The organism is Micromonospora sp. NBC_01699, assembly GCF_036250065.1.
Lineage (GTDB): Bacteria > Actinomycetota > Actinomycetes > Mycobacteriales > Micromonosporaceae > Micromonospora_G.
In genome coordinates this window covers 7,201,104-7,258,393 of the sequence record NZ_CP109199.1, presented here as the reverse complement: position 1 = coordinate 7,258,393, position 57,290 = coordinate 7,201,104, and the positions used below count along the sequence as shown (strand labels likewise).

At 72.1% G+C, this 57,290-nt stretch carries 54 protein-coding genes (2 of these 54 cut by a window edge); 25 read left to right on the top strand and 29 right to left on the bottom strand.

Features of this window, described 5'->3' with window-relative positions:
* Positions 1-22, bottom strand: partial view of a DNA primase gene (locus OG792_RS29850; protein WP_329104505.1) — the 5' portion only. It extends 974 nt beyond the left edge of the window; 22 of the gene's 996 nt are visible here — the first part of the coding sequence; the start codon lies at positions 20-22; its stop codon lies beyond the left edge, outside the window.
* Between the two features lie 155 nt (positions 23-177).
* Between OG792_RS29850 and OG792_RS29845 the strand changes: the two genes are divergently transcribed.
* A complete protein-coding gene (locus OG792_RS29845) occupies positions 178-519 on the top strand; it encodes a PadR family transcriptional regulator (protein ID WP_329104503.1) in 342 nt (113 codons plus the stop codon).
* 40 nt (positions 520-559) lie between these two features.
* Here the strand turns inward: OG792_RS29845 and OG792_RS29840 are convergent, their stop codons facing one another.
* The 6 genes from OG792_RS29840 to OG792_RS29815 form a co-directional block, all read right to left on the bottom strand.
* Positions 560-1,222: a permease prefix domain 1-containing protein gene (locus tag OG792_RS29840; protein WP_329104502.1), complete on the bottom strand. Its 663-nt coding sequence runs from the start codon at positions 1,220-1,222 to the stop codon at positions 560-562.
* Entirely contained in the window at positions 1,219-1,899 is a 681-nt protein-coding gene (locus OG792_RS29835; RefSeq protein WP_329104500.1) for a permease prefix domain 1-containing protein, read from the bottom strand. Before OG792_RS29835 ends, OG792_RS29840 begins: the two co-directional genes overlap by 4 nt.
* A 166-nt stretch (positions 1,900-2,065) precedes the next feature.
* Positions 2,066-3,925: a thiol reductant ABC exporter subunit CydC gene (gene cydC, locus OG792_RS29830; RefSeq protein WP_329104498.1), complete on the bottom strand. Its 1,860-nt coding sequence runs from the start codon at positions 3,923-3,925 to the stop codon at positions 2,066-2,068.
* Positions 3,922-5,616, bottom strand: coding sequence for a thiol reductant ABC exporter subunit CydD (gene cydD / locus OG792_RS29825; RefSeq protein ID WP_329104496.1), 1,695 nt, complete (start codon positions 5,614-5,616; stop codon positions 3,922-3,924). Before cydD ends, cydC begins: the two co-directional genes overlap by 4 nt.
* Positions 5,613-6,620, bottom strand: coding sequence for a cytochrome d ubiquinol oxidase subunit II (locus OG792_RS29820; RefSeq protein ID WP_329104494.1), 1,008 nt, complete (start codon positions 6,618-6,620; stop codon positions 5,613-5,615). Before OG792_RS29820 ends, cydD begins: the two co-directional genes overlap by 4 nt.
* Before the next feature lie 9 nt (positions 6,621-6,629).
* On the bottom strand, positions 6,630-7,889 hold the full coding sequence (locus OG792_RS29815; protein ID WP_329104492.1) for a cytochrome ubiquinol oxidase subunit I: 1,260 nt from the start codon (positions 7,887-7,889) through the stop codon (positions 6,630-6,632).
* A 247-nt stretch (positions 7,890-8,136) separates the two neighbouring features.
* Between OG792_RS29815 and OG792_RS29810 the strand changes: the two genes are divergently transcribed.
* Positions 8,137-8,997 (top strand): alpha/beta fold hydrolase, encoded by an 861-nt coding sequence (locus OG792_RS29810; RefSeq protein WP_329104490.1) that lies wholly within the window; start codon positions 8,137-8,139, stop codon positions 8,995-8,997.
* Between the two features lie 106 nt (positions 8,998-9,103).
* Here OG792_RS29810 and OG792_RS29805 read toward each other — a convergent pair whose 3' ends face one another.
* The 5 genes from OG792_RS29805 to deoC form a co-directional block, all read right to left on the bottom strand.
* A complete protein-coding gene (locus OG792_RS29805) occupies positions 9,104-10,009 on the bottom strand; it encodes a M56 family metallopeptidase (RefSeq protein ID WP_329104488.1) in 906 nt (301 codons plus the stop codon).
* Positions 10,010-10,013: 4 nt separating this feature from the next.
* Complete coding sequence (locus OG792_RS29800) at positions 10,014-10,397, bottom strand: BlaI/MecI/CopY family transcriptional regulator (RefSeq protein WP_442932325.1); 384 nt, start codon at positions 10,395-10,397, stop codon at positions 10,014-10,016.
* A 126-nt stretch (positions 10,398-10,523) separates the two neighbouring features.
* Positions 10,524-11,363 (bottom strand): aldehyde dehydrogenase family protein, encoded by an 840-nt coding sequence (locus OG792_RS29795; RefSeq protein ID WP_329104486.1) that lies wholly within the window; start codon positions 11,361-11,363, stop codon positions 10,524-10,526.
* On the bottom strand, positions 11,356-12,792 hold the full coding sequence (locus OG792_RS29790) for an aldehyde dehydrogenase family protein (protein WP_329104484.1): 1,437 nt from the start codon (positions 12,790-12,792) through the stop codon (positions 11,356-11,358). Before OG792_RS29790 ends, OG792_RS29795 begins: the two co-directional genes overlap by 8 nt.
* 2 nt (positions 12,793-12,794) lie before the next feature.
* Positions 12,795-13,754: a deoxyribose-phosphate aldolase gene (deoC, locus tag OG792_RS29785; RefSeq protein WP_329104482.1), complete on the bottom strand. Its 960-nt coding sequence runs from the start codon at positions 13,752-13,754 to the stop codon at positions 12,795-12,797.
* Positions 13,755-13,881: 127 nt separating this feature from the next.
* On the opposite strand from deoC, the gene OG792_RS29780 reads away from it, so the two are divergent.
* Positions 13,882-15,282: a glycosyltransferase gene (locus OG792_RS29780; RefSeq protein WP_329104480.1), complete on the top strand. Its 1,401-nt coding sequence runs from the start codon at positions 13,882-13,884 to the stop codon at positions 15,280-15,282.
* Positions 15,263-15,895: a uracil phosphoribosyltransferase gene (gene upp / locus OG792_RS29775; protein ID WP_329104478.1), complete on the top strand. Its 633-nt coding sequence runs from the start codon at positions 15,263-15,265 to the stop codon at positions 15,893-15,895. Before OG792_RS29780 ends, upp begins: the two co-directional genes overlap by 20 nt.
* A gap of 226 nt (positions 15,896-16,121) precedes the next feature.
* Here the strand turns inward: upp and OG792_RS29770 are convergent, their stop codons facing one another.
* Positions 16,122-16,661: an NUDIX hydrolase gene (locus OG792_RS29770; protein WP_329104477.1), complete on the bottom strand. Its 540-nt coding sequence runs from the start codon at positions 16,659-16,661 to the stop codon at positions 16,122-16,124.
* Between the two features lie 82 nt (positions 16,662-16,743).
* Between OG792_RS29770 and OG792_RS29765 the strand changes: the two genes are divergently transcribed.
* The gene (locus OG792_RS29765; protein ID WP_329104475.1) at positions 16,744-17,421 is read left to right on the top strand and encodes a GOLPH3/VPS74 family protein; all 678 of its coding nucleotides are present in this window, start codon (positions 16,744-16,746) and stop codon (positions 17,419-17,421) included.
* On the opposite strand, the gene OG792_RS29760 is transcribed toward OG792_RS29765, so the two are convergent.
* From OG792_RS29760 to OG792_RS29750, 3 genes are all read right to left on the bottom strand, one after another.
* Positions 17,393-19,138, bottom strand: a complete 1,746-nt coding sequence (locus OG792_RS29760) for a stealth conserved region 3 domain-containing protein (protein ID WP_329104473.1) — start codon at positions 19,136-19,138, stop codon at positions 17,393-17,395. The genes OG792_RS29765 and OG792_RS29760 overlap by 29 nt on opposite strands.
* A 179-nt stretch (positions 19,139-19,317) precedes the next feature.
* On the bottom strand, positions 19,318-21,012 hold the full coding sequence (locus OG792_RS29755; RefSeq protein WP_329104471.1) for a phospho-sugar mutase: 1,695 nt from the start codon (positions 21,010-21,012) through the stop codon (positions 19,318-19,320).
* Between the two features lie 56 nt (positions 21,013-21,068).
* Positions 21,069-22,982: a serine/threonine-protein kinase gene (locus tag OG792_RS29750; protein ID WP_329104469.1), complete on the bottom strand. Its 1,914-nt coding sequence runs from the start codon at positions 22,980-22,982 to the stop codon at positions 21,069-21,071.
* A gap of 381 nt (positions 22,983-23,363) precedes the next feature.
* On the opposite strand from OG792_RS29750, the gene OG792_RS29745 reads away from it, so the two are divergent.
* Both OG792_RS29745 and OG792_RS29740 read left to right on the top strand, forming a co-directional pair.
* A complete protein-coding gene (locus OG792_RS29745) occupies positions 23,364-24,815 on the top strand; it encodes an amidohydrolase (RefSeq protein ID WP_329104467.1) in 1,452 nt (483 codons plus the stop codon).
* Between the two features lie 157 nt (positions 24,816-24,972).
* On the top strand, positions 24,973-26,019 hold the full coding sequence (locus tag OG792_RS29740) for a hypothetical protein (protein WP_329104465.1): 1,047 nt from the start codon (positions 24,973-24,975) through the stop codon (positions 26,017-26,019).
* A gap of 55 nt (positions 26,020-26,074) precedes the next feature.
* Here OG792_RS29740 and OG792_RS29735 read toward each other — a convergent pair whose 3' ends face one another.
* Positions 26,075-27,067 carry a DUF4349 domain-containing protein gene (locus tag OG792_RS29735; RefSeq protein ID WP_329104463.1) on the bottom strand — a complete coding sequence of 331 codons (993 nt, stop codon included), beginning with the start codon at positions 27,065-27,067 and terminating at the stop codon, positions 26,075-26,077.
* A gap of 119 nt (positions 27,068-27,186) precedes the next feature.
* Between OG792_RS29735 and OG792_RS29730 the strand changes: the two genes are divergently transcribed.
* Both OG792_RS29730 and OG792_RS29725 read left to right on the top strand, forming a co-directional pair.
* A complete protein-coding gene (locus OG792_RS29730; protein WP_329104462.1) occupies positions 27,187-28,131 on the top strand; it encodes a hypothetical protein in 945 nt (314 codons plus the stop codon).
* 106 nt (positions 28,132-28,237) lie between these two features.
* Positions 28,238-29,242 carry a GNAT family N-acetyltransferase gene (locus OG792_RS29725; protein ID WP_442932324.1) on the top strand — a complete coding sequence of 335 codons (1,005 nt, stop codon included), beginning with the start codon at positions 28,238-28,240 and terminating at the stop codon, positions 29,240-29,242.
* Between the two features lie 34 nt (positions 29,243-29,276).
* On the opposite strand, the gene OG792_RS29720 is transcribed toward OG792_RS29725, so the two are convergent.
* Positions 29,277-29,732, bottom strand: coding sequence for a gamma-glutamylcyclotransferase (locus OG792_RS29720; protein WP_329104458.1), 456 nt, complete (start codon positions 29,730-29,732; stop codon positions 29,277-29,279).
* Between the two features lie 106 nt (positions 29,733-29,838).
* On the opposite strand from OG792_RS29720, the gene OG792_RS29715 reads away from it, so the two are divergent.
* Positions 29,839-31,242 carry an NAD(P)H-quinone dehydrogenase gene (locus OG792_RS29715; protein WP_329104456.1) on the top strand — a complete coding sequence of 468 codons (1,404 nt, stop codon included), beginning with the start codon at positions 29,839-29,841 and terminating at the stop codon, positions 31,240-31,242.
* Here the strand turns inward: OG792_RS29715 and OG792_RS29710 are convergent.
* Positions 31,199-31,975 (bottom strand): DedA family protein, encoded by a 777-nt coding sequence (locus OG792_RS29710; protein ID WP_329104455.1) that lies wholly within the window; start codon positions 31,973-31,975, stop codon positions 31,199-31,201. The genes OG792_RS29715 and OG792_RS29710 overlap by 44 nt on opposite strands.
* A 318-nt stretch (positions 31,976-32,293) precedes the next feature.
* Positions 32,294-32,557 (bottom strand): hypothetical protein, encoded by a 264-nt coding sequence (locus tag OG792_RS29705; protein WP_329104453.1) that lies wholly within the window; start codon positions 32,555-32,557, stop codon positions 32,294-32,296.
* 213 nt (positions 32,558-32,770) lie between these two features.
* On the opposite strand from OG792_RS29705, the gene OG792_RS29700 reads away from it, so the two are divergent.
* The 5 genes from OG792_RS29700 (at position 32,771) to OG792_RS29680 (ending at position 38,454) form a co-directional block, all read left to right on the top strand.
* On the top strand, positions 32,771-34,417 hold the full coding sequence (locus tag OG792_RS29700; protein WP_329104451.1) for a circularly permuted type 2 ATP-grasp protein: 1,647 nt from the start codon (positions 32,771-32,773) through the stop codon (positions 34,415-34,417).
* Positions 34,411-35,367 (top strand): alpha-E domain-containing protein, encoded by a 957-nt coding sequence (locus tag OG792_RS29695; RefSeq protein WP_329104450.1) that lies wholly within the window; start codon positions 34,411-34,413, stop codon positions 35,365-35,367. Before OG792_RS29700 ends, OG792_RS29695 begins: the two co-directional genes overlap by 7 nt.
* A 22-nt stretch (positions 35,368-35,389) precedes the next feature.
* The gene (locus OG792_RS29690; protein ID WP_329104448.1) at positions 35,390-36,253 is read left to right on the top strand and encodes a transglutaminase family protein; all 864 of its coding nucleotides are present in this window, start codon (positions 35,390-35,392) and stop codon (positions 36,251-36,253) included.
* Between the two features lie 254 nt (positions 36,254-36,507).
* Positions 36,508-37,788 carry a threonine--tRNA ligase gene (gene thrS, locus OG792_RS29685; protein ID WP_329104446.1) on the top strand — a complete coding sequence of 427 codons (1,281 nt, stop codon included), beginning with the start codon at positions 36,508-36,510 and terminating at the stop codon, positions 37,786-37,788.
* Positions 37,789-37,863: 75 nt separating this feature from the next.
* Positions 37,864-38,454, top strand: coding sequence for a TetR/AcrR family transcriptional regulator (locus tag OG792_RS29680; protein WP_329104444.1), 591 nt, complete (start codon positions 37,864-37,866; stop codon positions 38,452-38,454).
* Positions 38,455-38,496: 42 nt separating this feature from the next.
* Here the strand turns inward: OG792_RS29680 and OG792_RS29675 are convergent, their stop codons facing one another.
* Both OG792_RS29675 and OG792_RS29670 read right to left on the bottom strand, forming a co-directional pair.
* Positions 38,497-39,936: a GuaB1 family IMP dehydrogenase-related protein gene (locus tag OG792_RS29675; protein WP_329104442.1), complete on the bottom strand. Its 1,440-nt coding sequence runs from the start codon at positions 39,934-39,936 to the stop codon at positions 38,497-38,499.
* Positions 39,937-40,027: 91 nt separating this feature from the next.
* Positions 40,028-41,794: an ATP-binding protein gene (locus OG792_RS29670; protein ID WP_329104440.1), complete on the bottom strand. Its 1,767-nt coding sequence runs from the start codon at positions 41,792-41,794 to the stop codon at positions 40,028-40,030.
* A 224-nt stretch (positions 41,795-42,018) separates the two neighbouring features.
* Here OG792_RS29670 and OG792_RS29665 point away from each other — a divergent pair, with 224 nt between their 5' ends.
* The 4 genes from OG792_RS29665 to OG792_RS29650 all read left to right on the top strand — a co-directional run bounded on the left by OG792_RS29665 (position 42,019) and on the right by OG792_RS29650 (position 45,885).
* Positions 42,019-42,696 (top strand): PadR family transcriptional regulator, encoded by a 678-nt coding sequence (locus OG792_RS29665; RefSeq protein WP_329104438.1) that lies wholly within the window; start codon positions 42,019-42,021, stop codon positions 42,694-42,696.
* A 152-nt stretch (positions 42,697-42,848) separates the two neighbouring features.
* Positions 42,849-43,808, top strand: a complete 960-nt coding sequence (locus OG792_RS29660; RefSeq protein WP_329104437.1) for an ATP-binding cassette domain-containing protein — start codon at positions 42,849-42,851, stop codon at positions 43,806-43,808.
* A 26-nt stretch (positions 43,809-43,834) separates the two neighbouring features.
* Complete coding sequence (locus OG792_RS29655; RefSeq protein WP_329104435.1) at positions 43,835-44,590, top strand: ABC transporter permease; 756 nt, start codon at positions 43,835-43,837, stop codon at positions 44,588-44,590.
* Between the two features lie 65 nt (positions 44,591-44,655).
* Positions 44,656-45,885: an MFS transporter gene (locus OG792_RS29650; RefSeq protein WP_329104433.1), complete on the top strand. Its 1,230-nt coding sequence runs from the start codon at positions 44,656-44,658 to the stop codon at positions 45,883-45,885.
* A 58-nt stretch (positions 45,886-45,943) separates the two neighbouring features.
* Here OG792_RS29650 and OG792_RS29645 read toward each other — a convergent pair whose 3' ends face one another.
* From OG792_RS29645 to OG792_RS29620, 6 genes are all read right to left on the bottom strand, one after another.
* A complete protein-coding gene (locus tag OG792_RS29645) occupies positions 45,944-46,597 on the bottom strand; it encodes an O-methyltransferase (RefSeq protein ID WP_329104431.1) in 654 nt (217 codons plus the stop codon).
* Between the two features lie 59 nt (positions 46,598-46,656).
* Entirely contained in the window at positions 46,657-47,277 is a 621-nt protein-coding gene (locus OG792_RS29640; protein WP_329104429.1) for a Maf family protein, read from the bottom strand.
* A gap of 37 nt (positions 47,278-47,314) precedes the next feature.
* The gene (mycP, locus tag OG792_RS29635) at positions 47,315-48,475 is read right to left on the bottom strand and encodes a type VII secretion-associated serine protease mycosin (RefSeq protein WP_329104427.1); all 1,161 of its coding nucleotides are present in this window, start codon (positions 48,473-48,475) and stop codon (positions 47,315-47,317) included.
* A complete protein-coding gene (locus tag OG792_RS29630) occupies positions 48,472-49,869 on the bottom strand; it encodes a hypothetical protein (RefSeq protein ID WP_329104425.1) in 1,398 nt (465 codons plus the stop codon). Before OG792_RS29630 ends, mycP begins: the two co-directional genes overlap by 4 nt.
* Positions 49,869-50,318: a hypothetical protein gene (locus OG792_RS29625; RefSeq protein WP_329104423.1), complete on the bottom strand. Its 450-nt coding sequence runs from the start codon at positions 50,316-50,318 to the stop codon at positions 49,869-49,871. The genes OG792_RS29630 and OG792_RS29625 overlap by 1 nt, the downstream gene beginning before the upstream one ends.
* 83 nt (positions 50,319-50,401) lie before the next feature.
* Entirely contained in the window at positions 50,402-50,647 is a 246-nt protein-coding gene (locus tag OG792_RS29620; protein WP_442932323.1) for an acyl-CoA carboxylase epsilon subunit, read from the bottom strand.
* Positions 50,648-50,807: 160 nt separating this feature from the next.
* On the opposite strand from OG792_RS29620, the gene OG792_RS29615 reads away from it, so the two are divergent.
* Positions 50,808-52,940, top strand: a complete 2,133-nt coding sequence (locus OG792_RS29615; protein WP_329104421.1) for a serine/threonine-protein kinase — start codon at positions 50,808-50,810, stop codon at positions 52,938-52,940.
* 59 nt (positions 52,941-52,999) lie between these two features.
* Positions 53,000-53,227 (top strand): hypothetical protein, encoded by a 228-nt coding sequence (locus OG792_RS29610; protein WP_329104420.1) that lies wholly within the window; start codon positions 53,000-53,002, stop codon positions 53,225-53,227.
* 161 nt (positions 53,228-53,388) lie between these two features.
* Here the strand turns inward: OG792_RS29610 and OG792_RS29605 are convergent, their stop codons facing one another.
* Positions 53,389-54,033 (bottom strand): hypothetical protein, encoded by a 645-nt coding sequence (locus tag OG792_RS29605; RefSeq protein ID WP_329104418.1) that lies wholly within the window; start codon positions 54,031-54,033, stop codon positions 53,389-53,391.
* A gap of 189 nt (positions 54,034-54,222) precedes the next feature.
* Here OG792_RS29605 and OG792_RS29600 point away from each other — a divergent pair, with 189 nt between their 5' ends.
* The 4 genes from OG792_RS29600 to OG792_RS29585 all read left to right on the top strand — a co-directional run.
* Positions 54,223-54,963, top strand: coding sequence for a M50 family metallopeptidase (locus OG792_RS29600; RefSeq protein ID WP_329104417.1), 741 nt, complete (start codon positions 54,223-54,225; stop codon positions 54,961-54,963).
* A 143-nt stretch (positions 54,964-55,106) separates the two neighbouring features.
* The gene (locus tag OG792_RS29595) at positions 55,107-56,081 is read left to right on the top strand and encodes a ketopantoate reductase family protein (protein ID WP_329104415.1); all 975 of its coding nucleotides are present in this window, start codon (positions 55,107-55,109) and stop codon (positions 56,079-56,081) included.
* Between the two features lie 88 nt (positions 56,082-56,169).
* Positions 56,170-56,676 carry a sigma factor-like helix-turn-helix DNA-binding protein gene (locus tag OG792_RS29590; RefSeq protein WP_329104413.1) on the top strand — a complete coding sequence of 169 codons (507 nt, stop codon included), beginning with the start codon at positions 56,170-56,172 and terminating at the stop codon, positions 56,674-56,676.
* Positions 56,669-57,290 carry the start of a hypothetical protein gene (locus tag OG792_RS29585; RefSeq protein ID WP_329104411.1) on the top strand. The gene runs 668 nt beyond the window's last position, so only the first 622 of its 1,290 coding nucleotides appear in the window; it begins with the start codon at positions 56,669-56,671; its stop codon lies beyond the right edge, outside the window. The genes OG792_RS29590 and OG792_RS29585 overlap by 8 nt, the downstream gene beginning before the upstream one ends.

The window sequence follows — 57,290 nt, the reverse complement described above, 5'->3', positions numbered from 1 at the left end:
GGTGGGGCGACTGGCGGGCCACGCTGACCTCCGTGTGCACTCAAGGTTTGCGGCACCCGATCCGGGGTGGAACTGTCGGGTGGGTGACTCTGCGCACATACCCTAGTGGGCGGCTCGACGGGGCGGGTGCCGGCACCCCGTTGGCGAAGCCACCATCTATTAGTAGTCTTGCTACCTATGAAGGCCCAGGCGTTGCACGGCCATCTCGACGCGCTGCTGCTCTCGGTGCTTGAGGAGGGCTCGCTGCACGGCTACGCCATCATCGAGGCGCTCCGCGAACGCAGCGGCGGCATGCTGAACCTGCCCACCGGGACGATCTACCCGGCCCTGCGCCGGCTTGAGCGGGCCGGCTACGTCGACAGCACTTGGAGCACGGTGAACGGCCGGGAGCGGCGGACGTACCGGCTCACCGGGGCGGGGCACCGGGCCCTGGCCGGTGAGCGGACGAGCTGGCAGGAGCTCAGTTCGACGGTGGGCCGCTTCCTCGGCGTGGACGGCCCGTCGCAGGCGCCCGCCTGACCCACCCGGCCACGCCGCCGTTGCGCAGGGCCGCCACCCCTCACCGGCCTCCGGTCGGCCGACCCGTCGCCAGGCAGGCGTACGCCGCCCGACCCAGCCAAGCGTGCACGGCGACCAGCGCGATCCCGCCGACCAGCATCGGCGGCCAGGCCAGCGCCGAGTCCCAGAGGGTCACGGACCAGGCGTACACCGCCACCGTGACGATCCAGCCGAGACCGAGCGAGACCGACAGGCCGATCCCGGCCGCCCGCGCCAGCCGTACCGGACCGGTCCGGCCACTCCGGGCGTACCGGGCCAGGCACAGGTAGGAGCCGAGCGCGAGCAGGAGGATGCCCCGCCAGAGCCAGTCCAGCGAGCCGGAGAGCAGCAGGTAACCGGCGGGTGGCCGGGGGCCGGTCCAGGGCGCCTCGTGCCACATCAGGTCGGCGGTGGCCATCAGCACCACACCCACGAGGACAACCCGGAGGGCCAGGGCGCGCAGCGCGCCGGCGAGCAGCTCCGACTGGTACTCGTGGGCGAGCCGGCCTACCGGGCCGAACTCGGTGATGGCCCGCCGCTCGGCCTCGGCCGGGTGCAGGCCACCGTCGCGGTAGCCCTCGGCGCTGTCGGTCAGGCTGTGCCGGGCCTCGGTCAGCAGGTCCGATTTGAGCCGGGCCGGCCCGTGCAGCGCCCGGCCCAGCTCGTGCACGTACTCGTCGATCATGCCGGGATCGGCCGGTGTCCGGTTGCCGCGATCGCCCGGACGGTCAGCCAGGTGAGCAGGCCGAAGGTGGCGTTCAGCATGATCCAGGCGGTGATCATCGGTGGCCAGGTCAGCGCCGCCGGTGACTCCCGGACCGCGTTCACCCCGGCGAAGACGCCGAGCGCCCAGATCAGGCCGCCGACGACCAGGGCGACCACGGCCAGCGGGCGGACCACCCCACGCGGGGCGATCGGCCACCGGCGGCCGGCCGGGCCGAGCAGGAGGAGCGCGAGCAGGGCCAGGGCGCCGGCGGCGTACGAGGCCCAGTCCAGGGCCTGGACCAGGAGCAGGAAGCCCGACGGCGCCGACGGGGTCGTGGCCGGCGGCTGCCACCACATCAGGTCGGCGGTCAGCATCGCGACCGGGACGAGCGCCACCAGCAGCGCCAGCCGCCGCCCCTGCCCGGCGGTCAGCTCGGCCTGGTAGGCCGGCGCGAGCCGGTCGGGCGCGCCGAACTCGGCCACCGCCCGCCGCTGCGCCGCGATCGGATCCAGACCACATTCCCGGTACGCCTCCGTCGCGTCCCGGAGGCTGTCGCGCACCTCGGTCAGCAGGTCGCGTCTGAGCCGGGCCGGTCCGCGCAGCCGGCCGCCGAGCAGTCGAAGATAGTGGTCGATCGGGGCCTCGCGGGTCGACATCCGTTCAGCCTGCCATGTCGGCCCGCCGCCTCAGGTCCGGCGTTCCCCCGGTTCCGTCCCCGAGACCGACTCGGGGTTCGCCGGGCGGCTCGCCTGGCGCCGGACCGGGGCTCGCCGGTCGGTGGACCGGAGTTCGCCGGGGATCGGACCGCCGGGCGGTGGGTCCTCAGTGGGCGGTGAGGGCCAGGTAGTCGCCCTCCGCCGCCTCCTGGGCCAGCCACTGTTCCCGGTACCAGCCGGGCTGGTCGAGCAGGTCGGCGTGCCGGCCACGTTGCCGTACCCGGCCGGCGTCCAGGACCAGGATCTCGTCGTACCGGTCCAGGCCGCGCAACCGGTGGGTGACCAGCAGTACGGCGTGCCCGGTCGGGATCGTGTCGGTGATCGAGGCGAGCACCCGGTCGGCGGCGGTCGGGTCGAGCCCCTCGGTCGGCTCGTCCAGCACCAGCACCGGTGGCCGGGCGAGCAGTGCCCTGGCCAGGGCCAGCCGCTGCCGCTGGCCGCCGGAGAGCTGGCCGCCGTCCTCGCCGACCATGGTCTCCCAACCGGCGGGCTGCTGTCGTACCCAGTCGAGCAGGCCGGCGGTCCCGGTCGCGGCGGCCAACTCGTCGTCGTTCGCGTCGGCCCGGCCGAGCAGCAGGTTCTCCCGGACCGACGCGTGGAACACGTACGCCTCGGCGAGCAGCCCGCCGACCAGCCGGGGCAACTGCTCGACCGGGTACGCGGACAGCTCCCGACCACCCACGGTGACCCGGCCGCCGTCCGGCACCACCGCGCCGGTCAGTACGCCGATCAGCGTGCTCTTGCCGGCCCCGCTCGGCCCCACCACGGCCACCCGCCGGCCGGCCGGCAGATCCAGGCTCACCCGGTCGAGCGCGGCCGGCGCCCCGTCCCGGTACCGGACGGTCACCTCGTCGACCACACAGTCGTGCCGCTCGACCACCGACCCGCTCGCCCCGAGCCCGCCCGTCGATCCGGCGGTCGCCCCGCCGGTCGTTTCGTCGGTCGTTTCGTCGGTCGTTTGGCCGGTCGATGCAGCGGTCGATTCGACGGTTGCTTCTTCGCTCGACGTGGCGGTGAGCAGGGGTGCCACCCGGCGCAGGGCGGCGCGGAGCTGGGTCCACTGGCGGGCGGCACCGACCAGGGCCAGGCTCACCTCCACCGCGGCCAGGGTGCCCACCGCCAGTACGCCGACCAGCACCCCGTCCAGCCCGGCGTACAGCGCGGTGGCGACGACGGCGGCGGTGGTCGCACCGGACACCAGCACCCCGAGCCCGTCGATCGCCCAGCCGGCAGCGGCCAGCCGCCGTTCCAGCCCGGCCAGTTCCCGGGCCCGGCCGTCGGCCCGGTCGAGCGCGGCCCGGGTGGCGCCGAAGGCGGCCAGGTCGGCGGCGCCGTGGGTCAGGTCGACCGCGTCGACCGCGAGCGCGCCGCGCAGCGGGGCGACCCGGTCGGCGGTGCGCCGGGTCAGCGCGGTGGCGGCGGCCGGCAGGACGATTCCGGCCAGCAGCAGCCCGAGGGCGAGCGGTGCCGCTGCCGCGGGGGCGAGGGCGGCGGTGCCGGCGACGGCCAGCAGGCTCACCACCGCTGCCGCCGCGCCCGGCACCAGCACCCGCAGCAGCAGGTCCTGGACCGCCTCCACGTCGGAGACGAGCCGGCTGAGCGAGTCGCCGGTGTGTTCTGCGGCGCCGGTGCGGCGTCCGGCCAGGGTGGCGAAGACCCGGGCCCGTACGTCGGTGACGAAGCGCAGGGTGGCGTCGTGCCCGGCGAGGCGTTCGGTGTAGCGCAGCACGCCCCGGCCGATGGCCAGCGCCCGGACCGCGACGATGGCCACGGTGAGTACGTCCAGCGGCGGCTGCCCGGCGGCGGTGATCAGCAGCCAGGTGGCGGTGGCCATCAGGGCCAGTCCGGCGAGTTCGGTGCCGGCGGCGAGCAGTCCGGCGCCGACCAGCCGGCCCAGGTACGGACGGCCCAGCCGGAGCACTGTCCGCTCGGCCCCGAGGCCGTCGAGCGCGCCGTTTCCGTTCATCGGGCCGCCCCCGCCCCGCTGCGGTCCGGTAGCCGGTCGGGGGTGAGTTCGGTCACCCGCCCGTTCTCGATCCGGAGCACCCGGTCGGCCTCGGCCAGCAACGCGGGCCGGTGGGCGACCAGCACGGCGGTCCGGCCGGCGACCAGTTTGCGGGTGGCGGCCAGTACGGCGGCCTCGGAGGCGCCGTCGAGCCGGGCGGTGGGTTCGTCGAGCAGCACGACCGGCGCGTCCCGCAGGAAGGCGCGGGCCAGCGCTACCCGCTGCCGTTGCCCGCTGGACAGCCCGTGGCCGCGTTCGCCGAGCAGGGTGTCCAGTCCCTCGGGCAGGTCCCGCAGCACGTCGTCGAGGGCGGCGAAGCTGGCCGCGGTCCGTACCGACTCGATCGGGGCGTCGGGCTGGCCGAGGCGGATGTTGTCGGTCAGCGACGCGGCGAACAGGTGGGCCCGCTGCGGCACCCAGGCCAGGTGCCGGCGCCACTGTTCCAGGTCGGCGGTGGCCAGGTCGACGCCGTCGACGGTGATCCGGCCGGCGGTCGGTACGACGTTGCCGAGCAGCAGGCCGAGCAGGGTGCTCTTGCCGGCCCCGCTGGGGCCGATCACCGCTATCCGGTCGCCCGGCCGGATGGTCAGCGTCACGTCGCGCAGCGCGGTGGTGCGCTCGTACTCGACGGTCACGGCCTCGAACCGGATCTCGCCGGGGGCCGGCACGGGCCCGCCGTGGCCGGTTCGGTCGGCGGGGGAGCCGGTGCCGAGTACGGTCAGCGCGTCGTCGAGTGCGGTCAGCCCCTCCATGCTGGCGTGGAACCTGCTGCCGGCGGTCCGCAGCGGCAGGTACGCCTCCGGCGCGAGCAGCAGCACCAGCAGAGCGGTGTGCAGGGCCAGTCCGCCGTCGAGCAGGCGCAGCCCGATCGGGACGGCGACCAGGGCCACCGAGAGGGTGGCGACGAGTTCGAGCACCAGCCCGGACAGGAAGGCGATCCGCAGCGTCTTCATGGTGGCGGCCCGGTGGCCGTCGGCCATCCGCCGGACCACGTCGACCTGGGCGCGGGCCCGGCCGAACGCGCGCAGTGTCGGCAGCCCGGCGACCATGTCGAGGAAGTGCCCGCCGAGCAGGCTGAGTCGGCGCCACTGCCGTTGCGTCGCGGCCTGGGCCTGCCAGCCGAGCAGCGCGCCGAAGATCGGGATGAGCGGCAGCGTGGCGGCGATGATCAGCGCGGAACTCCAGTCCGCGAACGTCAGCCGGGCCAGTACGGCCACCGGCACGGTGACGCTGAGCACGAGCTGCGGCAGATAGCCGGTGAAGTACGCGTCCAGCGCGTCCAGCCCGCGCCCGGCCAGGGTGGCGATCCTGCCCGCCTGCTGGCCGGCGAGCCAACCGGGCCCGCGCTGCCCGACCGCGTCGAGCAGGTCGGTGCGCAGGGCGGCCTTGACCGTTGCCGCCATCCGGGCCGCCACCGCGCCCTGGGCCCAGAGCACGGTCGCCCGTCCGGCCACGGCGGCGACGAAGCCGAGCAGCGCGGCCCGGTCGAGGCGCCCACCGGCGGCGGTGGCGAGCAGGTCGGCGAGGGTGGTGGCCTGGGCGAGGACCAGGGCGGCGGCGAGCAGCCCGAGCCCGCCGAGCACGACAACCTGGCGCCGGGTCGAAGGGACCCGGCGCAGCAGCCGCGGATCGAACGGGCGGCGTCGGCTCACCAGTACACCGGCGCCCGGTCGTCGATCCGTCCGCGGAACACCCACCAGCTCATCGCCTGAAAGCCTAGTAGGGCCGGGATCAGCGGAATCAGCAGCCAGCTCAGCAGCCGCAACGTGGGTGTGCTGGCGGCGGCCTCGGACACGGTCAGCCCGGCGGCCGGATCGACGCTGGAGACCAGGGCGTAGGGCCAGGTGGTCGCGGCGACCAGCAGCACCGGCAGGGCGAGCGCGGCGGAACTGGCGACGAAGGCCACACCGGGACGCCGTCGGGCGAGCGCCCGGCCGGCGGCGAGCAGGGCCACGGTCAGCAGCACCGGCAGCAGCAGCGCGGCGACGGGTTGCTGCGCGGTTTCGCGTACCCGGTCGGTGAGCAGGCCCACGACGGTGGCCGCGGCCACCGCGATCAGCGCGACCGGGACCAGGCGCCGGCCCAGTCGGGCGTGACGCTCGCCGGCCGCGCCGGGCAGTCGCAGGGCGAGGAAAACCGCCCCGTGTACGGCGACCAGCCCGACCAGGGTCAGCCCGCCGGCGGCGACGAACGGGGTGAAGAGGTGGCCGACCCCGGCGACGTGCCCGTCGGCGTGCAGCGGCACCCCCTGGAGCAGCCCGGCGAGGACGGCGCCCCAGCCGAGCGCGGTGAGCGCGCTGCCGGTGATCAGCACGCCGTCCCAGCGGGCGCGTCCGGCGACGCCAGTGGGCCGGCTGCGCAGTTGGACGGCGGCGGTGACCAGGATCACCCCGGCCAGGGCGGCGGCGACCGCCGGGTAGAGACCGGAGAGCAGTTCGCCCTCCAGCATCGGGAAGGCACCGAAGAGGATGCCGACCGCGGCGACCAGCCAGACCTCGTTGCCGAGGAAGAACGGCCCGAGCGCGGTGAGCGCCCGTCGGCGGGGTTGCTCGCCGGGGGTGCCGGCGAGCAGCAGTCCGACGCCGTAGTCGTACCCGGCGAGCACGAGGTAGCCGGCGAGGAAGAGGCCGAGCAGGGCGTACCAGACGATCTCCATGGCGTTCTCCTATCCGGCCAGTACGTGCGTGGGCTGGTGCTCGCCACCGTCGCCGGTGGGCTGTGGCGGCCGGCCGAGGGCGAGGTCGTGCGCGCCCCGGTGGGCCTGCCGGGCGAGCAGGGTCCAATTGGTCACGGCGAGCGCGCCGAGCAGCGCGGTGAAGCCGATCAGCGAGGTGAGCAGGACGCCGGCGGAGATCGGGGTGACCGCGTCGGAGACCGGGAGGAGCCCGTACACGGCCCAGGGTTGGCGTCCGCCCTCGCGGGCCAGCCAGCCCAGGATGGCCGCGACGAACGGCAGCGGTACGGCGATCGGTAGCAGGTAGAGCGGGAACCGCAGCCGGATGATCCAGTCCCGGAACAGCAGCGGCAGCAGCAGCCAGCTCCAGGCCAGCGCGAAGCCGATCAGGATCATGAAGCCGAGCGCGGCGTTGCTCCAGACCGGTGGGGTGTAGTCGCCCGGACCGAATCGGGCGGTCCACTCGGCGACGATCGTGGATCGTTCGGCGTCGCCGCCGAACTTGGTCGGCTGGACCGCTCCGATCGCCCCGAACTGGGCGAACCCGAATCCCATCACCATCGTGCTGGCCAGGGCCGAGGTGACCAGCCCGATCCGCAGCGACCGGCGGAACATCGCGTAGTCGGGCGTACGCCGGATGAGCTGGTACGCGCCGACCCCGGCCAGCAGCAGCCCGCCGGTGAGCACGGCGGCGCTCACCACGTGACCGAAGGCCATGCCGAGGGTGGGGTTGCGCAGCAGCGCGGTGAAGTCGGTGAGGTGGGCGACGCCGTCCTCCGTCCGGTAGCCGACCGGGTTCTGTAGCCAGGAGTTCGCCACCAGCACCCAGAACGCCGACGCGTACGCGGTGATCGCGACGCCCCAGATCAGCGCCAGGTGTACGCCCCGGCGCAGCCGGTGCCAGCCGAAGATCCACATGCCGAGGAAGGTTGATTCGAGGAAGAAGGCGACCAGGGTCTCGACGGCCAGCGGTGCGCCGAAGACGTTGCCGACGTACCGCGACAGGCCGCTCCAGTTCAGCCCGAACTGGAACTCCAGCACGATCCCGGTGGCGATGCCGAGCGCGTAGTTGATCAGGTAGAGCGTGCCCCAGAACCGGGTCAGTCGCTCGTACTCCGGTTTTCCGGTGATCGCCCAGGCTGTTTGCAGGTAGACCAGCATCGTGACCAGCCCGAGGGTGACCAGCACGAACAGGAAGTGGATGGAGGTCGTGGCGGCGAACTGAAGACGGGCGATCAGCAGTGCGTCCATGGCCATCCCCAAACCAGTCGGCTCGCATGTCATAGCGAGCCTACACGTAGCTTCGCTACCTATCTCTACTACGTCCCGTCGTAATTCCCAGTCTACGACGACTAGTAGTAGATAGCGACCCGCCGGACCGATGCGGCACCGGCAGGGTGAATCACCGGGAACCAGCAGGAAACGGGGCAACCCCGCTGATGTCATGGGAGGCGAACGCCTGCGATCCACGGTCGGGCCCCACGACGGGACTGTCCCCATGCGCGTACAAGACCTCGGCGACCTCGCCGACCTGCGGCTGGACGACCAGCGCACCATGCACTATCTCCGGGCCGGCTCCGGCCCGCCGCTGGTGCTGCTGCACACCATCCGGACCCAGCTCGAATACTTCGGCGACGTCATCCCGATGCTCGCCCGGCACTACACGATCTACGCCCTGGACCTGCCCGGCCACGGGCGCTCCTCGAAGGCCACCACCGTCCAGTACGACGAGCCCTACCTGCGGCGCGGGGTGATCGACACGATGGCGCGGCTCGACCTGCGCGACGTCACCATGGTCGGTGACTCGATCGGCGCCGTCCTGGCGCTCACCGTCGCCAGCCAGGTACCGAAGTCGGTCGTCCGGGTCGTCGCGTCGAACCCGTACGACTACGACACCCGGTTCGCCGACGGCATCCGGCGCGGCAACCGGTTCGCCGACCTCGTCCTCGGCGGGGTGGCCCTGCCGGGCGTGGGCGCGGCCCTCGGCAGAGCCGAGAACAAGCTCGTCACCAGCCGGATCTTCCAGGGTGGCCTGGCGGACGGGAAGACGATTCCCGGACCGCTGCTCGACGAGTTCGACGCCACCCTCAGGCGCCCCGGTTTCCACTACGTCGAGCGGAACGTCTACCAGAACTGGCGCTCCTGGAGTGCCGCCCGCGACCTGTACGCCGGGATCACGGCGCCGGTGACCCTGATCTACGGCGAACAGGACTGGTCCCGGCCGGTCGAACGGGCGCGTACGGCGCGGGCGCTCGGGGTGGAGCCGATCGTGCTACCGGAAACCGGTCACTTCGCCTTCCTGGAACACCCGCAGCGGCTCGCCGAGATCGTCGTCGGCCACCCGGACCCGTCGATCTGACCCACGGGTCGCGCCGGACGGGCGCAGCGGTCTGCGGTGCCCGGTCAGGCGGGCAGGCCCGTGCTGCCTGCCCGGTCAGGCGAAGAAGCCGGCGCTGCCTACCCGGTCAGGCGAAGAAGAGGGTGATCGGCAGGGCCACCAGGGTCGTCGCGACGGCGAGACTGGTCAGGCCGCGCACCCACGGGCGGGGGCCGGCGACCAGCAGGCGCTGCACCCGCGCGTCCAGGTGTGCGTCGGCGAGGCCGAGCGCGCCGGCCGGGGCGACCCGCGAGCCGGCGGTGGCGAACCGGAGCAGCGCGTTGGCCAGCGGCCCGTCCGCGTGCAACCGCCGGGCCTTGTCGTCGGCCCGCATCTCCACCAGCAGGGCCACCGTCTCCGACGCCCGCCGCAGCCAACCCACCAGGGGCAGCGCCCGGCAGAGCGCGGTGAACGGCAGCAGCACCAGATCGTGCCGCTCGTCGGCGTGCGCCCGTTCGTGGCTGAGCACCGCCGCCAGCTCGGTACGGTCCAGCAGGTCCAGGGTGCCGGCGCTGACCACGACCGTCGGCCGCATCCCCGGCAGGCAGTACGCCGCCGCGCTCGGGTGGTCGAGCACCAGCGCGCCCGGTGCGGCCGGATCGTCCCGGCCGACGAGGTCCAGCAACTGCCGGTGCCGGGTCTGTACGCGTACGGCGCTGACCAGGCCCCGGACGGTCGAGCCGAGCAGGGCGGTGGCCACCCCGAGACCGACCCCGACCAGCGCTAGCTGGGTCACGCCCAGCCCCGCGGGCAGGGTTCCCCGGAACAGGTCGCGGGTCAGGTGCAGCAGCGCGCCCCCGATCCCCTCGTCGTAGGCGGCCAGCCCGATCGACATCGGCAGCCCGATCGCGCAGAGGCCGAGCGCCAGCCCGAGCGCCTGCCAACAGACGATCGCCACCCGGGGGCTGCGCCAGGTCCAGGTCGAGCGGAGCAGCACCGTGGCGGTGAGGTAGCACGCCACGGCCGTACCGGCGAGATGAGCGGCGTACGTCATGGCCCTAGCCCTGCCGGTCCGCTGCCTCGTCGGTCAGCGCCGCCCGCAGCACCTCGGCCTCGGTGCCGGTGACCGACCGGGCGAACCGCACCAGGGCGGCGTCCCGGCTGCCGGCGAGGTCGAGCGCGTCCAGCATCAGCCGGGCGATGTGCGCCTCGCGGCTGGCCGCCGGCCGGTAACTCCAGGCCCGCCCCTCCCGTTCCCGCTCCACCATCCCCTTGCCGGCGAGCCGGTCCAGCACGGTCATCACGGTCGTGTACGCCAACTCGCGCTCACTCAGGGCATCGGCAACCTCCCGTACGGTGATCCCCGCGCCGCTGGTCGAACCGGTGGTCCGGTCCCAGAGCACGTCCATCACCGCACGTTCGAGGTCACCCAGTCGTGTCACCCCCCAACCCTACTACTCCCCGTCGTAGCCCCCCACCCACCAGTGGGGCGCCTCATGCAGAGAAAGAGTGCCTATCCGCAGCGGAACAAGCACTCTTTCTCTGCATCTGTCGCCAGCGCTCGGGGGTTAGATGCCCTTGGGGTGCCAGACGGTCTTGGTCTCTAGGAGGGCGGTCATCCGGCGTAGGCCCGGGTCGGCGGTCCAGTTGGTGGGCTGGGCCGGGGGGCGGAGAACCCGCTTCAGGTTGCCGGCTGCGGCCTCTTCCAGGGTGCGGGCCAATTCCGGGTCGTCGACGCCGGTCAGGTCGATCGCGTTGACGTCGGCGTGTGAGGCGAGCCAGGGCGCGGTCTCGGCGGGCCGGCCGGTGAGCAGGTTCACCACGCCGCCGGGCAGGTCCGAGGTGGCCAGCACCTCGGCCAGGGTGATCGCCGCCAGCGGTGCCTGCTCGGCCGCCAGCACCACCACCGTGTTACCGGTGACGATCGCCGGAGCGACGACGCTGACCAGCCCGAGCAGCGCCGAGTCGGTCGGCGCGACCACACCCACCACGCCGGTCTGCTCCGGGCTGGACAGGTTGAAGTACGGGCCGGCGACCGGGTTGGCGCTGCCGTACACCTGGGTGATTTTGTCGGCCCAGCCGGCGTACCAGACCCAGCGGTCGATCGCCTCGTCCACCTCGGCGGGGTCGAGGCCGAGGCCGACGAACTGGTCCCGCCGGCCCTCCAGCATCTCGGCCACCCGGTAGAGGATCTGACCCCTGTTGTAGGCGGTCGCCCCCGCCCAGCCCTTCACCGCCGCGCGGGCCGCCACCACCGCGTCGCGTACGTCCTTGCGGGAGGCGAGCGCCACGTTCGAGTCCTGCACGAGATACGACCGCCCCGACTCACTGCGCGGGAACTTCCCGCCCACGAACAGCTTGTACGTCTTCCGTACCGCCAGCCGGGGCCGGTCCACAGTCTCAGACATCGAGGTACGCCTCCAGCCCGTGCCGGCCGCCCTCGCGACCGTAGCCCGACTCCTTGAACCCGCCGAACGGCGAGGTCGGGTCGAACTTGTTGAACGTGTTCGCCCAGACCACACCGGCGCGCAGCCGGTCGGCCATCCACAGGATCCGGGAACCCTTGTCGGTCCAGATTCCGGCCGACAACCCGTACGGCGTGTTGTTGGCCTTCTCGACGGCCTCGGCCGGCGTGCGGAAGGTGAGGACCGACAGCACCGGCCCGAAGATCTCCTCGCGGGCGATCCGGTGCGCCTGGGTGACCCCGGTGAAGATGGTCGGGGCGAACCAGAAACCGCGGTCCGGCAGCTCGCACGGCGGCGACCAGCGCTGCGCGCCCTCGGCGCTGCCGACCTCGGAGAGTTCCCGGATCCGGTCGAGCTGCGCGGCCGAGTTGATCGCGCCGATGTCGGTGTTCTTGTCCAGCGGGTCGCCGACCCGCAGTTGCGCCATCCGCCGCTTCAGCGAGGCCAGCACCGGCTCGTAGACCGATTCCTGGACCAGCAGACGCGACCCGGCGCAGCAGACGTGCCCCTGGTTGAAGAAGATGCCGTTGACGATCCCCTCGACCGCCTGGTCGATCGGGGCGTCGTCGAAGACGATGTTGGCGGCCTTGCCGCCGAGTTCCAGGGTCAGCTTCTTGCGGCTGCCGGCGACCGAGCGCGCGATCGCGCGCCCGACCTCGGTCGAGCCGGTGAAGGCGACCTTGTCCACGCCCGGATGCTCGACCAGCGCCCGACCGGTCTCGCCGGCGCCGGTGACGATGTTGACCACGCCCGGCGGCAGGTCGGCCTGCTGGCAGATCTCGGCGAACAGCAGCGCGGTCAGCGGGGTGGTCTCGGCCGGCTTGAGCACCACCGTGTTGCCGGCGGCCAGTGCCGGGGCGATCTTCCAGGCCAGCATCAGCAGCGGGAAGTTCCACGGAATGACCTGGCCGGCGACGCCGACCGGGCGCGGGTCCGGGCCGAAGCCGGCGTGGGTCAGCTTGTCGGCCCAGCCGGCGTAGTAGAAGAAGTGCGCGGCGACCAGCGGAATGTCGGTGTCCCGCGACTCGCGGATCGGCTTGCCGTTGTCCAGCGACTCCAGCACCGCCAGCTCCCGGCCCCGCTCCTGGATGATCCGGGCGATCCGGTACAGGTACTTGGCCCGCTCCCGCCCCGACATCGGACCCCAGACCTTCTTGTACGCCCTGCGTGCCGCGCGTACCGCCCGGTCCACGTCACCGGGGCCGGCCTCGGCGACCTCCGCCAGCACCTCCTCGGTGGCCGGGTTGACCGACTTGAAGGCGCCGCCGTCGGTCGGGTCGACGAACTTCCCGTCGATGAAGAGGCCGTACGACGGGCGCAGGTCCACCACGGACCGCGACTCCGGCGCCGGCGCGTACTCGAAGACAGCCATGATCAGTCCAGGGTGAAGTAGTCGGGACCGGAGTAGGTGCCGGTCGTCAGTTTGGTCCGCTGCATCAGCAGATCGTTGAGCAGCGTCGAGGCGCCGAACCGGAACCAGTCCGGGGACAGCCAGTCCTCGCCGGCCGTCTCGTTGACCGTGACCAGGTACTTGATCGCGTCCTTGGTGGTCCGGATCCCGCCGGCCGGTTTGACCCCGACCTGGCGCCCGGTGGCGTCGCGGAAGTCGCGTACCGCCTCCAGCATCACCAGCGTGACGGGCAGGGTGGCGGCGACCGGGACCTTGCCGGTGGAGGTCTTGATGAAGTCCCCGCCGGCCAGCATGGCCAGCCACGAGGCCCGCCGCACGTTGTCGTACGTGGCCAGCTCACCGGTCTCCAGGATGACCTTCAGGTGGGCGTCGCCGCAGGCCGCCTTCACGGCCACGATCTCGTCGTAGACCTCGCGGTAGCGGCCGGAGAGGAAGGCACCCCGGCTGATCACCATGTCGATCTCGTCGGCGCCGGCCGCGACCGCCGCCGCGGTGTCGGCGAGCTTGACCTCAAGCGGCGCCTGCCCGGACGGGAAGGCCGTCGCCACGCTGGCCAGGTGCACACCCGAGCCGGCCAGGACCTCGGCCGCCACCGGAACCATCGCCGGGTAGACACAGACGGCGGCGACGGCCGGGCAGGACGGATCGGCCGGGTCCGGCCGCAGCGCCTTGGCACTCAACGCGCGCACCTTGCCGGGAGTGTCGGCGCCCTCCAGCGTGGTCAGGTCGACCATGCGGATCGCCAGGTCGATCGCCCAGGCCTTGGCCGTGGTCTTGATCGAACGGGTGCCGAGCATGGCCGCCCGCTGCTCCGCGCCGACCTGGTCCACCCCGGGCAGGCCATGCAGGAAGGTACGCAGCGTGGCCTCGGACCGCCCCAGTTCGGAGAGGTCGGACCGCGCCGACGTCGTTGTCGCCGTCATGGCGGCAAGTCTACGCACCCGCGCATCGATGTGATCTTGCTCACCTGTTGGACCGGACCGCCAGACTTCACCGCGCGGTCGAACCAGCGACATCCGCTGTTGGCACCCAACCCCCACCGTCCTCGGCGTGCGAGCAGTGCACTTCACCGATACCTACCTACCCCGTCGCGACGGGGTGGTCAGCTCCATCCGCACCCTGGTGCGGGCGCTGGCCGACCGGGGGCACCCCGGCCTGACCGTCGTGCCCCGACACCCCGGCCAGGCCGGCGAACCCGACCTGATGCGGCTGCGGGCACTGCCCTGCGGCGTCGCCGACCTGCGGCTCTCGCCCTGGCTGCTGCACGGCGCCACCGCCACCGGCACCATCGCCGAGATCGCCGCCACCGCACCGGAGATCGTGCACGTACACACCCCCGGCCCGGTCGGACTGCTCGGCGTACTCACCGCCCGGCGACTCGGGCTGCCGCTGGTCCAGACGTACCACACCGACCTGCACGCGTACGTCGACGCGTACCGGGTGCCGACCAGGGCGCTGCGCGGCGCGGTCCGCCTGTACGCCCACCGGCTCGGCGTACCCCGGCCGGCCGTCGGCGCCGGCCCCGAACGGGCAAGCGCCGCCCCGATGCTGCGGGACCCGGCCGCCCTGCGCCGCCGGGCCGCCCTCGACGCCACCAACCTGCTCCTGCTCGGCGACGCCGACGCGGTGGTGGTACCGACCAGGGCCGTACTCGACCGGATCAGCCTGCCGGTCCCCGCCGACCGGGTCTTCCTCGTCCCGACCGGGGTCGCCGCCCGCCACACCACGCCGGGCGAGGTCGCCGCGTTCCGGGCCGCGCACGGCGTCGACCCCGCCGACAAGGTCGTCCTGTTCGTCGGCCGGGTCAACCGGGAAAAGGGCGTCGACCTGCTCATCAACGCCTTCGCCACGCTGCTCGCCGACTGCCACCGGGCCCGGCTGGTGCTGATCGGGGCGATCTACGAGCCCCGCTGGCTGGCCGAACTGCTCCGTACCGTCGGACCCGCCGTCGCCGGTCGGATCACCGTCATCGGGCAGCAACCACCCGGCACCGTCGCCGCCGCGTACGGGGCCGCCGACGTGCTCGCCTTCCCCTCCGGCACCGACACCCAGGCACTCGTCCTCCAGGAAGCAGCTCTCGCCGGCGTCCCCGCCGTACTCGTCGACCCGGTCCTGCACCGGCACGGGCCGCTCGCCGGAGCCGCCGACTGCGCCGACCCGACCGCCACCGGCTTCGCCGCCGCCCTGCTCCGGCTCCTCACCGACCCGGTCGCCGCCCGCCGACTCGGCGAACTCGCCGCCGACCGGGCCGCCGAACACACCCCCGAGCGGTACGCCGCCGCCATCTGCGACGTGTACCTCCACGCCGCCCGCAGACAGGCCGCACACGGCGCGCACCGGCAGGCCGCACCCGCCGCCGGCAGACAGGCAGAATGGGCCGGTCGACCCGGTCCCGCCCAACCGGTCGGCGCATTCGGTAGGTTGAGCGATCGTGGACGTACTCGTCGTTGATCATCCTGTCGCCCAGACGCGGCTCACCGCGATGCGCGATGCCCGTACCGACGCGGCGTCATTCCGCGCCGCCCTACACGAACTCACCACCACCCTGGTGTACGAGGCCGCGCGCTCGTTCCCGATCGTGCGGTACCCGATCCAGACCCCGGTCGCACAGACCGACGGCATCCGGCTGGCCAACCCGCCGCTGCTCGTACCCGTACTCCGGGCCGGCCTCGGGATGGCCGACGCGGCCCTCGCGCTGCTGCCCGAATCGTCCATGGGCTTCGTCGGCCTCGCCCGCGACGAGCACACCTTCGAACCGCGCGCCTACATGGAGTCGCTGCCCCGCGACCTGACCGGCCGCCCGGTGCTGGTGCTCGACCCGATGCTCGCCACCGGCGGCTCGCTGGAGCACTGCTGCCGGCTGCTCGCCGACCGGGGCTGCACCGACATCACCGTCATCTGCGTGCTCGCCGCCCCCGACGGCATCAACCGCCTCGACCGCACCGGCCTGCCCCTGCGCCTGGTCACCGCCGCCATCGACGAACAGCTCGACGAGCGCAAGTTCATCGTCCCCGGCCTCGGCGACGCCGGCGACCGCCAATTCGGCGGGATGCCCAGGTTCTAGGCGTACGGCTTCGCCGTCGCCTAGAACCTGCTGGCTGGCGACGGCTCCGCCGTCGCTGGCTCGCTCCGCTTCGCGCCGCCCAGTGCGGTGACTTCGTCCTGCGGGCGGCGAAGGCTTCGCCTCGCCGTCCTCGGACGAAGACACCGCGGCGGCGCTCGGTCGACTCGCGTCGTTGGTTGCGGTCAGAGCCGGCGGGGTGGTGGGCACAGTTGTAGAGGAAGAGTGGTTATTCCTGCGGGGATAGGCACTCTTTCTCTGTATCCGGGGTCGGGGGTGCCTCGGTGAGGGAGTGGGTCCAGGGGGCGGGGGCGCCCTGGTGGAAGGGTTGGGAGGCGTGGAAGACCTGGGGGTGGGGGGCGAAGACCAGGGGGAGGAAGTTCTGGTCGGTGGGCCACATGGGGACTCGGGCGGCGAGGATGTCGGACAGGTCGGTCCAGATCAGGGTGCCTTCGGGGCAGGTTTCGTACGGGGTGCCGGACCAGCGGGTGATCCGGAACAGGAAGCCGAACCAGTTTTCGCCGTTGCGGCCGAAGCCGGGCCAGGAGATCGTGCCGGCGAGTTCCAGCGCCTCGCATTCGAGACCGGCCTCCTCGCGGATCTCCCGTCGCATGCAGGCGACCACGTCCTCGCCGGGTTCGAGCTTGCCGCCGAGCCCGTTGTAGTAGCCGAAGTGCAGGTCGTCGGGGCGGGTGTCGCGCCGGATCATCAGCACCCGGCTGCCGTCGGGGGAGAGGACGTAGCCGAGCGTGGCGAGAATGGCCTGCACCGGAAACACCCTACGGCGTGCCGGTACGACGCCGGCCGGGCGACCTGCGCGTCGGTGCGTGGACCGACTACCGTCTCGGGCCATGACTGGTGTGACGCTGGCCGAAGAACTGCTCCTGCTCGCGTACGACGACGAGTCGGGCAAAGCGACCGGATCGCGAATCGGGCTCGACCTCGCGATGGCCGCCGGGGTCCTGGTGGACCTGGCACTGGCCGGCCGGGTCGCGTACGCCGATGGATCGATAGTGGTGAGCGACCCGCTGCCGACCGGGAACCCGATCAACGACGAGGTGTTGGGGCGGATGGCGGCGGACACGCCGCACACCCCGGCCTCGTGGGTGCAGCGGCTGCGGCACGGACTGCGGGACCGGATCCTGGCCGGCCTGGTCGCCCGGGGAGTGTTCCGGGACGTCGACGAGACCGCGCTCGGACACATCCACGTGCACCGTTACCCGGTGGCGGACCCGACGCTGGAGACGGAGATCCGGGGCCGGCTGGCGGTCGCGCTCACCGGGGAACAGGCGCCGGACGAGCGTACGGCCGCGCTGGCCGCCCTGGTCGCGGCGAGCCGGATGACGCCGAGCCTGGGACTGTCCGGCCCGGCCCTGGCGGACGCGCACGGGCGGTTGGCGGAGATCGCCGGCGGGGCCGGGTTCAGCGGTGAGGTGAGCCTGGAGGAGTCGACCGTGCGCCCGTCGGTGGCGCTGGTGATCGCCGCCCTGGCGAAGGCGATCACGGCCGCGCTGGGGGCGCCCCGCTGAGACCGACCGGGGAGGGCGGCCCCGCCTGAGCATCCTTCAGTGGGGTTGGAGCAGGGTTGGCCCGGCCGGGGCGGGCGAGTGGCACCGTACCGGTGGCGCCCGTGCCCGGCTGGAGCAGGTGGGCGAGTTCGGTGGCGGTCTGGTGGGCGCGTTCCGCCTCCACCTCGACGGTCACCTCCCACGGGGACCGGACCGGCAGGTAGCCGGTCAGGAAGGTGCGTACGGTCGCGTCCGCCCGGTCCCGGCCGGCCCCGGCGGGTGAGGTGTCGTCCAGGCAGACGGCGTCGTGGTCCCGCCGGGTCAGTAGGTGGTTGAGCCACAGCGGGGCCTGCGGGTCGGCCGGGTCGACGCGCAGGTGACGCAGTGGGCCGGGCACCGCCGTGCCGCGCAGGTACGACCAGTGGTGGTGCAACGCCGAGGCGAGGCTGAGGTCGCCGGGGTGCCGGAACTGGTGGCGCCTGGTGGCGGCGAGTTCCTCGCTGACGGCGGCGCAGATCTCGGCCAGCACCGAGCGGCGCAGCGGATGCGGGGCCTGCTTCATGTGCTGGCTGATCACCCGGCCGAACCGGCGGTTGATGATCCGGCGGTTGTTCTTCGCGGCGGCGGTGGCCGGCGCGTCGGTGTACGCCGGTTCGCCAAGGTCGATCTGGTCGGTGCGGGACGGGAAGAACCTGGTCAGGCCGTTCGGGTGGAAGAACGTGCCGGGTAGCACCGGACGGCCGAGCAGGACGTTGCCGTCGAGGTGGAGGAAGTGCTCGGCCAGGCCGGGGATCAGGTGCAGGACCGACTCGACCGCGTACGGGTTGAAGGTGGGCAGGACGGTGTCGCCGGTGAACAGGTCCCGGTGACTCACCACTGTCAGGCCCGGGTGGCGTACGTCCAACCAGCGTGGCACCTGACCGTCGGTGACCAGGTAGATGTGTCGCAGCCAGGGCGCGTACATGTGCAGGGAGCGCAGTGAGTAACGCAGTTCGTCCCGGTCGGGCCGGTGGGGTTCGTCGGCGGTCTGCGTACCGGTCGGGCCGTTGCGGTGCTGTGCCGCCCGGTAACGGGACCGCCAGTGCGGGTCGGTGCCGTCGTACCAGGTGTAGACGGCGTCGATCGGGAAGGTGATCGCGTCGGCGCCGACCCCGGCGAAGTCTGCCCGGACCGGGTAGCCGGCGTGGTAGCCGGCCGGTACGAACGGGTTCAGCGAGGCGCCCGGCACCCGGACGTTCGGCCGGTAGCTGGGCAGGCTGCGGGACAGCGCGTTCGGTCGGGGTGCGGTCAGCCGGCCGTCGCCACCGGTCCAGAACTCCAGCTCACAGGCGTACGCGGCGCCGTAGGCGAGGTGGTCGCCGGTCCAGAGCGGACGGTAGACCAGCACCACGTCGGCCCGCCGCAGGCGCCGTGGGCCGCGCCGGCCGGGGCGTGGACGTACCGCCGTGCGGCCGGGACGTCCGACCAGGACGCCGGGCAGCGCGGCGACCGCCCGGAGCGCCTCGGCACGCTGGTTGGCCGGCACGCCGACCCGGCTGCGCAGCCCCCGGTGGTGCGGGATGGCGAAGTGTTCGACCGAGGCGTCGGTGAGCGCCGCCAGCACCCGGTCGAGGTTGCCCTGGTGGACGCCGAGCGGGGTGGCGTCGGGGTCGACGGCGGCGGCGACCCGACGCCCGTCGAGGTGGACCCAGCGTCGGCCGGTGTCGCGTTCGGACCGGTCGTCGTACCACTGGCGCACGGTTACCGCGAGCGTCCCGCCGGGTCGGCCCAGCCAGCGGGCGAACCGAACCTGGCGGTCGAAGGGCAGGCGCCGGTGGAGGCGCCGCCGGAGGACGGCCGGGACGAGTGCGTAACAGCGGCGTGCGAGCACACCTGCTGTAACGACTGGTCGGGAGCTTAGGTGGTGGGCCCGGCCGGTCAGTGGATGCCGAGCGCCCCGGCGATCTCGGTCCGCAGCGCGGCGAGCGCGGCGGTGGCGGACCGCCGGGCCCCGGCCACCGCGGCGGCGACGTCCGCGTCCCGGTCCGGGCCGTCGATCGGTGCCACCACCTCCAGGTACGCCTTCAGCTTCGGCTCGGTGCCCGACGGCCGGATCACCACCCGCGCGCTGTCGGTGCGCAGGATGACCACGTCGGCCTCGGGCAGCAGGTCCTGCACCGAGGTCACCGGGGCCCCGAGCAGGGTGGTCGGGGTGCTGTTCCGGATCCGGGCCATCGCGTCGGTGATCTCCCGCAGGTCCTCGACCCGCAGTGAGAGCTGGTCGGTCAGGTGCACTCCGAACTCGGCGGCGAGTTCGTCGAGCCGGTCGAGCAGGGTACGGCCCTCGGTCTTGAGGTCGGCGGCGAGTTCGGCGACGGTCAGCGCGGCGGTGATGCCGTCCTTGTCGCGTACGAGGTCGGGGGCGACGCAGTAGCCGAGCGCCTCCTCGTAGCCGTAGACCAGTGGGGTGTCGCCGGACTCGGCCCGGACGATCCACTTGAACCCGGTCAGCGTCTCGTCGTATGGCAGTCCACGGGCGGCGCAGATGGCCCGCAGCAGCGACGAGGAGACGATGGTGGTGGCGTAGAGGCCGGTGACGCCGCGTCGGATCAGCCGGTCGGCGAGCAGCACCCCGAGTTCGTCGCCGCGCAGCATGCGCCACTGCCCGTCGGGTGCCCGGACCGCGACCGCGCACCGGTCGGCGTCCGGGTCGTTGGCGATGGCCAGGTCGGCGTCGATCCTGCCGGCGAGCGCGAGCAGCAGGTCGGTGGCGCCCGGCTCCTCCGGGTTCGGGAAGGCGACGGTGGGGAAGTCGGGGTCGGGTTCGGCCTGTTCGGCGACGATGCCGGGGATGCCGAAGCCGGCGCGGGCGAAGGCGGCGGTGAACACGGCGGCACCGACGCCGTGCAGCGGCGTGTACGCCACCTTCAGCTTCCGGGGCCCGTCCGGGTCGAGTACCGCCGCCGAGGCGGCCACGTACGCGGCGACCAGGTCGTCGCCGAGCACCTCGCCGGCCGGGCCGAGCGGCACCTCGTGCAGCGCCCCGACGGCCCGGATCGCGGCTTCGATCTCGGTGTCGGCCGGCGGCACTATCTGCGCCCCGGCACCCCGGACACCGCCGAGTTGTGCACCGAGGTAGACCTTGTAGCCGTTGTCCTGCGGCGGGTTGTGGCTGGCGGTGACCATCACCCCGGCGGCCGCGCCCAGTGCCCGCACGGCGTACGCGAGGACCGGGGTGGGCAGTGGCCGGGGGAGCAGCAGCGCCGGCCGTCCGGCACCGGTGGCGATCTGGGCGGTCCGTTCGGCGAACGTACGGGAGCCGTGGCGGGCGTCGTACCCGATCACCAGCGGCCCGGTGGCGGCGCGGGCGGTGAGCCAGCCGACCAGCCCGGCGGCGGCCTGGCTGACGACGGCGAGGTTCATCCCGTTCGGGCCGGCGCGCAGCGGGCCGCGCAGCCCGGCGGTGCCGAAGGTGAGCGGGCCGGCGAACCGGTCGGCCAGCTCGGCGGAGGTCTCCGGCAACCGGTCGAGCAGGTCCCGCAGCTGGTCCCGGGTGGCCGGGTCGGGGTCGTCGGCCAGCCAGGCTTCGGCTCGGGTACGCAGGTCGCCGGGGTCGTTCGGGTTCGCCGTCACCCGGACTTGATAGCACGGCGGGGGACCCGGCCGGCGAGGGTCCCCCGGTCGGTACGTCAGCCGGCGCCGGTGATGGCGAAGGTACGGACCATCTCCTCGAAGATCGGCTTGCTCTCCTCGAACCGGGCTTCCGGGGTGGTGAGGTAGAACTCGTACGCCTTGCCGTCCTGGATGACCGCCCGCCAGATGCCGTGCCGTTTGGCGTCACCCTCGCCGCAGGTGTATTCCAGTTCGCCGGCCGGTTTGCCGTCGACCTCGACGTCGTTGAGCCCGACCTGGGCGTAGGGCTTGGCGCAGGACTTCGATCCGGGCTTCGCCAGTTGGCCGCCGGCGGCCTCCAGGAACTTGGTCGGCGTCGGGTTGCTGGTGGCCTTCTCGATCAGCACCCGGACCCGGCGGCCGGCGTCGGCGGGATCGGTGAAGTCGATGTAGAGGGCACCGTTGGGGGCGCTCTTCTTCCAGCCCTCCGGCACGCTGACCGAGACGCCGCGTTCGGTGTGCGTCTGGACCGGGAAGGTGGGCCCGGCCGGCGCGGTCGGGCTCGGTGCGGCCTGCGGCGGGGGGACGACCGGGTCCGGGTCGCCGCCGGAGAGGGCGAAGATGCCGATCACCAGGATCAGCACCACGCCGCCGGCCGCGGCGACCTGCATCCTGCGGGGCCAGCCCTTGACCGTGGTCAGGGCGGTGTCGCCGAGTCGGCGGGCCCCGGCCACCGCGTTGCCGACGCCGCCGCCACCGGAGCGGGAGCCGCCGTAGGTGTTCGTGCTGCCGCCGGGTGTGCCGTAGATCGCCGGCCCGCTCTCGTCCCAGCGTCCCGCGGCCGGCATCGTGCCGGTGGGGGTGCTGAGCGCACTGACGACGCTGGTCTCGTCCGCGGCGCCGCCGGAGTGCGCCGATCCGTGGGGTGCCTTGCCGCCGGATTTGCGCAGCTGGGCCAGCCGGTCGGTCAGCGACTCGCCGGGTGCGAGCATCGCCGAGCCGCCGATCTGGCCGGTGGGCTGCGGGGCCGCGGGCGGGGTCGGCGGCTGCCAGGGCGCCCGCTGGGCCGGCACGACCGAGTACGGGTCGGTCACCAGGTGCCCGGCGGCGTTGCTGGCCAGCGGGCCGGCGAGCAGTTCGCGCAGCATGTTGCGGGAGGTGTCGACGTCGAACCGGCGGGCCGGGTCCTTCTCCAGCAGCCCCATCAGCACGTCGGTCAGCGGCCCGGACCGGCTCGGCGGCGCGGGCGGGTCCTCGACCACGGCGTGCATGGTCTCGATCGGGTCGCCCCGGTCGAACGGTGGCCGTCCCTCCACCGCCGTGTAGAGCGTGACGCCGAGCGAGAACAGGTCGCTGGGTGGGCCGAAGTCGCTGCCCATGGCGCGTTCCGGGGAGATGAAGTGCGGCGAGCCGAGCACCATGCCGGGCGTGGTGAGCTGTACGTCGGTGGGCATCCGGGCCACCCCGAAGTCGGTCAGTACGCACCGGCCGTCGGAGGCGATCAGCACGTTCGCCGGCTTGACGTCCCGGTGCAGTACGCCGATCGCGTGCGCCACCTCAAGCGCGCCGAGCAGCGCGATGCCGATCTTGGCAACCGCGCGGGGGGCGAGTGGGCCGTCCTCGATCACCATGTCGGCGAGGCTGCGCGCGTCGAGCAGCTCCATCACGATCCAGGGCCGGCCGCCCTCGGTGACCACGTCGTAGACCTGCACCACGGCCGGGTGTTGCAGGGCGGCGGCCGCACGGGCCTCCCGCAGGGTGCGTTCGTACATTGCGTCGCGGTCACTGGGAGCGAGCCCCGGCGGCAGCACGACCTCTTTGACGGCAACGTCGCGGCGGAGCAGGGTGTCGGCTGCCCGCCACACCGTGCCCATGCCGCCATGGCCGACCGCTGCCCGCAACGAGTAACGACCGCCGATGGTGGCGCCGGGAGCTGCACGTCCGCTGGTGGGGCTGACTGGTCCGCCACTCCACGTCGGAATCTGAGTCACAGGAAAGGCCGCCGGGAAAGATCGAGGGGCATGGGACACATCCCCCCTATCTTGCGGGTTGTGGCACCGGTAGGGAAAGCCAACCCGGCGTGCCTTCTTCGGAACTCGTTCATCGGTATCAACTCACTCACTTAACGTACGCAATTCCGGACGCAGTGTATCGAAAGACGTGGCGAAGCGTGCGTTGACGGACACGGTGTGCGTAAGGGAATGAACGGGGTATGTCAGGGTCACGGTTGCGCCGTCCGCCGCCCGACCACCCGGGTCGGACACGGGACGGGGCTGGCGACGAAATTCCGGCAATCCGGGCGTGATTGGGCCGCCCGGATCGGCGTACGTGACCAGCGCAACCGTCACGCGTTGTAGGAGGTGAGGGGGCACATGCTGGCGTTTGAGGGCTACCCTCGGACCAGACCGAAGCTTCCCGAACGCTCCTACCAGGACATACGTGACGCTACGCGGTCCGATCACTACCAAATTGATGTTGCGCAGCGTCACCGTCGGAGGTCTAGGCTGTCCGAGTCCCATCCCATCCATAGTGATCGAGAATTCGACGTGACGAGTGCGTTGACACTGCCGCCGGGCAGCCCGCTGGCGTCGTCCCCGCCCGAGCCGCCGCCCGGGGCCACGCCCCTTCCGTACGAGCTCGACCGGTTGCTGGCACTGCGGCTCCCGGACCTGGTGGCCACCCGCCGTTTCATCCACGCGCACCCCGAACTGTCCGGGCACGAGTTCGGCACCGCCGCGCTGATCGTCCGCGAGCTCTCCGCCGCCGGTCTGGAACCCCGACTGCTGCCCAAGGGGAACGGCGTGATCTGCGACATCGCCGGCCGGACGACCGGTCCGGTGGTCGCCCTGCGGGCCGACATCGACGCGCTGCCGCTCACCGACATCAAGGACGTTCCGTACCGCTCCACCGTCGACGGTGTCTGCCACGCCTGCGGACACGACGTGCACACCACCATCCTGCTCGGCACCGGCCTGCTGCTCGCCCGGCTCGCCGCCGAGGGCCGGTTCGACGGCCGGATCCGGCTGATCTTCCAACCGGCCGAGGAGTCACTGCCGTCCGGCGCGCCGGACGTCATCGAGGCGGGCGGGCTCGACGAGGTGGCGGCGATCTACGCCCTGCACTGCGCGCCGCAACTGCCCATCGGCGTGGCCGGCGTACGGACCGGGGCGATGACCGCGGCCTGCGACATGGTCGAGGTCACGCTCACCGGTACGGGTGGACACACCGCCCGGCCGCACCTGACCACCGATCTGGTGTACGCGCTCGGCCGGCTCATCGTCGACGTGCCCGGACTGCTCAGTCGCCGGATGGACCCGCGTACGCCGCTGTCGATCGTCTGGGCGGCGGCCCACGCGGGTACCGCGTACAACACGATCCCGTCCGAGGGCGTGGTCCGGGCGACCATCCGTACGCTGAGCAAGGACGCCTGGCGGCAGGCGCCCGACCTGGTTCCCGAGTTGATCAGGGACGCGATCGCCGGCACCGGGGCGAAGGCGGACATCAACTACCACCGCGGCTTCCCGCCCGTGATCAACGACCAGCGGGCCACCGAGACGATCGCCACCGCCGCCGGACGCGCGCTCGGCCCCGAACAGGTGCTCGAAGCGGCGGTCAGCATGGGCGGGGAGGATTTCTCGTTCTACCTCGAACACGTACCCGGGGCGATGTTCCGGCTCGGCACCGGCGGCGCCGGCTCGGACCTGCACCACCCCGGTTTCGACGTGGACGAGCGGGCCATCGGGTACGGCGTCCGGGTGATGACGCACGCCGCCCTGGTGGCCTTCCCCGGCGCTCGGCGGGCGGTCGGGACCGACCGGGGATAGCACGTGCGGCAAGCGGTCGAAGCGCCGGTGGCAGTGGGCGGCACCAAGCCTCCCCGGTCGACCGCTGACGGGTTGTGGGGCCCGTTCCGGTGAACCACATCCAACGTGCGCAACTCGCGCGGCTTCGCGGTGCGCCCACAGAAGAGGAGGAACGGTCGTGCGCCAAAGCGTGATAACGGCCGAGCTGGACAGTACGGGCGGAGCTTCGCCGTTCCTGCGCCAGCAGCGCAGGCACCAGTGCGTCGACTGCGGCCACACCCATCTCGAAGGTCCCGCGTCGACGGTCGGCCCGCACCACCGCAGGCGCCGGTTCGGGGCCGGCACGATCGTCAGCAGCGCCCGCGGTCCGATCACCGAACTGCACATCGTCCCGCACGGCGGCACCGAACTCCCGGCCGACCTCATCGAGGAGACCGACCCGGAGAACTTCGAACCGCTGGCCGACCTGGTGCACCAGAACGTCGACCTCGGCACCGGCGCGATCTACCGGCGGTTGGTCGACGACGTCCGGTCCGGGGCGGCCGAGGGCGTCGCGGTGGCCGGCTTCCACCTGTCCCGCCTGCTGATCGACGCGAACCGGGCCAGTGTGGAGGGCCAACTGCCCAACGACCCGTACGTGGGCAGCGCCGAGCTGTACCGGGGCTACCTGCGACGGCGGGGCCGGGACCTGCGGCACGAGTCGCTGCTGCCCTGGCTGGACGCGGTGGACGAGGTGCTGGAGTCGATGGACAACCGCGGCACGGTCTACCACCACCACACCTACGACGTGCTGTCGATGAGCCCGCGCCCATGGGACCGGGGTGTCGCCGTGGAGCGGCCCGCGTTCCAGCTCATCTGGAAGCGCCCGTCGTTGGACGGGGTGATCGACGACAGCGAGCCCGATCCGGGCTTGGCGCCGCTGGCGGACGTCGAGGACGTACGGCGTCGGATCCGGGGCTTCCTGGAACGGGAGATCGGGTTGCCCAACGGCAACGGCGACATCGACTATCCGTTGCTGCTGCCGGTGATGCCGTTCAAGGGCTCCCGGCGCGGCGACCCGCCGACCCTGCCCCGACACCTCGTGTACGACCTGCGCAAGGACGTCCTGGCCACGGACGAGCAGATCCGGGCGTGGGTGCTCGACGGGCCCTGGCGACTGGCCGGCGGCCACCGCGACGGGGCGAGATCGGGCGGCGACGGAGCCGTTTCGGCGTACTTCGGCTGACCCGGTCGCCGCCGGGTGCCCGTACCGGGGCACCCGGCGGTGGCCGGTGTTCCGGTCAGTTGGTGGAATCGGCCGGGATGTCGGCCGGCGGTTCGTTGCGGGGCGCGGGCACCACCGGTGCCGGCTGGTCCGCGAACGGCCCGACCGGCGTACGCCGTCGCCGGTTGCGCCGGACCAGCCAGATCACCACCAGCGCCGGTACGCCGACCACTGTCAACCACGGCAGCAACGCGCCGACCACTATCAGCACCACCCGCAGCGTGCCGAGCAACGCCTCCCAGCCGCCGCGCAGCCCGTCGAGGAAGCCGCTCGGCTCCTCCTCTTCCTCCTCCATCACCACGGTTTCCGGCCCGACCAGCCGTACGGTGATGGTGGAGAGCGCGGTCAGGTCGGCCAGCCGGCGCTGCCGCGCCTGGAGCGCGACCAGGTCCGCCTCCCGTTTGGCCAGTTCGCCCTCCAGCAGCACCAGGTCGGTCAGGGACTTGGCCTGTGCCAGCAGCCGCCGACCGCTCTCCACCCGGGCCTGCTGGGTGCTGATCCGCGCCTGGAGGTCCAGGGTCTCCTCGGTGACGTCCTCGGTCTTGATCTCCCGCCGTTCCTGGCGGCCGAGCTTCGCCAGCGCGTCGACCACCGAGTTGAACCGGTCCGCCGGCACCCGCAACGTCAGCGACGCCTGCGCGTCACCGGTGTCACTGGTCCGCTGGTCGCCGCCGACGAACCCACCGGCACCCGTCGCGATCGTGACCGCCTCGGCGGCGGCCCGCTCCACCTCCTTGACCCGGACCGTCATCGATCCGGTGTAGACGATCGACCGCTGGTCCACCCGCAGGTCCGAGGGCACCTCAGCGCCCGGCTCGGCCGCCTTCGGGGCGGCACCGTCCTTGCCCCCGGAGCCCCGGTCCGCCGCACCACCGACGGCGGCCGTATCGGCTGCGCTACTGGCGTTGGTCGCCTCGTCGCGCGAGCTGCATCCCGTCAACACGAGCACGGCGACCAGCGCCGCCGTACCCAAAAATCCGCCCCAACGTCGTCGCGCCGTTGCACGCATGAGTCCTCCGAATCGTGTTTCCCCGTCGCGTGTCGCTCAGACGCGGGGCGGTCGCCCCCCGGTTCCGGCAGACTGCGCGGGGGGACATCACGATTCGGTTGTCAAGGAGTACGGCGTCCATGCCCGCTGATCTTGTCGAGCGGCTCTACACCGCCCCGCCGGACGGGTTCGTCGCCGCGCGTGCCGCGGCGGTCGCGGCGGCGCGGGCGGCCGGTGACGAGGCCACCGCCCGGCAGATCGGCAGGCTGCGCAAGCCGACGGTCGCGGCCTGGATGGTGAACCTGCTCGCCATCCGCCGGCCCGACCTCGTCGCCGAACTCGTCGACCTCGCCGACGCGCTGCGGACCGCCCAGCGCGAACTGCGCGGGCCGCAACTGCGGGAACTCTCCGCCCAGCGACGCGGCACGGTCTCCGCCCTGGTCGCGCAGGCGCGGGCGCTGGCGACCGGGGCCGACGCCCGACTGGCGGCGGGCAAACTGCCGCTGGCCGAGGTGGAGACGACCCTCCAGGCCGCGCTCGCCGACCTCGACGTCGCCGAACAGGTACGGTCCGGCCGGCTGGTCCGGGCCGCCAGCTACGCCGGATTCGGTGAGGTGCCCCGGCCGCAGTTGCGCCTGGTGGCCGGTGGACCGGAGCTGTCCCTGCCGGCACCACCGTCGCGAAGCGCCCGGAAGGCGACCGGCGCCGATCAGCCCGGCCGCTCCGCAGCGGCCGAATCGTCAGCGGCCGAATCGTCCGCGGCCGAGCGGGCCGCCGAGAAGCGGGCGGCGGCCGAGCGGGCCGGCCTGCGCCGGACACTGGTACGGGAACTGGCGAGCGCCCGTACCGAACAGCGGCGGGCCGAGGCGGACCTGGGCCGGGCCACGGCGGCCGAGCGGGACGGCGCCGCCGCCCTGGCCGACGCCGAACGGGCCGTGGTCGAGGCGGAGCGCCGACGGGCCGGGGCCGAGCAGGAGGTCAGCCGGCGCAAGCTGGCCCGGAAGGCGGCCGAGCGGGCCGTTTCCGCCGCCCGGCGACGCACCGGGGACGTCGAGGCGGCGGTCGAGGCGCTCGACGCCGAATAGGTGCCCACGGACCGGCGAACGTTGCGCAACCTGCCCGGCACCGAGCGGCGGCGGGGCCGGGAAAAATCGGCGGCGGCGGGGCGTGCCGGACGGTTGAATGTCCGGCGTGAGCCTTCCCCACGGCTGGACGACGCGCCGACCCACCCTGGACGACGTAGCGGCGATCCTGGCGGTGGTGCACGCCAGCGACATCGCGGCGATCGGTGCGCCCGACTTCAGCCCCGAGGACGTACGGGAGGCCCTGCTCGCGCCGAACGTCGACCCGAGCCGGGACTCGTGGCTGGCGGTGGATCCCACCGGCGAGGTGAGCGCGTGGGCGTACCTGGAGAGCCCGAGCCGGGGCGAGCGCGAGATGATCGAGGTGTACGTGTACCCCGGTCGGGGCGAGCCGGCCGCCGCCCCGCTGCTGGACCGGCAACTGGCCCGGGTGGCGCAACGCGCGGCCGAGTTCGGGTACGACCGGCTGACCGTACGCGCCGGTGCGGTGCCGACCGAGGAGCGCTGGATCTCGGTGCTCGAAGCGGCCGGATTCGAGTTCGTCAAGCGGTACGCCCGGATGCGCCGCCCGCTCGCCGGGGTGTCCGCCGTCGCGCCGCCCCCGCCACCCGGGGTGCTGGTCCGGCCGGTGGACCCGAGCGACGAGGCAGAGTTGCGGCTCTTCTTCCGGATCCTCGACACCGCGTTCCGGGACACCCCGGACTACCTGCCGCGCAGCTTCGAGCAGTGGCGGGAGCAGGTGGCGGTGCTGCCGACCGTCGCCTGGGACGAGTGGTTCCTGGCGATCGTGGACGGGGTGCCCGGCGGCATCCTGCAATCCGCCGACCAGGCGCTGGACCAGAACGAGGGCTGGGTGAAGAACCTCGCCGTGCTGCGGGAGTACCGACGTCGTGGGGTGGGCGCGGCGCTGCTCGCCCGAGCGTTTGCCAGCTATGCCGGCAAAGGGCGCGAGCACGCCGGCCTGGGGGTGGACCTGGCCAACCCGACCGAGGCGGCGAGGCTCTACCGTGCGGTCGGGATGACCCCGGTGTACGAGGCGAACATCTACCACCGTTCGGTGGCCGCCGCCCCCGACGGCCGGGAGGATCCCCGCTGCGCCGACGGCGGACAGTAGGGGACCACCCGGCTCCGTCGGAGGCGGGCAGGGCTCAGGTGGTGGCGGTGCCGGTCGGCCGGGCGCGGAGTTCGGCGACGTAGTCGTCCGGGGCGCCGGCCTTCTCCGCCGCGTTGGCGATCTCCGAGAGATACCAGGCGGTCGGCAGGCCGCCCTCGTACCCGGCGAAGACGTAGACCCAGGCGGTCACCTCGCCGTCCAGCGTGACGACCCGCACGTGCAGCTTGCGGTAGGTTTCCGCGATCACCCCCTCGACCTCGTCGAGTTGGGCCGCATCCCAGGGATGCACGTCGTAGATCGCGACGAAGACGCGGTCGCCGGGAGATTCGACGACGGTCGTTACCGCGCCCTCCCAGCCGATCACCCCCTCACCGGCGAAGGTGAGACGCCAGCCTTCCAGCCAGCCGGTGCCGATCATGGGCGAATGCGGACAGTAGGCACGCATTCGGGCGGGATCGAGGTTTGAGCCGTACGCGGCGTAGTGACGCACGGCGATGACGATAGCCCGGCGGACGGGTGGTGGAGAATACGACAGTGCGTGTCGGACGGGTTGGGGAGAAGAAAGTCACTGTGAGCGTCAACGAAGGGCAAGTTCTGTGAGCCGTATCGTGATCATCGGCGGGGGGCCGGCCGGTTACGAGGCCGCCTTGGTAGCGGCCCAGTTGGACGCGGACGTCACCGTCATCGAGGCCGAGGGGGCCGGCGGAGCCTGCGTACTGTCCGACTGCGTCCCGTCGAAGACCTTCATCGCCAGCTCGGACGTGGTCACCGGGTACCGCGACACGGAGGAGTTCGGGGTTCACTCGGACGGGCTGGAGGCGGTCACCGTCGACGCCGAGGCGGTGTACGGGCGGGTCAAGCGACTCGCGCTGGCCCAGTCGGCGGACATCCACGCCAAACTCATCAAAGCGGGCGTCACCTTCGTCTCCGGTCGGGCCCGGCTCGGCGAGGACACGCTCGGTCACACCCACCGGGTGCTCGTCACCCCGACCGGCGGTGACTCCGAGTACCCGGTCGACGCCTCGACCGTCCTGATCGCCACCGGCGCGACGCCCCGGGTGCTGCCCAGCGCCGTACCGGACGGGGAGCGGATCCTGACCTGGCGGCAGGTGTACGACCTGCCCGAGCTGCCCGAGGACCTGATAGTGATCGGGTCCGGGGTGACCGGTGCCGAGTTCGCCAGCGCCTACCTGGCGATGGGCGTACGGGTGACGCTCGTCTCCAGCCGGGACCGGGTGATGCCGCACGAGGACGCCGACGCGGCCGCCGCGATCGAGCAGGTGTTCCGCTCCCGGGGCATGACCATCCTGAACAACTCCCGCGCCGACGGGGTACGCCGTACCGCCGACGGCGTCGAGGTGGAACTCTCCGACGGCCGTACGATCACCGGCTCGCACGCCCTGATGGCGGTCGGCTCGATCCCGGACACCGCCACCCTCGGCCTACCCGAGTACGGCGTGGCGGTCTCGCCGGGCGGCTACGTCACCACCGACCGGGTGTCCCGGACCAACGTGCCGGGCATCTACGCCGCCGGGGACTGCACCGGCGTACTGCCGCTGGCGAGCGTGGCCGCCATGCAGGGCCGGATCGCCATGTGGCACGCGCTCGGCGAGGCGGTCCGGCCGCTGCGGCTGCGTACGGTCGCGGCGAACGTCTTCACCGATCCGGAACTGGCCACCGTCGGGGTGTCGCAGGACGAGGTGGACTCGGGGCGTACCCCGGCCCGCCAGGTGATGCTGCCGCTGGCCGGCAACGCGCGGGCCAAGATGGCCGATCTCTCCGACGGCTTCGTGAAGCTGTTCTGCCGGCCGGCCAGCGGTCAGGTGATCGGCGGTGTGGTGGTGTCGCCGAAGGCGAGCGAGCTGATCCTGCCGATCACGCTCGCGGTGGAGAACAACCTGACCGTGGACCAGTTGGCCCACACGATCACGATCTATCCGTCGCTGTCCGGCTCGGTCACCGAGGCGGCGCGTCAGCTGATGCTGCACGGCTCGGAGTGATCACGGAGGCTGCCAGCGCCGGCTCCGGCGCTGGCAGTTCCGCCGCCGTCCGTCCGCCGGTCAGGGTCAACGCCCAGCCGGCGGCGGCGAAACCGGCCGCGGCGACCACGGCCACCGTGGCGAGCCGCCAGATCGAGTCGGTGAGCGCGGCACCGCCGAGGTGGCCGACCAGGGCGCCGTACGCGGCCCAGCCGAGCGCGGCCAGCGCGTCGTAGGCGAGGAACCGGCGGTACGGGTAGCGGACCCGACCGGCGTTGAAGCAGGCGATCATGCGTCCGCCGGGTACGAAGCGGCAGAGCAGGATGACCATCGGTCCGGGTTGCCGCAGCGCGCGGGTGAAGCGTCCGGCGGCCTGCCGGGACCGGGAGGGGGCTGCCCGGTCGGCCTGCCCGTCGGCGTACCCGGTCCGGTCGCGCGCCTCCCGCCAGCCGCGCAGCAGCCGTCCCGCCCCGGTGTGGCCGAGTAGTTGCCCGGCCCCGGTGCGGCCGAGCAGGTAGCAGGCGGTGTCGCCGCAGAAGACGCCGAGGGCGCCGACGCCGATGGTCAGCCCCAGGTTCAGGTTGCCGTAGATGGTCAGCGCACCGCCGGTGATCATCACGACCTGGGTCGGTACCACCGGCACGAAGGCGTCCAGTACGAGGAGGCCGAACAGCGCGAGGTACGCCGACGTGGGGGACGCGACGTTGGTGAGAAGTTCGAGCACTCGGGTCACCTCGACGCGATCGTCCGCCATGGTCTCGGTCGAGGGTGAACCGGCGCCGTCCGACGGTTTACACGGCCCCGACCAGTGGTGATACCGGCCACGCTACGGCCATCGACGCCGCAACGGGGTGTGATATTGCCGGTGTCGCGCCGAGGGCGGACCGGAAGTCCGCCGGCCGTACGTCGCGGGACCCGGCGGACGGGGCGGTCGGCGTACCGTTGGAGGGGCGCGACCCGCCACCTCAGGTCCCCCCGTTCCTGACGGTTACGGCTAGCCATCGGGCCGCCGGCGGGTCCCGCGCCGGCGGCCCACCCCTGGGTGGGGGCACCGCCGGCTCGGGCCGGCCGCTCAGATCACCGGCTGCGCCTCGTTGCGTGGTGCCGAGGCCAGCCAGGGCAGGAACCGGCGCAGCCACAGGTCCACGCCGGGGATCGCCAGGATCCGGGTGATCACCCCGGCGACGACGATGAGCTGGGCGACCGCCGGTACGGTGTCCAGCCCGGTGGTCGCCGCCACGGTGGGTACCAGCGACAGGGCGCCGACGAGCGCGGCCAGGACGGTCCGGGCGGTGGCTCGCCACGGGTGCCGGGTCTGGGTGGTGGTGGGGGTCATGGGTGCCTCCCGGGGGAAGTGTTGAGGGAGTCGACCGATCAGGGTGGACACCTTGCCCAACCAGCACCGAACCGGGATGGATGCGTCCATGTCCGAAAGGTGACAATCAATGGATGAAGATCACCCCAGCGGTCCGGGATCCGGCGGAGGTAAGGGCGCCCGGTCGACTTCCGTCGTTACGTGGGCGCAACGAGATCGGCGTAGCGTCAGGACATGGCGGACTTGTTCGAGGACTACCGCCTCGGCCCTGGATGGGACGAGATGTTCGGCGAGCCGGGCATGCCGCGGGAAACGTACGAGGCGTTGCACGCCACCCTGCAACCACTGTCCAGTGTCGAGCTGGGCATCCGGGCCGAGGTTCTGGCCAGGGCGTTCCTCGACCAGGGCATCACGTTCGCGCTCAAGGGCATCGAGCGGCCGTTCCCGCTCGACATCGTGCCCAGGATCATCGCCGCCGACCAGTGGCGGGTGGTCGAGGCCGGGGTGTCCCAGCGGGTACGCACCCTGGAGGCGTTCCTGGCCGACATCTACGGCGCCGGCCAGGTGCTCGCCGACGGGGTGGTACCCCGCCGGATAGTCGTGACCAGCGCCCACTTCCACCGCGAGGTGGCCGGCGTCAACCCGCACAACGGCGTACGCATCCACGTCGCCGGGGTCGACCTGGTCCGCGACGAACAGGGCACGTTCCGGGTGCTGGAGGACAACGTACGGGTGCCGTCCGGGGTCAGTTACGTGATGGAGAACCGGCGGGCGATGGCACACGTACTGCCCGAGGTCTTCGCCGCCACCCGGATCCAGCCGGTGGAGTCGTACCCCGGGCAGTTGTTGCGGGCCCTGCGCGCCGCGGCGCCGGTCGGGGTCAGCGAGCCCACGGTGGTGGTCCTCACCCCCGGCGTGCACAACTCCGCCTATTTCGAGCACGCCCTGCTCGCCCGCGAGATGGGCGTCGAACTGGTCGAGGGTCGAGACCTGGTCTGCGTGGGTAACGAGGTGGCCATGCGGACCACCGCGGGCGAACAGCGGGTCGACGTGATCTACCGGCGGATCGACGACGAGTTCCTCGACCCGGTGCACTTCCGGGCCGACTCGGTGATCGGCGTGGCCGGGCTGCTCAACGCCGCCCGCGCCGGCCGCGTCACCATCGCCAACGCGGTCGGCAACGGCGTCGCCGACGACAAGCTGCTCTACACGTACGTGCCCGAACTGATCCGCTACTACCTGGACGAGGAGCCGATCCTGCCGAACGTGGAGACCTACCGGCTGGAGGATCCGGGCGTACTCGAACACGTCCTGGACCGGCTCGACCAACTGGTGCTCAAGCCGGTCGACGGCTCCGGCGGCGCCGGCATCGTCATCGGCTCACAGGCCAGCGACGAGGAGCTGTCCCTGCTCGCCGAGAAGGTACGGCACGACCCGCGCGGCTGGATCGCCCAGCGCGAGGTGGCGCTGTCGATGGTCCCGACCCTGGTCGGCAACCGACTCCGGGCCCGGCACGTCGACCTGCGGCCGTTCGCGGTCAACGACGGCGAACGGGTCACCGTGCTGCCCGGCGGACTGACCCGGGTGGCCCTGCCCGAGGGCGCGCTGGTGGTCAACTCCAGCCAGGGCGGCGGCTCCAAGGACACCTGGGTGCTGGCCGAGGCGCCGGTCGCCGCGATCACCGCCGCCGGCCCGCCGGAAACACCGCCCGTCTACCCCGCCCCCGACGAACCAACCGGGGCGAGCGCGGCCGCCGGGGCGACCGGCACCAGCCTGCCGGCGCCGCGCAGCCCCGACCCCGGTCCGGACTCCGGCCCGGTCGCCGTCCAGCAGCAACAGCAGCAGCAGTCCGCCCGGCTCGGCGGGACACCGGCATGCTGAGCCGGATAGCGGAATCGCTCTACTGGATCGGCCGGTACGTCGAGCGGGCCGAGGACACCGCCCGCATCCTCGACGTACACCTGCACCGGATGCTCGCCGACCCGTGGGCCGACGAGGAGACCGCCTGCCGTTCGCTGCTCGCCGTGATGGGCGTGCCGCCACCGGAGCAGCCGGTCTCCGCCGCCAGGGTGGTCGGCCTGCTCGGCCTGGACGAGAGCAGCCACAGCTCGGTCGTGGGTGCGCTCGCCGCCGCCCGGGAGAACGCCCGGGGTGCCCGCGAAACCATCTCCGCCGACATGTGGGAAGGGCTCAACGCTACCTGGCACGGCCTGCCCGACGCCCGACGCCGGGTCGAGCAGCAGGGCGTACACGCCTTCTTCCGCTGGGTACGCGAGCGCTGCGCGCTGCTGGCCGGGCTCGCCGACGCCACCATGAGCCGGGACGAGGGCTGGCTGTTCCTGGTCCTCGGCCGCAGCGTGGAGCGGGTCGACATGACCGCCCGACTGCTCTCCACCCACGTACGGGCCGGCGGCAGCATCCCGTCCTGGCTCACCCTGTTGCGCTCGTGCGGAGCCTGGGAAACCTTCCTGCGCACCTACCGGGGCTCCCTCGACGACCGGTACGCCGCCGAGTTCCTGCTGCTCGACCGGCTCTTCCCGCGCTCGGTCTTCGCCGCGCTCTCGGCCGCCGAGGCGTGCCTGACCGACCTCGAACCGACCGGCGGGCCGGGCGGCCAACCAGGCAGGGTCGGCGTCGCCACCGAGGCACAGCGGATCGTCGGCCGGGCCAGGACCAACCTCGAATTCCGGGGTGCCGAGGAACTGCTGGCCGACTTCCCGACCGTGCTGGCCAGCCTCGAACGCACGTGTTCGCAGGTGAACGAGGCGGTCTCGCGCCGCTACTTCCGCCAGACCTCGGCGGTCCTGTGGGTCCCGGAGGCAGTGGCATGAGGGCAGTACCGGAGGTTACGGCGTGAGCGTCAACAGTTGGCGGTTGAAGATCATCCACCGGACCGGGTTCAGCTACGCAGGCAAGGTCGCGTCGTCGTACAACGAGGCCCGGATGTCGCCCCGCAACGAAACCCGCCAGGCGGTGCTCGACGCGCGGGTGGAGGTGTGGCCGTCGGCCCGCACCTACCGCTACGAGGACTACTGGGGCACCTCGGTCACCGCGTTCGACGTACACAGCGCGCACGAGGCGCTGCGGGTCACCGCCGCGTCGACCGTGGAGACCCTGCCCGCCGGTGACCTGCTACCCACCACCGGCGGCGCGAGCTGGGCCGACCTGGCCCGGCCGGAACACGTCGACCGGTGGCACGAACTGCTGCTGCCGACCCCGCGTACCGCCCTGGACGAGGAGTTGACCGCGCTGGCCGAGATCGCCCGCGCCGGCCACCCCACCCCGCACGCGACCGCGCTGGCGCTCTGCGAACAGATCCGCGACGAGGTGGCGTACACCGCCGGCTCGACCGGCGTACAGACCGACGCGGTGCAGGCCTGGCGCCAGCGCAAGGGCGTCTGCCAGGACATCAGCCACCTGCTGGTCGGGCTGCTGCGGTCCGCCGGCATCCCGTCCCGCTACGTCTCCGGCTACCTGCACCCGTCACCGTCGGCCAGCATCGGCGAGAGCGTCGTCGGGCAGAGCCACGCCTGGGTGGAGTGGTGGGTCGGCCGGTGGACCGGCTTCGACCCCACCAACGGCATCCCGATCGGCGAGCGGCACGTCGTGGTCGGGCGTGGCCGGGAGTACGGCGACGTACCGCCGCTCAAGGGCGTCTACTCCGGCCCCAAGAACACCGGCCAGGGCGTGGAGGTCACCATCACCCGGCTGCGGTGACGGGTAAATGCGGGTGCGGTGGGTACCGAGGGCGGCGTAACCTGCCCGGCATGCAGCATTTCGTGGCAGAGACGACGACGCCGGGTCACCCCGGCGTGCCGCGCTGACGCGAAATCTCTCACCGTCAACCAACGGCCCCGGGGCGAACCGCTCCGGGGCCGCTTCGTACTCCGGACCGGTCCGCCCCGACCGGTCCGCCACTCGAAGTTCGGGTGGGCCGGGCTCAGGGTCGTACCCGAGTCAGGAGCATTGACATGGTCGACCACCGCAGGTTGGGCCGCGAACTGGAGTTGTTCCACGCCGACCCCCTCTCCGGCGCGGGCCTGCCGATCTGGCTGCCGGCCGGCGCCGCGGCCCGGCACGCCGTCGAGGAGTACGTCCGCGAGCTGGAGCGGCGCGCCGGCTACCAGCACGTCTACTCGCCCCCGATGGCAAAACGCGAACTGTTCGAACGATCCGGGCACCTCGGCTACTTCGCCGACGACATGTTCCCGCCGATGCGCCTCTCCGACGACGACGAGTTCGTGCTCCGGCCGGCGCTCTGCCCGCACCACTGCCTCGTCTTCGGTGCGCGCGGCCGGTCCTACCGGGAGCTGCCGCTGCGCATCGGCGAGCTGGGCGGAATGTACCGGTCGGAACGGTCCGGGGTGCTCGGCGGCCTCAGCCGGGTACGCGCGATCTGGCTCAACGACGCGCACAACTTCTGCACCCTGGAGCAGGTCGGCGACGAGGTCGCCGAGATCCTCGGGCTGATCCGGACCGCGCACGCCGCGCTCGGCGTACGACCGGCCGGGTTCCGGCTCTCGCTGCGCGGACCGGGCGAGAAGTACGTCGGCGGCGACGACGTGTGGCAGCGGGCGGAGAACCTGCTCCGGGAGGCGCTCGACGCGGCCGGCCAACCGTACGTCGAGGCGGCCGGCGAGGCGGCGTTCTACGGGCCGAAGATCGACATCCAGATCCAGGACCCGGCCGGTCGGGAGTCGACCCTGTCCACCATTCAGCTCGACTTCGACAAGGCGGAGAAGTTCGACCTGTCCTACATGGACTCCGATGGTCGGCCGCGTCGACCGGTGATCGTGCACCGGAGCCTGATCGGCAGCATGGAGCGGCTGTTCGCGTACCTGATCGAGGTGCACGACGGGGCGTTCCCGGTCTGGTACGCCCCGGTGCAACTGGAGGTGCTCCCAATCGGCCCCGAGCAGTACGCGTTCGCGGCCGCCTTCGTACGGCAGGCCGTCGAGGCCGGGCTGCGGGCGGAACTGACCGTCGACGGCTCGCTCGGCGCCCGCGTACGCGCCTCCGCCCGCCGCCGCGTCCCGTACGCCGCCGTGATCGGCCCCCGCGAAGCAGCCGAAAACATGGTCTCGCTGCGCCCACGCAACCGCCAACCCCTGGCCCCCCTACCCACCCCCAACGCCCTACACCTGATCGCCACCCCCACCCCCTCGCCCCCTCCCCTCCCCCTTCCCCCGGAGCGCCCGCGATCTAGGGCGAATACGTGCTTGTTGATCTCTGATCACCACCATTCGCCCTAGATCGCGGGCGCTCGGGGGAGGGGGAGGGGGAGGGGGGGGGAGGGGATCTTGTCGGTAACTAGATAGGGTTGGGGGGTGGCTGGGGAGAATGCGCCGGGGCGGTCGTATCACCATGGGGACCTGCAACGGGTTTTGTTGGAGGCGGCGGTCACGGCGATCGAGGAGTCCGGGCCCTCGGCGTTGAGCCTGCGTGATCTGGCTCGCCGGGCGGGGGTGTCGCACGCGGCGCCCACGCACCATTTCGGGGACAAGGCGGGGCTGCTCACCGTGCTCGCCACCCAGGGCTTCCACCTGTTCGCCGACAACCTCGGCCACATCCGTGAGCAGACCGGCAGCCTGCTCGAAATCGGTGTCGGTTACGTCCGGTTCGCCGTTGAGTACCGGGCACACTTCGAGGTCATGTTCCGTCCGGAGCTCTACCACCGGGACGATCCGTTGCTGGTCGCCGCCAAGCAGCGGGCCACGGACGAGTTGCAGGCCGGGGTCGCCACCCTGGGCGAGCCGCCGGGCGACGAGCGGGATCCCCGGCTCGCCGGGCTGGCCGCCTGGTCGCTCGTGCACGGGTTCGCCACGCTCTGGCTCAGTGGCGCGCTGCCACCGGAGGTCGGCGACGACCCGGCGGCGGTGAGCCGGGCAGTGCTCCAGGGCCTCTTCCCCGTCCCCTGAGACCCCTCATCAGGCCCGGCACCCCCCGGCGGCGAGTGGCAGTCACCAGCCGATCGGGAGGGCCATTCCCTCGGTGTAGCCGGCGGCGCTCTGCACCCCGATCAGCGCGTTCGCCGAGAACTCGGTCAGATTCGCCGCGCCGGTGTACGTGCAGGCGCTGCGTACCCCGGCGATGATCTCGTCGATCAGGTCCTCGACGCCGGGGCGGGCCGGGTCCAGGAACATCCGGGCGGTGGAGATGCCCTCCTCGAAGACCGCCTTCCGGGCCCGGTCGAACGGGCTGTCCTCGGCCGTACGGGCGCTCACCGCCCGCGCCGACGCCATGCCGAAGCTCTCCTTGTAGCGCCGGCCGTCGGGATCGGAGTACAGGTCACCGGGGGACTCGTAGGTGCCGGCGAACCAGGAACCGATCATCACGTTCGAGGCGCCGGCGGCGAGCGCCAGGGCGACGTCGCGCGGGTGCCGTACGCCGCCGTCGGCCCAGACGTGCCGGCCGAGTTCGGTGGCGGCGCGGGCGCAGTCGAGAACGGCGGAGAACTGCGGCCGGCCGACCCCGGTCATCATCCGGGTGGTGCACATCGCGCCGGGACCCACGCCGACCTTGACGATGTCCGCGCCGGCGTCGACCAGATCGCGTACGCCGTCGGCGGTGACCACATTGCCGGCGACCAGCGGGACCGTCGGGTCGAGCGCCCGGACCGCCCGCAGCGCCGAGATCATCCGTTCCTGGTGACCGTGCGCGGTGTCCACGACCAGCGTGTCGACGCCCGATTCGAGCAGCGCCGCCGCCTTGCCGGCCACGTCGCCGTTGATCCCGATCGCCGCCGCCACCCGCAGCCGCCCCTTGCCGTCCAGTGCCGGGCGGTACAGGGTGGCCCGCAGGGCGGCCTGCCGGGTCAGCACCCCGACCAGCCGCCCCTCGACGTCGACCACCGGGGCGAGCCGCCGCCGTCCCCGGGAGAGCAGGTCGAATCCGGTACGCGGATCCGCCTCCGCCGGTACGGTGTGCAGCTCGGTCGACATCACGTGGCGTACCTGGGCGAACCGGTCGACGCCCTCGGTGTCCGCCTCGGTGACCACGCCGAGCGGGCGGTTCTCGTCGTCGACCACGACCAGCCCGCCGTGCGAGCGCTTCGGTAGCAGGTGGATCGCGTCGCCGACGGTGTCGGTCGGGCCGAGCGTGATCGCCGTGTCGTGCACCAGGTGACGTTGCTTCACCCAGCCGACGACCTCGGTCACCACCTCGATCGGGATGTCCTGGGGCAGGACGGCGATCGCGCCGCGCCGGGCCACTGTCTCGGCCATCCGCCGACCCGCCACCGCGGTCATGTTGGCGACCACTATCGGGATGGTGGTGCCGGTGCCGTCGGCGGTGCTCAGGTCGACGTCGAGCCGGGACGCCAGGTCCGACCGGACCGGGGCCATGAAGACGTCGTTGTACGTCAGGTCGTGCGCGGGGGCCGCGCCGGAGAGAAACCGCACCCGATCATCATGCCCCCGGGCGGGACCTGTTACTCCCGCTCAGCTGGACCGACCCGGCCGGCTCGGTCAGCGGGACGGACAGGGCCGGTGGTCAGCGGATGGTGCAGATGGCGGCGCCGGCGGTGATGACGGCACCCGCTTCGGTGCCGAGGTCGTTGATCACGCCGGCCTTGTGGGCGTACAGGGGTTGTTCCATCTTCATCGCCTCCAGGACCACCACCAGGTCGCCCTCGGCCACGGTGTCACCGTCGGCGACCGCGATCTTCACGATGGTGCCCTGCATCGGCGAGGTCAGCGCGTCGCCACCGGCACCGGCAGCCGCGCCCGTACGGGTGGCGGATCCGCGGCCGGCGCCACGACGGGTGGCCGGGCCGGGGGCCGGGCTGGTGCCCGTACCGGAGCCGAAGCCGGCGGGCAGGCTGACCTCGATCCGCTTGCCGCCGACCTCGACCACGACGGTCTCGCGCGGGCCGGCCGCGTCGGCGGCCGGGGCGGCGGCGGTGAACGCCGGTACGGTGTTGTCGAACTCGGTCTCGATCCACCTGGTGTGTACGGCGAACGGCTCGGCGGTGAAGGCCGGGTCGCGGACCACCAGCCGGTGGAACGGCAGTGCGGTCGCCATCCCGTCGACGGTCATCTCGTCCAGTGCCCGCCGGGCCCGTTCCAGCGCCTCGGTCCGGGTCTCCCCGGTGATGATCACCTTGGCCAGCAGTGAGTCGAAGTTGCCGCCGATGACGTCGCCGGCCGAGATGCCGGTGTCGACCCGTACGCCGGGACCGGACGGCAGTCGCAGCGCGGTGACCGTGCCGGGTGCGGGCAGGAAGCCTCGGCCGGGGTCCTCGCCGTTGATCCGGAACTCGATCGAGTGCCCGCGCGGTGTCGGGTCCTGGGCCAGCCGCAGCTTCTCGCCGTCGGCGATCCGGAACTGCTCGCGGACCAGGTCGATGCCGGCGGTCTCCTCGGTGACCGGGTGTTCCACCTGGAGCCGGGTGTTGACCTCCAGGAACGAGATGGTGCCGTCGACGCCGACGAGGTATTCCACCGTGCCGGCGCCGTGGTAGCCGGCCTCCCGGCAGATCGCCTTGGCGCTGGCGTGGATCTCGGCGCGCTGGGCGTCGGTCAGGAACGGCGCGGGCGCCTCCTCGACCAGTTTCTGGTGCCGGCGCTGCAACGAGCAGTCGCGGGTGCCGACCACGATCACGTTGCCGTGCTGGTCGGCGAGGATCTGCGCCTCCACGTGCCGGGGCCGGTCCAGGTAGCGCTCGACGAAGCACTCGCCCCGGCCGAAGGCGGCGACCGCCTCCCGGGTGGCCGACTCGAACAGCGCGGGGATCTCCTCCATCGTCCGGGCCACCTTCAGCCCGCGACCGCCGCCGCCGAACGCCGCCTTGATGGCTACCGGCAGGCCGTGGTCGATGGCGAACGCGATCACCTCGTCCGGCCCCTGCACCGGGTCCGGGGTTCCGGGCACCAGCGGGGCGCCGGCCCGCTGCGCGATGTGCCGGGCGGTGACCTTGTCGCCGAGGTCGCGGATGGCCTGCGGGGTCGGCCCGATCCAGGTCAGCCCGGCGTCGATGACGGCGGTCGCGAAGTCCGCGTTCTCGGCGAGGAACCCGTAACCCGGATGTACGGCGTCGGCGCCGGAACGCGTCGCCACGTCCAGCAACTTGTCGATCCGCAGGTACGTGTCGGCCGCGCTGTCGCCGTTGAGCGCGTAGGCCTCGTCGGCCAGGGTGGCGTGCAAGGCGTCCCGGTCGGAGTCGGCGTAGACCGCGACGCTGCCCAGGCCGGCGTCCCGGCAGGCGCGGACGACCCGGACGGCGATCTCGCCCCGGTTGGCGATGAGTACCTTGCGCACGCTCGTCCTCTCCTGGCTGTGGCCGCTTCGGCCTTTCCTGTACTGCCGGGGGGCCGTTTCCTCGTTGTTCCCTGCTTCGTTGTTCCCGCATGCACCGCTGATGTTGGGTACTCGGGGAGTTTATCGGCGCATTTGATCAACTTCACCGGGCCAGCCTGTGTCCTGTGGCACTGGCCCGCCCGTCGCCCCGCACTTTAGTCAAATTTGTTTATTACGCTTGTGCTGTGTCGAGTACCCGCATGATGATTCTCGGTCTGGTCCGCTGGATGCAGCCGGTGCACGGTTACGACGTGCGCCGCGAGCTACTGAGCTGGAGCGCCGACGACTGGGCCAACGTACAGCCAGGTTCGATCTACCACGCGCTGCGCAAGCTGACCGAGGAGGGCCTGCTGCGCGAGGTGGCGACCGAACAGGTTGGTGCCCGTCCGGCCCGGACCACGTACGAGGTGACGGAGAAGGGGGAGGACGAGTTCGAGACGCTGCTGCGGGACATGTGGTGGCGGTTGCAGACCCCGCCCGACCCGTTCGCGGCGGCCTTCTCGTTCCTGCCGGCCCTGCCCCGCGAGGAGGCGGCGGCGGCGCTGCGCAACCGGGCGCAGCTCCTGCGTGCCGCGCACGAGTCCATGCGCGCCTCCCTCGATTCGGACTGGGTACGCAAGTCGAAGCCGGTGCACGTGGGCTGGATGTTCGAGCTGTGGATGGCCCGCGCGGAGGCCGAGAGCGGCTGGTGCGAACGGATCGCGGAGCGGATCGACTCCGGAGTGTCGTACCTGCCTGATCAGCTGGCGGAGGCGGCGGGTTGGGGCGCGATGCGGGCGCAGACGGAGGCATTGGCCGAGCCCCGGGGTGCGGAGCGTCCGGAATCCGGCGATACGAACCGTGGGGTGTTCGGCGACGAGTAGCACTCAAGACTTGATTCGAGTAATAATCAACCTTGACTAGATGAGTTATATCGCGTTAGCCTCGGGTCGAGTGTTGGGGTGCGCGCCTGCGGCGTTGGTCCCCGGGGGACAGTGGTCGGCGGTCTGCCGGCCCGACCAACCAGGAGCTGAAGATGATCGAGACCAAGGGGCTGCGGAAATCCTTCCGCTCCCGCCAGGGTCGACAGACCAAGACGGTGGAGGCGGTGCGCGGCGTCGACCTCCTGGTGCGCGAGGGGGAGATCTACGGCTTCCTCGGCCCGAACGGTGCCGGCAAGACAACCACCCTGCGCATGCTGGCCACCCTGATCGAGCCGGACGGTGGAGAAGCATTGATCGCCGGCGCCGACCTGCGCGCCGACCCCGGCGAGGTGCGCCGTCGGATCGGCTACGTCGCCCAGGGAGGGAGCACCTGGGACGAGTCCACCGCCCGTGAGGAACTCGTGCTCCAGGCCCGGATGTACGGCATCGGCAGGGTCGAAGCCCGGCGGCGCGCGGTGAACGCCCTGGCCGCCTTCGAGCTCACCGAGTACGCCGACCGCAAGTGCAAGACCTACTCCGGCGGTCAGCGCCGCCGGGTCGACATCGCGCTCGGCATCATCCACGAGCCGAAGATCGTCTTCCTGGACGAGCCGACCACCGGTCTCGACCCGCAGAGCCGGGCCCATATGTGGGACGAGATCCGGCGGCTGCGCGCCGACGGCATGACCGTCTTCATCACCACCCACTACCTCGACGAGGCCGACGCGCTCTGCGACCGGATCGCGATCATGGACCACGGCGAGATCGTCGCCGAGGGCACACCGGCCGAACTCAAGCGGGAGATCTCCGGCGAGATGGTGCAGGTCGGCCTCGACCCGGCCGCCACCCCGAAGGCCGCCGAGGCCCTCGACACCCAGCCCTTCGTGCTCAAGCTGGAAACCCTCGACGAGGGCGGGCTGCGCCTCTACGTCGACGACGGCGCCACCGCCATCCCGCAGATCCTGCGCGCACTCGACAGCAGCGGCATCCCGCTGCGCGCGATCGAACTGCACCGGCCCAGCCTCGACGACGTCTTCCTCACCAAGACCGGCCGCTCGCTGCGCGAGTCCTGAGCCCACCCCCGCGACCGGAGACCGTCATGAAATTCGCCCGGGACACCTGGCTGATCTTCGAGCGGCAGATGCTGCTCCTCCTCCGTCAACCCATCTGGGTCTTCGTCGGCGTCTTCCAGCCGGTGATGTACCTGCTGCTCTTCGCACCCCTGCTCAAGCCCGCACTCAACGCGCCGACCCAGGCCGACGCGTACCGCATCTTCGTACCCGGTCTGCTGGTGCTGCTGGCCATCTTCGGCGGCCTGTTCCAGGGCTTCGGCCTGATCGCCGAACTGCGCGCCGGAGTGATCGAACGATCGCGGGTCACCCCGATCAGCCGGCTCGCCCTGCTGCTCGGCCGCTCGCTGCGTGACGTCGTGTCGCTGATCGTCCAGGCGATCATCATCACCCTGCTGGCACTGCTGTTCGGACTCACCGTCTTCATCGGCGACCTGCTGCTGGCGTACCTGATGCTCGCCCTGATCGCGCTGATGACCTCGGCCGTCTCGTACGGGATCGCGCTGATGGTCAAGAGCGAGGACGCGCTCGCCCCACTGATGAACACCATCGCCCAGCCGCTGCTGCTGCTCTCCGGCATCCTGCTGCCGCTCACCTTCGCACCCGGCTGGCTCCAGGCCGTCGCCGACTGGAACCCGTTCTCCTGGGCGGTGGAGGGGACCAGGGCGCTGTTCGCCGGTGACCTCGGCAACGACAGGGTCTGGCAGGGCCTCGGCATCGTGGCCGTACTCACCGCCGTCGCCGTCGCCTGGGCGGCCCGCGAGTTCGCCCGCAGCGTACGGTAAGCGGTTCTTGAAGGTGTTTCACCTGGTCAACGGGGCACGTTCCGATCGCTTGTAGCGTAAGGAGCGTGCCCCGCCTCCTCCATGACCGGATCACCTGGTTGACCTATGCCCAACTCGGCGTCTGGGGCTTCTTCCTCTACGGCTTCGGGCCGGTGGTGCCGCTGCTCCGCGACGAACAGGGCACCAGCGCGGCCGTCGCCGGCCTGCACAGCACCGCGCTCGCCGTCGGAGCCCTGCTCGGCGGCTTCCTCTTCCCCTCGCTGTCAACGAAGATCGGGCGCGGCCGGACAAACTGGCTCGGGCTCGCCGGCGTCGTCGTCGCGGTCGTCACACTCTGCCTGTTCCACACCCTGCCGGCCACCCTCACCGCCGCGACCATCGCCGCCACCTTCGGGTTCATGCTGGTCAGCGGCGTCAACACCACCCTCGCCGACCACCACGGCCCCAACTCGCCGGCCGCGATCAGCGAGGCGAACGCCGCCTGCGCCGGCATGGGGATCCTCGCCCCGATCGTCATCGGTCTCACCGTCGGCGCCGGCCTCGGCTGGCGGCCGGCGATCGCCGTCGAGGTCGGGCTGATCGCGCTGGTCGCCGCGTCCGCGTTCGTCTTCCGGGTACGCCTACCGCACGGCACCCCCGCTACCGCGGCTGCCGGCACCCGACCGGGGCGGCTGCCGCGCACGTACTGGATCGCCTGGCTGTTGCTCGGCGTCACCGGCTCGATCGAGGTCTGCCTCTCCCTCTGGGCCGCCGACGTGCTGCGTGGCAACGCCGGCATGTCGGCCGGAGCCGCCTCGGCGGCCCTCGCCGCGATCGTCGCCGGCATGTTCCTGGGCCGGCTCGCCGGCGGCCGGATCGCGCTCCGGGTCGCCCCGGTGCCGTTCCTGTTCGCCGCGCTCGCCGTCTCGTTCGTCGGGTTCGGCATCTTCTGGGCCGCGCCGGTCGGCTGGCTGGCCGTCGCCGGCCTGGTAGTGGTCGGGCTGGGCAACGCCATGCACTATCCGTTGGGCATCTCGATGGCGCTGGCCGCCGCACCGGGACAGCCGGACCGGGCGGCGGCCTACTCGTCCTACTCCGTGGCGATCGGGTTCGGCATCGCCCCGGTCGTACTCGGCCGGGTCGCCGACTCGGTCGGCCCACACCTGGCCTTCCTGCTGCTGCCGCTGTTCATCGTGATCGCCGCGCTGCTCGCCGTACGGCTGGCCCGCGCGCTCCGGCTACCGCCGGCCGCCGCCCCGCCCCTGGACGCCAGGATCGACGGCCCCGCGGCACCGGCCGTCGAAGCCGCCACCTGAGCTGTTGTAGCTGTCATCGGCGGCTCGGTGGGCTCAGTCGACGCGCGAGCGGGTCAGGTCAGCGGCGGCGGGCCAGGGTGAGACCGTCGGCGATCGGCAGCATCACCACGTCGACCCGGACATCGGCCCGGACGTCGGCGTTGAACGCCACGATGGCCCGGTCGGCCGCGTCCTGCGGAGCGAGGACCCGACCACCGCGCAGCACGTTGTCCACCGCGATCAGTCCACCCGGACGCATCCGGGGCACCAACTCGTCCCAGTAGATCGGGTAGCTCGTCTTGTCCGCGTCGATGAAGGCGAGATCCAGGTGCGGCTCGGTCGGCAGCGACCGCAGCCCCTCGGCCGCCGGCCCGATCCGCAACTCGATCCGGTCGTCCACCCCCGCCCGCGACCAGTACCGACGGGCCACCGAGGTGTACTCCGCGGAGATGTCGAAGCAGGTCAGCTTGCCGTCGGCGGGCAGACCGCGAGCGATCGCCAGGGCGGACATCCCGGTGAAGGTGCCGACCTCCACCGCCTGCCGCGCGTTCACCAACCGGGTGAGGAAGGTGAGCAGCGCCGCCTGTTCCGGGGCGACCTGCATCTGGGCATCGTTCGGCAGCGCGTCGACCGTCTCGTCGATCAACTCGCGGGCGATGTCGTCCGGCGGGCTGCCGTGCGCGATCAGGTACGAGTGCAGTTCCTCGGTCAGCGGCAGCGACTTCGTGGTCATGCCCAGACGCTAGACCAGTACCGACCCGGGACGGTAGAACCGCGCTCGGCCCGGTGCCGTTACCGCTGCCACAGGTCGGTGATCCGTACGTCAAGCTCGCCCAGCAGATTGCGCAGCAGTGGCAGGGAGAGCCCGACCACGGTGCCCGGGTCGCCCTCCACCCGCTCGACGAACGGGCCACCCAGCCCGTCGATGGTGAACGCGCCCGCCACCTGCAACGGTTCACCGGTCGCCACGTACGCGGCGATCTCGTCGTCGGTGACGGGAGCGAAGTGCACCGTCGTGGAGGCGACCGCCTCGGCCCGGCGACCACCGGTCACGTCGATCAGGCAGTGACCGCTGTGCAGCACCCCCGACCGCCCGCGCATCTGCTTCCACCGCCGGGTGGCGTCGTCGGCGTCTACCGGCTTACCCAGGATCTCCCCGTCGAAGGCCAGTACGGAATCGCAACCGAGCACGAGCGTCGTCGGCTCGCTGGTCGACCGGACCCGGTCGGTGATCGCCTCCGCCTTGAGCCGGGCCAGGTCGAGGCAGAGCGTCTCCGCCAGCTCGGCGTTCGCCTTCGACTCGTCAACGCCGCTGACCAGTACCTCCGGCTCGATGCCGGCGGCCTGTAGGCTCTTGCGCCGGGCCGGACTGGCCGAGGCGAGCACGAAGCGAAGCTGGTTCGTCGGACGCATGAATCCGTACGCTACCGTGCCCGACTCCGCCGCCGGATCAGGCTGGGTCGCCGGGCGGTGCGCCCCGTCCGGCAGCACGCCGGTGCGACCGTACGACCAGCAGCGCGACAACGATGGCGAGCAGCAGGAAGACGGCGAAGACGGTCAGCAGGGTGCCGGTACCCATGCCCCTCGGGGTCGCAACGGACGGGCCTCCGGTCGCGCTCGCACCCGCACTCGGGCTGATTGAGGCGGGCGCACTCGCTGACGTACCAGCCGCCAGCGGGGGTACGTCAGCGGTCAGCGCCGCCATCAGATCGAGTACGCCGTCGCCGTACTCGTCGTCGTGTCCGGGCGGCCCCTTGTCCACGGCCGTCGCCGTCAACCGATGTACGACCTCCTCGGCCGAGAGATCCGGATACCTGCTCCGAATAAGCGCCGCCGCCCCCGCCACAATCGCAGTCGAGTCCGAGGTCCCGGTACCTCTGCTGTACTTGCCGTCAAAGCTGGTGCCGTAGATGTCAACGCCTGGCGCAAGGATCGCTAGCTTGTCGCCTGTCACGGAGACCTTGGCCCGGGTTCCGTTTCGATCGCTTGCTCCGACTGCGACTACGCCCTCGTAGGCGGCGGGAAAGCCTATACCATAGCTTTGAGGGATGTTGCCTGCGGCGGCAACGATCACAATATTAGCTGCAATTGCGGACTTCACGGCGGCGGATTCGCGTGGAGAGGTGCCGCCGCCAATCGAGATGCTTATTACTTGTACTTTTTGGGCTATTGCCCATTCGATTCCCTTGGCGACACTGTCGTCGGTAGAATCCCCTGAACGGGCGGCATAGCGAATCGGCAGAATCTTCGCTTCCGGTGCAATTCCCAGGGCGCCATTGTTTCCCGCTTTCCCGTGCGCAGCAATCAATCCCGCCATCTTGGTACCGTGACTGTCAATGTCCTCGCGACCGTCACCGCTGCCCCCTGGGCGAGTTTCCGTGCCCGATAGCAGGTTGTTTCGTAGGTCTGGATGCGGGTCAACGCCGGTGTCGATCACGGCGACCGTTACGCCAGCACCCTGTGTCAGCTTGTGGGCCTCGGCCACCCTCAGGTACCGCAGGTGCCACTGGTCGTCACGGATACGGTCGGCAGATGCTGACCCTGCGGGTAGGGCCGCGATCGCCGTGGCGCAGAGCGCCGCCAAGGCCGCAAAAGCGGTCCGCAAGATCACCGATCGAATCCGATGGCTGGTCCGGGGTCGATCCGGCCGACCTCCCGAGGAGCGCGCATGACGGGTGCGACCCCTTCGTCGGTTTCCCATGGGTTGTCCGGATCCCATTGCTGGCCGGCTTCGTCCTCGCCACGCCTGTTGGGGCGACTGCCGGGCGGGGCGATTGATCGCTGGCCGCCATTGGCGCCGATCGACATGGTGCCGCCGGAGCGCCCGCCCGCACCGCCCATCGGGGCTGTGCTACCTGCGCCGCCGCCGATCATTCCGCCAACGGGATTGATCTGGCGGGCTGGTGATATGCCTGCTCCGGGCTGTCCCATCCCAGGCGTGCCACCGATCATCCCGCCGGGAGGCATTGCGCGGGGAGCGCTTGGGACTCCGCCAACGCCCGGCTTGGTGAGCCCACCCGTGACAGGACTAGTGCCGAGTGGCCCCGGGTAGGTCGTGCCGAAGCCGCCTGGGGCCGGTGGCAACGGGGCTGGAAAACCCGGCCCGATACCGGGAGAGGACGGCGGAGTAGGTGTGATGACGGGTGGCGACACCGGGGCCATTGGAGTGGTAGGAATGGGCGGCGCAACGCCGCCGAGCGTCGGACCATTGCCCCCGAGAACGGGCCCGACGGATGGCGCGGAAGGCGCCGGCACCGGGTGATGGATTGGAGAACCACCATTCGGCATCGCTGAACTCGGCCCGCCCGTCGGCGCCGGTACCACGGGCGGGATTATCGGAGGCGCCCCACCTCCGTAGACGTCAGTGTTGCGATCGACCTCGAATCCGGGTCTGCCTTGATACGGCGGGGGCTGTTTTAGTTGGGCTTGGGCTTGGACTAGTTCGCTGCTGAGGCCGTACATGATGATGCGGGCTCTGTTGTTCAGCCGATCGAGCTCGGCCTGGGTCACCGGCGGGGTGGGGGCGGGTCCGGGCGACGGGGACGGGGTCGGACTGGGACTCGGCGAGGGAGTGGCCGTCGGCGGGGTGACCGTGCGCTCGTACTCCAGCTTTGCGGCGAGTTTGCGCTCGTACTCGTCGTGGACGGTCTTGAGCTCGCGGCGTGCGTCGCTGATCGCGCTGGTGGCGCCGGACAGGGCGGAGCGGTTGGCGATGGCCGCCTCGTACGACTGCTCGACGCTCTCGATCAGGAAGTCCAGCCGTTCGACGTACGCCCGTGACGCGGCGCTCTTCTCCGGTGGCCAGGCCTGGATCAGGCCCTCGCGGTACGTCCGGAGGCGGGACATGTGCGTCCCGGCCAGCTCGTGCGTACGTTGCCAGCCGGTGACGTGCTGCCAGTGACCGTCGGTCTGCTGGTTCTCCAGCGTCGCCCACATCTGCTTGACGTCGTAGTCGTACCAGTTGGTGGTGCCGGAGTAGCCGCCACCCCCGTCGGCGATGAGCATCAGGACACTCCCGGGTTGTCCGTGGCCGGGGGCGGGGTGGTGGTGCCCGCTTCGGGCAGGCGCGCGGCCGAGGTCTTGTCCAGGGCGGATTCGACCTCCTTCACCCGGGCCAGGGCGAACGCGTCGGACCTGCCGTAGTTCTCGCTGACCTCCTTGGCTGCCTGCGCAAAGCCACCGGTCGCGTCCCGGTAGTGGAAGACGACGTTGGTGCTGTCCTGCTGGATTGCCTGGTGTGTCTGGAGGAACGAGACCAGTTCGGGAAACTCGGCCGCCGGCTTCGGTATCTCCGCGGTCACGTCCTCGCGGAGGTAGTCCAGGTGCGGGGCGTAGTTCTGCCGGACCTCGGCGTCGAGGTTGGCCGCGAACTCCTCCATCTTGCTGATGTCGGCTTCGATGTCGCCGTAGTCCCGCAGCCAGGCCGGCGGAAGGTCCTCCTCGGGAATCGCCACGTGTCCCCTCCCCAGGTGTCACGGCGTGGTGCCCGTCCGAGGCTAGTCGGCGAGGGCCCGTGTCAGCAGCCCCGTTCGGACGTTCAGCGGGGCAGTCCGGACAACCGCCAGGCATCGATGGCCGGGCGTGTGGGTAGGCCGGACGCGGACACCGTACCGGGTCGCGATGCGCGTACCCAGGGTGACCCGCCGCTGCGACGGGCCGGCGCGGCCGGTCGCGGCCGCAGCAGGATGGCGCCCACCAGGGCGGCGATTTCCTCGGCGGTGGGGGTGCCCCGCACCACGCGGAACGCCGGCTCCCGGTCGGGCACGGCACGAGCGTCAGACATGAGACGAGGGTACGACGACGGTTGACGTGCCGGTACGTAAGGGAACGACGCCGGCCGTAGGTTGCACCGGGCAACGGAGGTACGCCTCACACGTGCGGGTACGTCTCACATGCGCGTGCCGCTGGTGTGAGGAGGCTCCAGTCCGGGTACCGTCCACGGGATGTCCGAGGCGCCCCCCCAATTGATCGCTGACCGGTACCGGCTCGTGGAGCCGCTCGGTCAGGGCGGCATGGGCCGTGTCTGGCGCGCCCGCGACGAGGTGCTGCACCGCGATGTGGCCATCAAGGAGTTGGTCCCGCCACCCGGACTCACCACCGACGAGCGGCGCGAGATGCGCGAGCGGTCGCTGCGCGAGGCGCGGGCGATCGCCCGGCTCAACAACATCAATGTTGTCCGCGTCTTCGACGTGCTGCGTACGGATGCCGATCCGTGGATCGTCATGGAGTACGTCCGGTCCCGCTCGCTCCAGGACGCGCTTGCCGCTGACGGGCCGGTGTCGCCGGGGCGGGCGGCCGAGATCGGGCTCGGCGTGCTGGGCGCGCTGAAGGCGGCGCACAAGGCCGGCGTGATGCACCGGGACGTCAAGCCGGGCAACGTGCTGCTCGGTGAGGACGGCCGGGTGGTGCTGACCGATTTCGGGTTGGCCACGGTGCCGGGTGACCCGAACGTGACCCGTACCGGGTTGGTGCTGGGCTCGCCCGCGTACATCGCGCCGGAGCGGGCGCGGGACGGCACCGCCGGTCCGGAGGCGGACCTCTGGTCGCTGGGCGCGACGTTGTACGCGGCGGTCGAGGGGCAGTCGCCGTACGCCCGGTCGTCGGCGATCGCGACCCTGGCCGCGCTGGCCACCGAGCCACCACCACCGGCGAAGCGGGCCGGACCACTGAAGGCGGTCCTCAACGGGCTGCTGCGCAAGGATCCGACCCAGCGGATCACGGCCGAGGTGGCCGAGCGCCTGTTGCGGCGCGCGTCCGACAAACGGCCGCGCGGGGCGATCTCACTACTGGACGGGGTACGCCGGCCGAGCCCGCACGGGCCACGCGAGGCGCGTACCCGGGTGGTGCCGTTGCCGGCGCAGCGCCAGCCGACGAGGCCGACGGAGCCGGCCGAGCCCTCGTCGTCCATCGCGGATTTCATCGGTGGGGCCGGGTCGGATCCCCTCCCACCGGCCACCGCCGCAGCGGCTGCCGCCGATGCCGCCGCCCCCGACCGGGTCGGCGCCGACACCCCGGACCAGCCGGAAACCGCCGGTACGCCGACCGCTGGACCCGGCGCCGTCCCGTCGGACGCGGCTGATTCCGACGAGCAGGTCGATTCGGCCGCGTCGGCTCCGGACAGGACGACGAAGCTCGACGCCCCGCCGTCCGCCGAACCGCCAACGGCCGCCGCTGCCGCCGCACCGGTCGCCCCGGCCACACCCGGCTCGGGCAAACCAGGCTCGGGCGCATCGGCTTCGGCCGAACCTGCCCTGGTTGCCGCCGCGCCGACGGAGGTCGTGGCCGGTGCGGCGCGGGTGGAGACGCGCGGGAAGACGTTCGGTCCGTTCGGGTCGTCGCCGGGTGCGGGTGGCAACAGGGTTCCGTTCCTGAACAAGCAGCGGATGTGGCTGATCGGCGGGCTGGTCGCGCTGCTGCTGGTCGCGTTGGTGGTGGTCATCCCGTTGACGAACCGGGACCCGGACGACCGGAACGCGGCCCAGTCGGGCGGGGAGCCCTCCGCTTCGGCGTCCGCCGGGCCCCCGGCGGCCACGACGGCGCCGGCCGCACCGCCGCCCACCGCCGAGCCGAGCATCGCGCCGACCAGTTCGGCTCCCTCGCCGCCGGCGATGACCCGGGGCTCGGGCCCGCTGCCGGCGGGCTGGACCTGGCACAAGGATCCGACCGGGTTCACCGTGCCGGTGCCGGTCGGCTGGCGGGTGCAGCGGAACCGGACCTCGGTCGAGTTCAACGAGCCCAGCGGCGCCCGGATGCTCATGATCGATCAGACGAGCACCCCGCAGTCGGACGCGGTCGCGGACTGGAGACGCCAGGAGCGGGCACGGGTCGACGCCGGCCGGTACCGCAACTACAAGCAGGTGGTCATCAAGGAGATCGACTACTTCCTTGAGGCCGCGGACTGGGAGTGGACCTACACCTCCAGCAACGGCAACCCGCTGCACGTGGTCAACCGGGGGTTCGTCACCGGCCCGAAGCACGGGTACGCGATCTACTGGTCGACGCCGGCCGGTGCCTGGCAGGACAACCTGGACGAACTGCAACTGATCTCGGACGGATTCCTTCCCGCACCGGGCTGATCCGCATGACCTTCCTTCCGTCGGGGTACTGCTGACACAACGACGGAAGGAGGTACGACATGAGTTTCCGACAACGTACGACGAAGCCGAGTGTGGCGCTCTGGATGCTGGTCGCCGTCGGCGACCTGGCGCTGATTCTGGCGAGCTTCGGGATGGTCGCGCTGATCGCACTCGCGAGCGTCGTGACCATGGCCGTCGGGGTGGTTGGCACCTGGCGACTGCTGCGGCCGAGCGTGCCGGCCAGGGAAGTCGCGCGGGCCCCGATGACTGCCCGACGGAGGGCCTGAGAAACTTCGCCGGGTCTGTGACTGCCCGGACCCGCGTTCGAGCGGTCCGGAGTACGACGACAGCCGGACCGGTGATCCCCACGACGGGATGACCGATCCGGCTGTCGTCGTCTTCGGTTGTGGCGTGGCGCCAGCCGGGGAGGCTGGTCCGGGGACCCGGGTCAGCCGACCCGCTCGATCACGGCCCGTCGGATCAGGAACTTGCCCGGCTCGCGGACCTGCTCGAACGCCGCGTCGTTGAGCAGCACGCAACTGCCCGACGGGCTGGTCACCCGTACCGTGGTGCTCTTGTTGTTGTCCAGGTTGGTGACCCTGAGGGTGGTGCCGATCGGGAACGTTCCGCTGGACGCGGCGGGCGCGGCATTCTCGTTGAAGAGGGTGACGGTCGAGCCCTCGCACACGACCTCACCGGCGCCCGGTGCGCCCCCACCGGCGGGCGCGTCCGGCGGGCTCACCGGATCGGCCGGCGGGTTCACCGGATCGGCCGGCGGGTTTGCCGGGGCGGGCGGCGCAGGTCGATCCGCGTTGACCCGTCGCTTGCAGCCCGCCGTGGCGCGGCGCTGTTCGATGAGGTCGACAACCGCCTGCCGGTTGGCGATGCGGGCCAGCGACTGGGCGTCCGGGTTGGCCCGCTGGTCGGCCATGAAGTTCAGGTTGTTGCGCAGTGCGGTGTCGAGGCCGTTGCAGTTCTCGCCCGCGTTGCTCATTCCCGTACCGACCGCCAGTGCGGTGCCGAGCAGGGCCGTCGCGGCCACACCGATGAGCAGCTTCCGTGCCCGGCCGGTCGTCCCGCTTCTCCTGTACATGCACCGCTCCCTTGATCCCGTGCTGCTCGGTTGCAGCATCGATGGGTACGGGTACGGAAGCTGAGCGGATCAGATCGTTTTTCTTAAATGTTCCTCAAGTCCCGCAAGTCGGGTACGGGCTCAGCCGACCCGGGTACGTCGTCGTCGCCGAATCGTCGGCCTCGCGCAGGTGGGCTAGGCTCCCCGGCTGTGTCGATCGACAGCTTCACCGAGGTCTGGAACCGGCTGTTCGACGCCCAACCGGATCCACCGCCGCTGCTCGTCCTGCTCACCGGGCTGGCCGCGCTCGCCGTGGTGCTGACCCGGATCCCGTGGCGGATCGGCCGCAACGCGATCACGATCGCGCACGAGGGCGGGCACGCCCTGGCCGCCCTGCTCACCGGGCGTCGCCTGCACGGCGTCAGGCTCCACTCGGACACCTCCGGCCTGACCCTGTCGGCCGGACGGCCGTCCGGGCCCGGCATGGCCGTCACCCTGCTCGCCGGCTATGTCGCCCCGTCACTGATCGGGCTCGCCGGAGCCTGGCTGCTCGGCGGTAACCGGATCACCCTGCTGCTCTGGATAGCGGTGGTGCTGCTGCTGGCCATGCTCGTCATGATCCGCAACGTGTTCGGCGTCATCTCGGTAGTGGTCACCACCGCGGTGGTGTTCGGCGTCTCCTGGTTCGCCGGACCGCAGGTGCAGGCGGTGTTCGCGTACGCCGGGGTGTGGTTCCTGCTGATCGGCGGTATCCGCCCGGTCGGCGAGTTGCAGACGCTGCGGCGACGCGGGCGGATGCCGGCCTCCGACGCGGACCAGCTCGCCGGCATCACCTTCCTGCCCGCCATCTTCTGGGTCGGACTGTTCGGCCTGGTCAACCTGCTCGCGCTCGGCATCGGTACGAGCCTGCTGGCCGGCGCCCACCTGGCCAACCTCGACCTGCCCTTCTGACCCGGCCCACCCGTCCAACCCCGTCCACCCGGCAACAGAGCGACAGGGAGCTAGGCGACGGGGCAACAGGGCGACAGGGCGACAGGGCGACGGGGCTGCGGGCCGCCCGGGTCCGGCCGATCGGGCAGGAGCAGAATGAGCCGGTGCGTTATGTGATCATCGGCGCCGGTGCGGTCGGCGGAACCATCGGCGTACGGCTGGCCCTGGCCGGCCACGACGTGACGCTGGTGGCCCGCGGCGCGCAACTGGACGCGCTCCGCTCCCGGGGGCTGACCCTGGCCACCCCGGACGGTGAGCAGACCGTCGCCCTGCCGGCCGTCGGCGGCCCGGCCGAGCTGGAGCTGACGCCGGACACCACGCTGGTGCTCACGGTCAAGTCCCAGGACACCCAGACCGCGCTCGGCGACTGGGCGGGGACGCCGGTCACCGGCGGCGGTACGGCCGCCGACCGGCTGCCGCTGCTGACCGCCCAGAACGGGGTGGCCAACGAGCGGGCCGCGCTGCGCCGCTTCGACCGGGTTCACCCGGTCTGCCTCTGGCTGCCCGCCACCTTCCTGGAGCCGGGTGTGATCGCCGCCGAGGGGCACCCGCACTCGGGGATGCTGCAACTCGGCGGCTACCCGAGCGGCGCGGACGACACCGTACGGCAGGTCGCCGACGAACTCTCCGAGAGCGGATTCGTGACCCGGGTACGGGACGACGTGATGCGCTGGAAGTACGGCAAACTGCTGGCCAACCTCGGTAACGGGCTGGACGCGCTGTTCGGCCGCGACGCCGACCCGGAGCTGGCCGAGCGGCTGCGCGCCGAGGGGATCGGTGCCCTGGCGGCGGCCGGAATCGCGCACACCTCCCGCGCGGAGGAGGCGGCCGACCGGGCCGACAACGTACGGGCCAAGCCGGTGGCGGGGCGGGAGCGGGCCGGCAGTTCGACCTGGCAGAGCCTGGCCCGGGGCACCGGTTCGACCGAGACCGACTACCTCAACGGCGAGATCGTGCTGCTGGGCCGCCTGCACGGGGTGCCGACGCCGGTGAACGCGGCCGTGCAGCGCGCGGTCCGGCGCGCCGTACGCGAACGGATCCCGGCCGGCGGTTTCCCACCCGCGCAACTGCTGCCCTGACCCGGTACGCCGGAAAAGTCGGCGCCGAGCGGCAACCGACCACCGGCCCGTACGCGTATGACCTCCGACGCCCAGGGGGAGGTAGCCGGTGCCCGACGACGTCGGCGGATTCGACGAGTTCTACCGGGGGAGCCGGCAACGGTTGCTCGGCTACGTGTACCTGCTCACCGGTGACCTGTCCGAGGCACAGGACGCGGTCCAGGAGGCGTACATCCGGGCCTGGCAGCGCTGGTCGACGGTGAGCGGCTACGAGGACCCGGAATCGTGGGTACGGGTCGTCGCCGCCCGGGTCGCGGTGAGCCGGTGGCGGAGCATTCGCAGCCGGGCGCGGGCGTACCTGCGTCATGGCGTGGTGGAGAACGTGACGCCGGGGCCGGGCACGGACACCGTCGACGTGGTGGCCGCGCTGCGCCGGCTGCCCGAGGAGCAGCGCACCGCGCTGGCCCTGTACTACCTGCTCGGCCTCCCGGTCGCCGAGGTGGCGCGGGAGACCGGTGCCCCGGTCGGCACCGTCAAGGCCCGACTGTCCCGGGGCCGGGTGGCGCTGGCCGGCCTGCTGGCCGTCGTCGAACTGGAGGAGGCCGCCGATGCCTGAGTCGTGGGTGGAGCGGATGCCGGAACCGGACCCGACAGGGGACCGGGAGTCGGCAGCGGATCAGGCGGTGAACCAGGCGGTGGAGCCGGTGGTGGACCTGTCCGCGGAGCCGGGGCGGGACGTCCTGCCGGAGTCGCTGGCGGCGCTGATGAACGAGCCGCCACCGGATCCGTACCCCGAACCGGTCCTGCCCGATCTGCTGGACGACCGGGCCCGGCTGCTCGCCGAGCGACTCGCGACGGACCTGGCCGGGGTGAGCTGGCCCGCGCCGGAACAGATCCGGGCGCGGGGGCGCCGCCGGGCCCGGCGTACGGCGGTGGCGGTGCCGGTCGCCGTCGTGCTGGTCTTCGCCACGATCTGGGGAGTGGTCGGCGCCCTGCCCCGGGGCGCTACCGGACCGGAGTCGGTCGCCGGGCGAGCCGACCCGGAGGCCGCCGTGCCGGCCACGGCGTCGTCGGCACCGGACGGGACGGTACCCGGGCGGTCCAGCGGCGGGGTGACGAGCCGCGACCCGGCCTGGATTCCGGCGATCGCCCTGCTCCAGCCGGCCGACCTCGGGCTCAACTTCCGGATCGACGAGGATCACAGCTGGCAGCCCGGTTCCTACCCGGACT

Bases quoted from the DNA above. Each gene is read 5' to 3' on its own strand.
- OG792_RS29820 (WP_329104494.1), bottom strand. From the start codon at position 6,620: ATGGAGATCGTCTGGTACGCCCTGCTCGGCCTCTTCCTCGCCGGCTAC.
- OG792_RS29710 (WP_329104455.1), bottom strand. From the start codon at position 31,975: ATGGCGGACGATCGCGTCGAGGTGACCCGAGTGCTCGAACTTCTCACC.
- OG792_RS29695 (WP_329104450.1), top strand. From the start codon at position 34,411: ATGCTGAGCCGGATAGCGGAATCGCTCTACTGGATCGGCCGGTACGTC.
- OG792_RS29745 (WP_329104467.1), top strand. From the start codon at position 23,364: ATGCTGGCGTTTGAGGGCTACCCTCGGACCAGACCGAAGCTTCCCGAA.
- OG792_RS29765 (WP_329104475.1), top strand. From the start codon at position 16,744: ATGACTGGTGTGACGCTGGCCGAAGAACTGCTCCTGCTCGCGTACGAC.
- OG792_RS29620 (WP_442932323.1), bottom strand. From the start codon at position 50,647: ATGTCTGACGCTCGTGCCGTGCCCGACCGGGAGCCGGCGTTCCGCGTG.
- OG792_RS29610 (WP_329104420.1), top strand. From the start codon at position 53,000: ATGAGTTTCCGACAACGTACGACGAAGCCGAGTGTGGCGCTCTGGATG.
- cydC (WP_329104498.1), bottom strand. From the start codon at position 3,925: ATGAACGGAAACGGCGCGCTCGACGGCCTCGGGGCCGAGCGGACAGTG.
- OG792_RS29805 (WP_329104488.1), bottom strand. From the start codon at position 10,009: ATGACGTACGCCGCTCATCTCGCCGGTACGGCCGTGGCGTGCTACCTC.
- OG792_RS29700 (WP_329104451.1), top strand. From the start codon at position 32,771: ATGGCGGACTTGTTCGAGGACTACCGCCTCGGCCCTGGATGGGACGAG.
- deoC (WP_329104482.1), bottom strand. From the start codon at position 13,754: ATGACGGCGACAACGACGTCGGCGCGGTCCGACCTCTCCGAACTGGGG.
- OG792_RS29835 (WP_329104500.1), bottom strand. From the start codon at position 1,899: ATGTCGACCCGCGAGGCCCCGATCGACCACTATCTTCGACTGCTCGGC.
- OG792_RS29735 (WP_329104463.1), bottom strand. From the start codon at position 27,067: ATGCGTGCAACGGCGCGACGACGTTGGGGCGGATTTTTGGGTACGGCG.
- OG792_RS29640 (WP_329104429.1), bottom strand. From the start codon at position 47,277: ATGCGTCCGACGAACCAGCTTCGCTTCGTGCTCGCCTCGGCCAGTCCG.
- OG792_RS29630 (WP_329104425.1), bottom strand. From the start codon at position 49,869: ATGCTCATCGCCGACGGGGGTGGCGGCTACTCCGGCACCACCAACTGG.
- OG792_RS29790 (WP_329104484.1), bottom strand. From the start codon at position 12,792: ATGGCTGTCTTCGAGTACGCGCCGGCGCCGGAGTCGCGGTCCGTGGTG.
- OG792_RS29840 (WP_329104502.1), bottom strand. From the start codon at position 1,222: ATGATCGACGAGTACGTGCACGAGCTGGGCCGGGCGCTGCACGGGCCG.
- OG792_RS29645 (WP_329104431.1), bottom strand. From the start codon at position 46,597: ATGACCACGAAGTCGCTGCCGCTGACCGAGGAACTGCACTCGTACCTG.
- OG792_RS29615 (WP_329104421.1), top strand. From the start codon at position 50,808: ATGTCCGAGGCGCCCCCCCAATTGATCGCTGACCGGTACCGGCTCGTG.
- OG792_RS29815 (WP_329104492.1), bottom strand. From the start codon at position 7,889: ATGGACGCACTGCTGATCGCCCGTCTTCAGTTCGCCGCCACGACCTCC.
- OG792_RS29845 (WP_329104503.1), top strand. From the start codon at position 178: ATGAAGGCCCAGGCGTTGCACGGCCATCTCGACGCGCTGCTGCTCTCG.
- OG792_RS29660 (WP_329104437.1), top strand. From the start codon at position 42,849: ATGATCGAGACCAAGGGGCTGCGGAAATCCTTCCGCTCCCGCCAGGGT.
- OG792_RS29705 (WP_329104453.1), bottom strand. From the start codon at position 32,557: ATGACCCCCACCACCACCCAGACCCGGCACCCGTGGCGAGCCACCGCC.
- OG792_RS29795 (WP_329104486.1), bottom strand. From the start codon at position 11,363: ATGTCTGAGACTGTGGACCGGCCCCGGCTGGCGGTACGGAAGACGTAC.
- OG792_RS29655 (WP_329104435.1), top strand. From the start codon at position 43,835: ATGAAATTCGCCCGGGACACCTGGCTGATCTTCGAGCGGCAGATGCTG.
- OG792_RS29730 (WP_329104462.1), top strand. From the start codon at position 27,187: ATGCCCGCTGATCTTGTCGAGCGGCTCTACACCGCCCCGCCGGACGGG.
- OG792_RS29605 (WP_329104418.1), bottom strand. From the start codon at position 54,033: ATGTACAGGAGAAGCGGGACGACCGGCCGGGCACGGAAGCTGCTCATC.
- OG792_RS29810 (WP_329104490.1), top strand. From the start codon at position 8,137: ATGCGCGTACAAGACCTCGGCGACCTCGCCGACCTGCGGCTGGACGAC.
- thrS (WP_329104446.1), top strand. From the start codon at position 36,508: ATGGTCGACCACCGCAGGTTGGGCCGCGAACTGGAGTTGTTCCACGCC.